The 57,671-nt window shown below is 42.4% G+C and carries 50 protein-coding genes, 1 tRNA gene and 4 pseudogenes (1 of these 55 running past the window's edge); 27 read left to right on the top strand and 28 right to left on the bottom strand.

Features of this window, described 5'->3' with window-relative positions:
• Positions 1 to 122: pseudogene (locus tag V7K49_RS28215) on the bottom strand (photosystem II D2 protein (photosystem q(a) protein)); the annotation flags it as partial.
• Between the two features lie 606 nt (positions 123 to 728).
• Between V7K49_RS28215 and V7K49_RS28220 the strand changes: the two are divergent.
• The 5 genes from V7K49_RS28220 to V7K49_RS28240 all read left to right on the top strand — a co-directional run bounded on the left by V7K49_RS28220 (position 729) and on the right by V7K49_RS28240 (position 3,953).
• Positions 729 to 1,001, top strand: coding sequence for a hypothetical protein (locus V7K49_RS28220; RefSeq protein WP_012410874.1), 273 nt, complete (start codon positions 729 to 731; stop codon positions 999 to 1,001).
• A 13-nt stretch (positions 1,002 to 1,014) separates the two neighbouring features.
• Entirely contained in the window at positions 1,015 to 1,692 is a 678-nt protein-coding gene (locus V7K49_RS28225; RefSeq protein ID WP_334872181.1) for an ABC transporter ATP-binding protein, read from the top strand.
• Positions 1,693 to 1,986: 294 nt separating this feature from the next.
• On the top strand, positions 1,987 to 2,538 hold the full coding sequence (locus tag V7K49_RS28230) for an NYN domain-containing protein (protein WP_334872183.1): 552 nt from the start codon (positions 1,987 to 1,989) through the stop codon (positions 2,536 to 2,538).
• A gap of 140 nt (positions 2,539 to 2,678) precedes the next feature.
• Positions 2,679 to 2,750: transfer RNA gene (locus V7K49_RS28235), tRNA-Asn, on the top strand.
• A 72-nt stretch (positions 2,751 to 2,822) separates the two neighbouring features.
• The gene (locus V7K49_RS28240; protein ID WP_335208774.1) at positions 2,823 to 3,953 is read left to right on the top strand and encodes an aminotransferase class V-fold PLP-dependent enzyme; all 1,131 of its coding nucleotides are present in this window, start codon (positions 2,823 to 2,825) and stop codon (positions 3,951 to 3,953) included.
• 19 nt (positions 3,954 to 3,972) lie between these two features.
• Here V7K49_RS28240 and V7K49_RS28245 read toward each other — a convergent pair whose 3' ends face one another.
• Entirely contained in the window at positions 3,973 to 4,143 is a 171-nt protein-coding gene (locus V7K49_RS28245; protein WP_334872187.1) for a hypothetical protein, read from the bottom strand.
• A gap of 124 nt (positions 4,144 to 4,267) precedes the next feature.
• Between V7K49_RS28245 and V7K49_RS28250 the strand changes: the two genes are divergently transcribed.
• The 5 genes from V7K49_RS28250 to V7K49_RS28270 all read left to right on the top strand — a co-directional run bounded on the left by V7K49_RS28250 (position 4,268) and on the right by V7K49_RS28270 (position 7,418).
• A complete protein-coding gene (locus V7K49_RS28250) occupies positions 4,268 to 4,828 on the top strand; it encodes an ATP-binding protein (protein ID WP_335208578.1) in 561 nt (186 codons plus the stop codon).
• Between the two features lie 339 nt (positions 4,829 to 5,167).
• Positions 5,168 to 6,202: a methyltransferase gene (locus V7K49_RS28255; protein ID WP_335208580.1), complete on the top strand. Its 1,035-nt coding sequence runs from the start codon at positions 5,168 to 5,170 to the stop codon at positions 6,200 to 6,202.
• Between the two features lie 4 nt (positions 6,203 to 6,206).
• Positions 6,207 to 6,344, top strand: coding sequence for a hypothetical protein (locus V7K49_RS28260; protein WP_335208581.1), 138 nt, complete (start codon positions 6,207 to 6,209; stop codon positions 6,342 to 6,344).
• Positions 6,345 to 6,407: 63 nt separating this feature from the next.
• Positions 6,408 to 7,025, top strand: a complete 618-nt coding sequence (locus tag V7K49_RS28265) for a hypothetical protein (protein WP_335208582.1) — start codon at positions 6,408 to 6,410, stop codon at positions 7,023 to 7,025.
• A 123-nt stretch (positions 7,026 to 7,148) separates the two neighbouring features.
• Positions 7,149 to 7,418 carry a hypothetical protein gene (locus V7K49_RS28270; protein WP_335208583.1) on the top strand — a complete coding sequence of 90 codons (270 nt, stop codon included), beginning with the start codon at positions 7,149 to 7,151 and terminating at the stop codon, positions 7,416 to 7,418.
• Here the strand turns inward: V7K49_RS28270 and V7K49_RS28275 are convergent.
• Positions 7,415 to 8,257 (bottom strand): M56 family metallopeptidase, encoded by an 843-nt coding sequence (locus V7K49_RS28275; RefSeq protein WP_335208775.1) that lies wholly within the window; start codon positions 8,255 to 8,257, stop codon positions 7,415 to 7,417. The two genes, V7K49_RS28270 and V7K49_RS28275, sit on opposite strands and share 4 nt — an antisense overlap.
• Positions 8,257 to 8,676: a BlaI/MecI/CopY family transcriptional regulator gene (locus tag V7K49_RS28280; RefSeq protein ID WP_334872196.1), complete on the bottom strand. Its 420-nt coding sequence runs from the start codon at positions 8,674 to 8,676 to the stop codon at positions 8,257 to 8,259. Before V7K49_RS28280 ends, V7K49_RS28275 begins: the two co-directional genes overlap by 1 nt.
• A gap of 631 nt (positions 8,677 to 9,307) precedes the next feature.
• On the opposite strand from V7K49_RS28280, the gene V7K49_RS28285 reads away from it, so the two are divergent.
• Positions 9,308 to 10,048, top strand: a complete 741-nt coding sequence (locus V7K49_RS28285; RefSeq protein ID WP_334872197.1) for a 2-phosphosulfolactate phosphatase family protein — start codon at positions 9,308 to 9,310, stop codon at positions 10,046 to 10,048.
• 55 nt (positions 10,049 to 10,103) lie between these two features.
• Here the strand turns inward: V7K49_RS28285 and rfbD are convergent, their stop codons facing one another.
• From rfbD to V7K49_RS28355, 13 genes and pseudogenes are all read right to left on the bottom strand, one after another.
• The gene (gene rfbD / locus V7K49_RS28290; protein ID WP_335208585.1) at positions 10,104 to 10,994 is read right to left on the bottom strand and encodes a dTDP-4-dehydrorhamnose reductase; all 891 of its coding nucleotides are present in this window, start codon (positions 10,992 to 10,994) and stop codon (positions 10,104 to 10,106) included.
• A 36-nt stretch (positions 10,995 to 11,030) separates the two neighbouring features.
• Entirely contained in the window at positions 11,031 to 11,576 is a 546-nt protein-coding gene (gene rfbC / locus V7K49_RS28295) for a dTDP-4-dehydrorhamnose 3,5-epimerase (protein ID WP_335066050.1), read from the bottom strand.
• A 72-nt stretch (positions 11,577 to 11,648) separates the two neighbouring features.
• Positions 11,649 to 12,725, bottom strand: coding sequence for a glucose-1-phosphate thymidylyltransferase (locus V7K49_RS28300; RefSeq protein WP_334872202.1), 1,077 nt, complete (start codon positions 12,723 to 12,725; stop codon positions 11,649 to 11,651).
• 97 nt (positions 12,726 to 12,822) lie between these two features.
• On the bottom strand, positions 12,823 to 13,917 hold the full coding sequence (locus tag V7K49_RS28305; protein WP_335208587.1) for a glycosyltransferase family 4 protein: 1,095 nt from the start codon (positions 13,915 to 13,917) through the stop codon (positions 12,823 to 12,825).
• Positions 13,917 to 15,077 (bottom strand): glycosyltransferase family 4 protein, encoded by a 1,161-nt coding sequence (locus tag V7K49_RS28310; protein WP_335208589.1) that lies wholly within the window; start codon positions 15,075 to 15,077, stop codon positions 13,917 to 13,919. The genes V7K49_RS28305 and V7K49_RS28310 overlap by 1 nt, the downstream gene beginning before the upstream one ends.
• A gap of 8 nt (positions 15,078 to 15,085) precedes the next feature.
• Positions 15,086 to 16,057 carry a GDP-mannose 4,6-dehydratase gene (locus V7K49_RS28315; protein ID WP_335208590.1) on the bottom strand — a complete coding sequence of 324 codons (972 nt, stop codon included), beginning with the start codon at positions 16,055 to 16,057 and terminating at the stop codon, positions 15,086 to 15,088.
• Positions 16,058 to 16,308: 251 nt separating this feature from the next.
• Positions 16,309 to 17,487: a glycosyltransferase gene (locus tag V7K49_RS28320; RefSeq protein WP_335208591.1), complete on the bottom strand. Its 1,179-nt coding sequence runs from the start codon at positions 17,485 to 17,487 to the stop codon at positions 16,309 to 16,311.
• A 138-nt stretch (positions 17,488 to 17,625) separates the two neighbouring features.
• Positions 17,626 to 18,351 carry an ABC transporter ATP-binding protein gene (locus V7K49_RS28325; RefSeq protein WP_334872211.1) on the bottom strand — a complete coding sequence of 242 codons (726 nt, stop codon included), beginning with the start codon at positions 18,349 to 18,351 and terminating at the stop codon, positions 17,626 to 17,628.
• Positions 18,352 to 19,158 carry an ABC transporter permease gene (locus V7K49_RS28330; protein ID WP_334872213.1) on the bottom strand — a complete coding sequence of 269 codons (807 nt, stop codon included), beginning with the start codon at positions 19,156 to 19,158 and terminating at the stop codon, positions 18,352 to 18,354. It abuts the gene before it with no gap.
• Positions 19,159 to 19,560: 402 nt separating this feature from the next.
• On the bottom strand, positions 19,561 to 20,637 hold the full coding sequence (locus tag V7K49_RS28340; protein ID WP_335208592.1) for an acyltransferase family protein: 1,077 nt from the start codon (positions 20,635 to 20,637) through the stop codon (positions 19,561 to 19,563).
• Between the two features lie 414 nt (positions 20,638 to 21,051).
• Positions 21,052 to 21,774: pseudogene (locus tag V7K49_RS28345) on the bottom strand (hypothetical protein).
• Positions 21,775 to 21,831: 57 nt separating this feature from the next.
• The gene (locus V7K49_RS28350; RefSeq protein ID WP_334872217.1) at positions 21,832 to 21,957 is read right to left on the bottom strand and encodes a hypothetical protein; all 126 of its coding nucleotides are present in this window, start codon (positions 21,955 to 21,957) and stop codon (positions 21,832 to 21,834) included.
• Between the two features lie 38 nt (positions 21,958 to 21,995).
• Entirely contained in the window at positions 21,996 to 22,205 is a 210-nt protein-coding gene (locus tag V7K49_RS28355; RefSeq protein ID WP_335208594.1) for a Uma2 family endonuclease, read from the bottom strand.
• Positions 22,206 to 22,334: 129 nt separating this feature from the next.
• Here V7K49_RS28355 and petP point away from each other — a divergent pair, with 129 nt between their 5' ends.
• The 4 genes from petP (at position 22,335) to V7K49_RS28375 (ending at position 25,350) form a co-directional block, all read left to right on the top strand.
• Positions 22,335 to 22,523, top strand: coding sequence for a cytochrome b6f subunit PetP (gene petP, locus V7K49_RS28360; protein WP_298919462.1), 189 nt, complete (start codon positions 22,335 to 22,337; stop codon positions 22,521 to 22,523).
• A gap of 119 nt (positions 22,524 to 22,642) precedes the next feature.
• Positions 22,643 to 23,743 carry a Get3/ArsA fold putative tail anchor-mediating ATPase NosAFP gene (locus V7K49_RS28365; RefSeq protein WP_335208596.1) on the top strand — a complete coding sequence of 367 codons (1,101 nt, stop codon included), beginning with the start codon at positions 22,643 to 22,645 and terminating at the stop codon, positions 23,741 to 23,743.
• A gap of 163 nt (positions 23,744 to 23,906) precedes the next feature.
• Positions 23,907 to 24,953, top strand: a complete 1,047-nt coding sequence (gene chlG, locus V7K49_RS28370; protein WP_334872223.1) for a chlorophyll synthase ChlG — start codon at positions 23,907 to 23,909, stop codon at positions 24,951 to 24,953.
• 109 nt (positions 24,954 to 25,062) lie between these two features.
• Entirely contained in the window at positions 25,063 to 25,350 is a 288-nt protein-coding gene (locus V7K49_RS28375; RefSeq protein ID WP_334872225.1) for a hypothetical protein, read from the top strand.
• Positions 25,351 to 25,416: 66 nt separating this feature from the next.
• On the opposite strand, the gene V7K49_RS28380 is transcribed toward V7K49_RS28375, so the two are convergent.
• The 5 genes from V7K49_RS28380 to V7K49_RS28400 all read right to left on the bottom strand — a co-directional run bounded on the left by V7K49_RS28380 (position 25,417) and on the right by V7K49_RS28400 (position 30,277).
• Entirely contained in the window at positions 25,417 to 26,373 is a 957-nt protein-coding gene (locus V7K49_RS28380; protein WP_335208598.1) for an MDR/zinc-dependent alcohol dehydrogenase-like family protein, read from the bottom strand.
• A gap of 63 nt (positions 26,374 to 26,436) precedes the next feature.
• Positions 26,437 to 26,988 (bottom strand): hypothetical protein, encoded by a 552-nt coding sequence (locus V7K49_RS28385; RefSeq protein WP_335208599.1) that lies wholly within the window; start codon positions 26,986 to 26,988, stop codon positions 26,437 to 26,439.
• Between the two features lie 220 nt (positions 26,989 to 27,208).
• Positions 27,209 to 28,015 carry an inositol monophosphatase family protein gene (locus tag V7K49_RS28390; RefSeq protein WP_335208600.1) on the bottom strand — a complete coding sequence of 269 codons (807 nt, stop codon included), beginning with the start codon at positions 28,013 to 28,015 and terminating at the stop codon, positions 27,209 to 27,211.
• A gap of 70 nt (positions 28,016 to 28,085) precedes the next feature.
• The gene (locus tag V7K49_RS28395; RefSeq protein ID WP_335208601.1) at positions 28,086 to 29,519 is read right to left on the bottom strand and encodes a BCD family MFS transporter; all 1,434 of its coding nucleotides are present in this window, start codon (positions 29,517 to 29,519) and stop codon (positions 28,086 to 28,088) included.
• Positions 29,520 to 29,659: 140 nt separating this feature from the next.
• Positions 29,660 to 30,277, bottom strand: a complete 618-nt coding sequence (locus tag V7K49_RS28400; protein WP_335208603.1) for a Uma2 family endonuclease — start codon at positions 30,275 to 30,277, stop codon at positions 29,660 to 29,662.
• A gap of 584 nt (positions 30,278 to 30,861) precedes the next feature.
• Between V7K49_RS28400 and V7K49_RS28405 the strand changes: the two genes are divergently transcribed.
• From V7K49_RS28405 to V7K49_RS28420, 4 genes are all read left to right on the top strand, one after another.
• Positions 30,862 to 31,872, top strand: a complete 1,011-nt coding sequence (locus V7K49_RS28405; RefSeq protein WP_335208605.1) for a hypothetical protein — start codon at positions 30,862 to 30,864, stop codon at positions 31,870 to 31,872.
• A 31-nt stretch (positions 31,873 to 31,903) separates the two neighbouring features.
• Positions 31,904 to 34,597 (top strand): dynamin family protein, encoded by a 2,694-nt coding sequence (locus tag V7K49_RS28410; RefSeq protein ID WP_335208607.1) that lies wholly within the window; start codon positions 31,904 to 31,906, stop codon positions 34,595 to 34,597.
• A 331-nt stretch (positions 34,598 to 34,928) separates the two neighbouring features.
• Positions 34,929 to 35,153 (top strand): hypothetical protein, encoded by a 225-nt coding sequence (locus V7K49_RS28415; protein WP_273769333.1) that lies wholly within the window; start codon positions 34,929 to 34,931, stop codon positions 35,151 to 35,153.
• 261 nt (positions 35,154 to 35,414) lie between these two features.
• Positions 35,415 to 36,362, top strand: coding sequence for an aldo/keto reductase (locus V7K49_RS28420; protein ID WP_335208609.1), 948 nt, complete (start codon positions 35,415 to 35,417; stop codon positions 36,360 to 36,362).
• A 10-nt stretch (positions 36,363 to 36,372) separates the two neighbouring features.
• On the opposite strand, the pseudogene V7K49_RS28425 reads toward V7K49_RS28420, so the two are convergent.
• The 3 genes and pseudogenes from V7K49_RS28425 to rimO form a co-directional block, all read right to left on the bottom strand.
• Positions 36,373 to 36,959, bottom strand: a pseudogene (locus V7K49_RS28425) (Uma2 family endonuclease).
• 189 nt (positions 36,960 to 37,148) lie between these two features.
• On the bottom strand, positions 37,149 to 38,678 hold the full coding sequence (locus tag V7K49_RS28430; protein WP_334872283.1) for a DEAD/DEAH box helicase: 1,530 nt from the start codon (positions 38,676 to 38,678) through the stop codon (positions 37,149 to 37,151).
• Between the two features lie 163 nt (positions 38,679 to 38,841).
• Positions 38,842 to 40,161, bottom strand: a complete 1,320-nt coding sequence (gene rimO / locus V7K49_RS28435; RefSeq protein WP_298919489.1) for a 30S ribosomal protein S12 methylthiotransferase RimO — start codon at positions 40,159 to 40,161, stop codon at positions 38,842 to 38,844.
• A gap of 672 nt (positions 40,162 to 40,833) precedes the next feature.
• Between rimO and btpA the strand changes: the two genes are divergently transcribed.
• From btpA to V7K49_RS28455, 4 genes and pseudogenes are all read left to right on the top strand, one after another.
• Positions 40,834 to 41,682, top strand: coding sequence for a photosystem I biogenesis protein BtpA (btpA, locus tag V7K49_RS28440; RefSeq protein WP_334797729.1), 849 nt, complete (start codon positions 40,834 to 40,836; stop codon positions 41,680 to 41,682).
• A 148-nt stretch (positions 41,683 to 41,830) separates the two neighbouring features.
• Positions 41,831 to 42,817 carry a vitamin K epoxide reductase family protein gene (locus V7K49_RS28445; RefSeq protein WP_335208610.1) on the top strand — a complete coding sequence of 329 codons (987 nt, stop codon included), beginning with the start codon at positions 41,831 to 41,833 and terminating at the stop codon, positions 42,815 to 42,817.
• Between the two features lie 996 nt (positions 42,818 to 43,813).
• Positions 43,814 to 44,026 (top strand): annotated as a pseudogene (locus tag V7K49_RS28450) (IS630 family transposase); the annotation flags it as partial.
• Between the two features lie 20 nt (positions 44,027 to 44,046).
• A complete protein-coding gene (locus V7K49_RS28455) occupies positions 44,047 to 46,242 on the top strand; it encodes a CHASE2 domain-containing protein (RefSeq protein ID WP_335208611.1) in 2,196 nt (731 codons plus the stop codon).
• Between the two features lie 1,104 nt (positions 46,243 to 47,346).
• Here V7K49_RS28455 and nadB read toward each other — a convergent pair.
• The 3 genes from nadB to V7K49_RS28470 form a co-directional block, all read right to left on the bottom strand.
• Positions 47,347 to 49,023: an L-aspartate oxidase gene (gene nadB, locus V7K49_RS28460; RefSeq protein ID WP_334872253.1), complete on the bottom strand. Its 1,677-nt coding sequence runs from the start codon at positions 49,021 to 49,023 to the stop codon at positions 47,347 to 47,349.
• 160 nt (positions 49,024 to 49,183) lie between these two features.
• Positions 49,184 to 49,612: a photosystem II complex extrinsic protein PsbU gene (gene psbU, locus V7K49_RS28465; RefSeq protein WP_273769320.1), complete on the bottom strand. Its 429-nt coding sequence runs from the start codon at positions 49,610 to 49,612 to the stop codon at positions 49,184 to 49,186.
• Positions 49,613 to 50,110: 498 nt separating this feature from the next.
• Positions 50,111 to 50,890: a DUF3120 domain-containing protein gene (locus tag V7K49_RS28470; RefSeq protein WP_335208612.1), complete on the bottom strand. Its 780-nt coding sequence runs from the start codon at positions 50,888 to 50,890 to the stop codon at positions 50,111 to 50,113.
• A gap of 183 nt (positions 50,891 to 51,073) precedes the next feature.
• Here V7K49_RS28470 and V7K49_RS28475 point away from each other — a divergent pair, with 183 nt between their 5' ends.
• The 4 genes from V7K49_RS28475 to V7K49_RS28490 form a co-directional block, all read left to right on the top strand.
• The gene (locus V7K49_RS28475; RefSeq protein ID WP_335208613.1) at positions 51,074 to 51,991 is read left to right on the top strand and encodes an undecaprenyl-diphosphate phosphatase; all 918 of its coding nucleotides are present in this window, start codon (positions 51,074 to 51,076) and stop codon (positions 51,989 to 51,991) included.
• A gap of 79 nt (positions 51,992 to 52,070) precedes the next feature.
• Complete coding sequence (locus V7K49_RS28480; protein WP_334872260.1) at positions 52,071 to 53,411, top strand: TIGR03279 family radical SAM protein; 1,341 nt, start codon at positions 52,071 to 52,073, stop codon at positions 53,409 to 53,411.
• A 97-nt stretch (positions 53,412 to 53,508) separates the two neighbouring features.
• Entirely contained in the window at positions 53,509 to 56,346 is a 2,838-nt protein-coding gene (locus V7K49_RS28485) for a family 10 glycosylhydrolase (RefSeq protein WP_335208614.1), read from the top strand.
• Between the two features lie 289 nt (positions 56,347 to 56,635).
• On the top strand, positions 56,636 to 57,671 hold the 5' portion of the coding sequence (locus V7K49_RS28490; RefSeq protein ID WP_335208615.1) for a PQQ-dependent sugar dehydrogenase. The gene runs 308 nt beyond the window's last position; 1,036 of the gene's 1,344 nt are visible here — the first part of the coding sequence; the start codon lies at positions 56,636 to 56,638; its stop codon lies off the right edge, out of view.

A 57,671-nucleotide genomic window follows, 5' to 3' on the forward strand; every position in this document is an offset into this window, starting at 1 on the left:
AAGGCGCAGGGGAACAATAATATCCCTGACCAACCTACGAATACGAAGCGATCGCGCTTGAGCCAGTCGTCTAGAACGTCAAACCACCCTCTACTGGGGGCGCGTCCAACTGCGATGGTCATGAGAGCAAATCTCCAAATGTTTATAAGTACAGGTTGTATCTGTATTATAGACGGCTATATAAAAGCCATCCATAAGCAGAAAGTTAACCGGTTGTTAACCAAGTTTACAATTTTTTACGAACCTTTAATCATATTAGGTGTAAATCGCTAATTTTTCTAGGGGATTTGTCATAAAAATTAATTTTTGATCCAGATGAGGTCAAATTAAAGAGGTAAAGGGCAGGGAGGCATACAACTCTTGGAGAGGCTGCGCCAACGACTGCGCCCTTCGGCTACGCTCAGGACAAGCTCAGTAACCAGGGGAGCAGAGGAGAATAACCAATACAACTTTTGGAGAGGCTGCGCCCTAAGCGTAGCTATGCCGCAGGCTTTACGACGCCGCTCCTACCTTGGCTTCGCTACAACTCTTGGAGAGGCTGCGCCAACGACGCCGCTCAGTACAAGTCGGCACAAGTCGGCTACGCCCAACTCTTGGAGAGGCTGCGCCAACGATGCCGCTCAGGGCAAGCTCAGGACAAGCTCAGTACAAGTGCCCAATGCCCATTTCCCTAGAATCACTCAGCTGACGCTAAAATGAGTCCTACAGTTAAATTTGATTATTGCTAAATGTTTACCATCGATTTAAGCATCAGAAACACTGCTTTCCCGATCTCAGTACAACGTAAGTCAGCAGAGGATGCTGAGGCTGTCTATCAGCTAATTTTGGCAGCAATCCGTTCTGGGAACCCTGACATTGTAGAACTCAAGTGCGAGGGCAAGACAGAGAAAAAAATTGCTGTCCGCGCTAGTGAAATTTCTGGGGTGCAGATTGTTCAGAAAGATGGTACAACCCCTGGTGGTGGAAGACCACCTGGCTTTTTCGCTGTAGCTGCTGAGTAACCAAGGTTGACAAATGGCTCAAGTGGGCATTGAGGTCAATGATTTAAATTTCAGTTGGCCTAATGGAGAGAAAGTGATCAAATCTTGCTCTTTAGAAGTACCCAAGGGTGAGTTTTGGATGCTCTTGGGTACAAATGGCAGCGGGAAATCAACGTTACTTAGACTGCTGGCGGGGTTATTAGCTCCTGAGTCTGGGAAAATTCGGGTTTTGCACCCCGTTGGCTTTGTCTTCCAAAATCCAGATCATCAACTGGTGATGCCAACGGTTGGTGCTGATGTGGCTTTTGGATTGGTGGAAGAAAAGTTGCCACCTGCTGCCACCAGAGCAAGGGTTGAGGAGGCGCTAGGGGCGGTGAATTTGCTTGCCTTCCAACGACGCCCTATCTATGCGCTCTCTGGGGGACAAAAACAGCGAGTCGCGATCGCAGGTGCGATCGCCCGTCGCTGCGAAGTCTTACTATTAGATGAACCCACTGCTTTACTAGATCCAGATAGTCAGTTGGATTTAGTTGCTGGTGTCCGCCGTCTGGTCAAAAGTCGAGGTATTACAGCCCTGTGGGTGACACATCGATTAGACGAGTTAAATTACTGTGACGGCGCTTTCTTGCTAGAAGAAGGCTCTCTGGTAGATAAGGGTGAAGCCCAACGCCTCAAACAACGTCTGATGCAGGTACACAGCGAAGCCTCTTAATTAAGTGCCCAGTGAAGTAAAAAGTACTCAGGACTTTTACACCCAGTACATGCTCTGCCTTTTATAGGTGGTCTTTTAACTCAGCACTCTTCATTTTCACCATTACTGAAAAAGAACTGTAACGCGCCTTTTAAACAAAGGCGCGTTTTAAGTTGGTGCGTCTGTCTTAGATTTTAGTTTTGTGAGGCTGCCGTATTTTTTATTTTGTGTAACATAGTGTTACAGACAATGCATCAATTATTATAAAACTTATGAATGAATTTTGTTAACTCTAGAAAATTGTGATTAAAAACCATGCCCCGTTCCTTACTCCAAGCCGTTTTGTTAGTAGACGGCTACAATATAATTGGCGCTTGGCCTTGCCTTAAAAAAACGCGTGATAGTGTTGGACTAGAGGCAGCACGGGGTGAACTTGTGGAAGCGATGACTGGTTATAGTGCGTTTCAAGGTTATGCAACTCAAATAGTTTTTGATGCCCAATATCAGAACTCTTCTAGTAATAAAGAAATTATTACTGAGCTTTTATCTGTTTATTACACTGATTTTGGGCAAACAGCAGATACTTATATTGAAAAATCTTGTGCGTCTATGCGACAGCAAATAGCCCTATCTTTGATTTCTCGTGTGATTGTTGCTACATCAGATCGGGCACAGCAGTTGATGATACAAGGGTATGGGGCTGAATGGTTGTCAGCACAACAACTCTGTGGGGAAGTGGAAGCTACCGTCTGTCGGATGCGACAGAAGTATCATCCGCGCAAACAATCTAAGAGTAGGTTTTTAGCTAATGCCATTGATGCTAAGGCGCGGCAGCGTCTGGTTGAACTACGAATGGGATTACAGTAGATATTAGTATTTAAAAGTCTCTGCTTGAGTTGCTGAATGGATTTTGGCTGCAAAATTCTATAATTAAGCATCGAAAAGAATATTGGCGAAAGTACTTGCCAAATCCTATTTTTAGCCTTACTATTATAAATCGTGGGTGATCCTCAGTAGCTCAGTGGTAGAGCGATCGACTGTTAATCGATTGGTCGCTGGTTCGAATCCAGCCTGGGGAGTTTAGTAATTTTGGATTTTAAATTTTGGATTCTAGATTATCCTTCAATAATCTATGGTCGCTTGATCCAGCTATGACGTTTCTGAATCATGGGTCTTTTGGTGCTTGTCCTAAACAAGTGCTGGCAGTTCAACAAAGACTGCGATCGCAGCTAGAACAAGAACCCTTACGCTTTTTTGGTAGAGAATGGGAACCGTTGCTAGACGATGCCAGAAGTAAGCTGGCGGCGTTTGTGGGTGCTGATGTTCAAGATTTGGTATTTGTCCCCAATGCGACGACTGGTGTTAACTCTGTGTTAAGGTCGCTGAGGTTTTCACCAGAGGACGAAATACTCACAACCAACCACGAATATAATGCTTGCCGCAATGCACTTGATTTTGTTGCCAGTCGCACTGGGGCGCGGGTGGTGGTGGCAAAAATTCCTTTCCCCATTGACTCGCCACAGCAAGTAGTGGCAGCAGTAATTGAGCGAGTTTCACCAAAAACACGATTAGCACTTTTGGATCATGTTACCAGCCAGACAGGGCTAATTTTCCCGATTCAAGAGTTGGTGAAAGAGTTGCAACAACGGGGTGTAGATACATTGGTAGATGGTGCCCATGCGCCTGGAATGATTTCCCTCAATTTGGAAGAAATTGGCGCAACTTATTACACGGGGAATTGTCATAAATGGCTGTGTGCGCCCAAAGGAGCAGCATTTTTGTATGTGCAACGAGATAAACAGTTAGAAATTCGCCCTCTGACAATTAGCCACGGGACAAATTCGCCACGGACTGATAAAACACGCTTTCAGTTGGAATTTGACTGGACAGGTACAAACGATCCTACAGCTTATATGTGTGTACCAGAAGCGATCGCTTTTATGGGTTCGTTGCTACCTGGTGGGTGGAGAGAATTGATGCAGCAAAATCATCACCTAGTGTTGCAGGGAAGACGGCTACTTTGTGAAGCGCTAGAAGTACAGCCGCCTTGTCCAGAGGAGATGATTGGTTCAATGGCGGTTGTGCCATTGCCTACGATGTTGGAAAACCGCGATTTCATGTCTATACATGATGAGTTGTTTGATAAGTTTGGTATTCAAGTGCAATTGCTCCCGTGGCAGGAAAAACCTCGGCTGTTGGTAAGGATTTCGGCGCAGATTTACAATACACCGGAACAGTATGAGTATTTGGCAAAGGTGCTAAAGGGGTTGCTCTCCGGTTAATCTAGCTTAGGAATAAGAATTAAATAACATACAATTTATGTCCCTGGCTTACCTCACCCTCAATCCCTCTCCTTATAAAGGAGAGGGAAGCTAGATACAGGATGAAGTTTTGCATTTTATTTAATTCACCTTCCTTAAGGGAAGTGGCGATCGCATCAACGGTCTGTTCTGCACTTGTAGCAGTGAACATTGGGCCATCTGCCAAATAAATATTTTATCAGATACCAAGTTTAAGACGATAAAGACATTATCGGGCTAGTGCTATTCTTTTAAGTGATTGCACTTAAATGCTGAAACTAGGATAAACGCTTTACATGACTTCTGGAGCGCTGCCTAACAATCCTTTTGTGGCTGCGGGGATGATTGAAGATCCCAGGCTGTTTATCGGTCGTAAAGATGAGTTACACGCGATCGCATCTCGGATGAAGGGCGATCAGCCTACAAGTATAAATATAGTTGGTGACAAGCACATTGGTAAATCTTCGTTGCTGCATTATTTTTTTCGGACTTGGCAGCAGCGAGGATTAGACAACACTAGTCGTTATGTGGTTATTTACCTACCGTTACGGAATGTAGATTGCCAAACTGAAACGGGTTTCTATGAGGCTGTAGCGGAAGGTTTACGGAATCACGTTCAGGGATGGCAACAACGCAGTCTGCAAAATCCTTGGAAGAGTAAACCGCTTAATCGTCAAGCATTTTCAGATGCGGTTAAAGAATGGAAGCAGCAAGGAAAGCTACCCGTCCTCTGTCTGGATGATTTTGAAAGCCTTTTGAAATATCCTGATAAATTCGATAATGGATTTTATGACAATTTGCGATCGCTGATGGATAGCAACGCCTTGATGCTAGTGGTGGCTTCCCGTGCCATATAATATGTTTTGAATTTAACTAATACCAATTCAATTAATGATTGCAACACATCCTTGGGTGAAGACGCGATGAATCGCGTCTCTACAAATGGTCTATTTGTCGCATTCTTTTTTTAAATTGGTATAACTTCTAATTTTTGGTACGTATATACATATCTAGTTTTTAGTACGTATATACACATCTAATATTCAGTGGTTCCTTCATCCATTGAGATGTATTGTGTTTTCGTCTACGATCCCCACAGCGTCAAGCCAGAGGCTTATCACCCCCGTGGTCGGATATGATTGAGTTGTGGTTGTGTATACGCACAAATCCAGAACTTTGAAAAGAATTTACAGAATATGAATTCACTCGAACCAAGCATAAGTACTGATGTCCCTGCATCCGATGTTATGCTCCAGATGATTTCTGGCTTTTGGGTGTCACGGGCAATCCACGCTGCTGCTAAACTTGGTATTGCTGACTACCTCAAGGAACAGCCAAAGACAGTAGAGGAACTAGCTGCAATCACTGATACTCACGTGCCATCTTTGTACAGATTACTGCGTGCGCTTGCTAGTGTGGGTATATTTGCTGAAGATGAGTATCATCGATTTGGCTTAACACCCTTGGCTGCTACGTTACAAACGGATGTTCCTGGTTCAATGCGTTTTTTTGCCATTTCTGAACTGGGACAAGCGCACTACTTAGGCTGGGATAACCTGCTACATAGCATCAAAAGTGGTGAGATTGCGTTTGACCACATCGCTGGAATGAGTGTTTGGGATCATTACCTTAAAAACTCTGAAGCTGGCAAGTTGTTTAACTGCGCCATGACAAGTCTAACAGCTTTTGTTTTGGAAGCAATTATTTGCAGTTATGACTTCTCAGCATTCAACACTGTTGTTGATGTGGGAGGAGGTCAGGGTAGTTTGGTGACTAGTATCCTTAAAGCTTATCCAACTGTTAAAGGCATTGTCTTTGATATACCAACGGTAATAGAAGAAGCAAAATCTCGCCTGCAAGCACAAGGTTTTGTAGACCGCTGTACGGTAGTGTCGGGGAACTTCTTTGAGTCAGTAATAGCAGGTGGTGATGCTTACCTTCTCAAGCACATTATTCATGACTGGGATGAGGAAAAAGCGATCGTTATTCTCAAAAACTGTCATCAGGCAATGTCACAGCATGGTACACTCCTGCTGTTTGAGACAATAATTCCTCCTGGGAATGCATCTTCTTTTAGTAAGTTGTTTGACCTCAATATGCTAGTTATGACTGGTGGACGCGAACGCACAGAGGATGAATATCAAGTGCTACTGCAAAAGGCAGGCTTCCAACTTACCCAAGTTATTCCAACCCTGTCACCAATTAACGTTATTGAGGCGCTAAAAATTTAAAGGATTGGCTGAAAATTTAGCTCAACAAATTATCGAAGCTGCACGGCGATTACCCCGCACAGTAAACTTGCCTTATCCAGATACCAAGAAACTAGCTGAAGATCCATTTCCGGCGCTGCAAACTTGGTTAACAGAAATATAACGCAGCAACTCCGGTAAGCGATTTCTCCTCTGTCTGGATGAATATGAGCGCCTGGATGAAGTAGTGAAAGCAACAAGCAGCTGTGCGCCACTCAACTTTATTCGTAACCTGCTACAACACCAACGCAAGTGGATTCTACTTTTTAGTGGTTCGCGTGAGTTATCTGAACTTGACGATTACTGGAGTGACTATTTAATTAACGCCCGTGCTTTACGAATGACCTACCTGCATGAGTCAGAAGCCCGCGATTTAATTTTACATCCAGTGGAGAACTTCGCCGATATATATGAACCAACTGCTGTAGAAGCAATTATCCAACTGACTCGCTGTCAGCCTTTTCTTGTTCAGTTGGTATGTTACGAGTTGGTGGAGTCGCTAAACGGCGATATTAGAAAAAACCAGGGAAATGCAGATACAGTCAAAGCCACTGCCCAAAATGTCCAAGAGATTATTCCTCAAGTGCTTGCCAGAGGCGTTCAGTATTTTCGAGAATTATGGACGAGTTTAGCAGAGAGCGATCGCTCTCTCCTGCGCCGGATAATCCACGGGGAAACTCCTACACCGCAAGATAAAGGTGTTGTCCGCAAACTAGCGCGAAAAGAAATCTTGACTATGGAAGGCAATACTTTTCAAGTGCCTTTGGTGCAAAAATATGTAGAACAGTTACTAGAAGAAGAATAATATCACATTTAGAAATCCCTAAGCGAAGAATCTACCCACTTTCAAAAACATGGGTGTAAGGGAGAACAAAGTTTTCATTGTTATCGTCGCAACCGACATCGTTACACCGACATCGCTACAAGGATGACAGATGTTGCTACAGGGATGACGGATGTTGCTACAGGGATGACGGATGTTGCTACAGAGATGACGGATGTTGCTACAGGGATGACGGATGTTGCTACAGGGACGACGGATGTTGCTACAGGGATGACTGATGTTGCTACAGGGACGACGGATGTTGCTACAGGGATGACTGATGTTGCTACAGGGATGACAGATGTTGCTACAGGGACGACGGATGTTGCTACCGTCGCGACTTCGTGCTGTAGTAGTTTTTTAAATTCAACTTAACTATGAAATATCACAGCTACTAGAGGCAATAACGCCAAAAGAAAACCATGCCAGGACTGCAATTGAGGTTCTGGGGTTGGTTCTGGTGGCGCTAATAGGGCTTCTATTCTCTGTTCTAAGCGATCGCCTGCACCAGAGGAACCCAATGCAGCACAGCAAATTTCTGATAAAACAGAGCTGCTACTAACTACTAACAAAAGTGATTCCGCTAGCACCAAAGGGTCTACCTGCAAAGCTGCATAACTGTCGGCACGGAGTTCGCGCAAAGCTAACAGTTCTTCCCACAAAGGCTCTGTATTCGGCAACCATGCTGTGCAGGAACGCACCCAACCCAGCCAAAAAAACCAGAATGTATCCCTATAATAGTGATGCCCTTGCTCATGGGCTAAGACGCTTTCTAAATGAGCGGGTGAGAGAGTTTGCAGTAATCCCTGGCTAATCACTAATTCTGGTTGCCAAAAACCAATTTGACCCGCAAACAACGCGCCTGTTTGCAGTAACCTGGCTCGTTTATCCCCCAAATTCACCAGAGGACAGTTACGAGCAGATTCCACAGACTGCCAACCCTGGAAGGCAAGTTTAATACATAAAATGGCAAAAAATGCCATATAAATTAATGCCACTACATAGCTGACGGAGCCTGTGTACATCCCGCCCATTTCTCCTTGGGGCCCCATAAACAGCACAGCGATCGCTGTCATGAAAATTAGCAAGGGGGGGAAGAGGAACAAAAATAGCGATCGCTGCCACCGCAGACTCCAACTACCTTGGTGTTGATTCCAAGAGGATCTTAACCACCAGGCAACTGCCAAAGCATTCAAAATCATTATGAGATGCATCATTTTTCCTCCCTGGCTTGGCGTGCAGATTGAATCCGTTTGGCGATCGCTGCTATTTGCTCACTAGCTGCTTCATCCAGACTATCAGCAAAGGCAGCAACAACATCAGGGTTCCCCACCGCTAGAAATCGCTGTAACTGCTCGTGAGCTTTGATCACATCTGCTTGTTGCTTGCTCAACAATGGTCGCCAATAGAATGCTCGCTCTTTCTTGTCGCACGCCAGCCAACCTTTATCAGTGAGGCGACGTAAGACGGTGGTTACAGAAGTATACGCTAATTCGCGGTTGGGATCAGCCAGAATGCGATCGTGTACATCTTTTACAGTGACTGAACCAAGTTCCCAGATGATATTTAAAATTTCCGCTTCCAACGGGCCTAAAGATAGTTGTTTAGGGCGGTAATCGGGTAAAGGTGCCATAGCGATTTCGATGGGGAGTGGGGAATGGGGAGTTGAAAATGGGGAAGGTGGGCCCCCTCTGGGGATAAGGGGTAATGGGGAATGAGTGAATATCCGTCCCTTTGTGCTGTAATCTTGAAGCTGTAACTTTTTCCCCTTTTAGAAGGTGTGTTCTTGTTTTAGATTACAAGATAGTGCAGCAAGTCTGAAAGTCTAAAAGCATAAAAATGGGCTTTTTGAGTTAGGGATTAGGGACTCTTAAGATTTATTTAAAACCTTGCTCCTAGTGAGCGGATTTCTTGCCTTAATTTTTACGTAATGTAAGAAAAACCCACGAAAAACCTAACCCCCTTCCCGACGCAGGAAGGGGGAAAATTCAAAGTCTCTGACGCCACTTGCTTTATGCCGGGGAACCCGTCCACCGCAGTGGCTTCTCCTTTTACGGAGAGAGAAATAGAAGTAAGGTTTTCCAGATACCGTGAAAAGTCAGATTTCTTCCCTACTCCCCACTCCCATTTATGTATAAAATGTCATACATTGTGCATTTTGATGGTAAAAAATGCTCCAGGAGCAATTGTGACTATAGTTAAGTGACACCAACTAGGTAGAATGTTATTTGCGGCAGTAGTATTAAACCAGGTGTATCCAGCGCGTGAAGTTATTCGTATACCACACTCCTGAATTGACTCCAACGGATGAAGCGCCAGAATGTGCGATCGCAGTCGATGTCTTGCGAGCCACTAGCACAATTGCGACAGTTTTGGCAGCTGGAGGCGAAGCTGTACAAGTATTCAGCGATTTAGATCAGTTAATTGAAGTTAGCGAAAAATGGCCCCCGGAAAAACGGCTGCGGGCTGGAGAACGCGGCGGTGCGAAAGTACCTGGCTTTGAGTTGGGTAACTCTCCCCTCGACTGCACACCAGAATTAGTGCAGGGGCGTCGCTTATTTATCAGTACCACCAATGGCACCCGTGCTTTACAACGGGTGCAAGACTCCCCAAATCTATTAGCAGCAGCCTTGATTAACCGGGCGGCGGTGGTGCAATTTCTCAAAAGAAAACAACCAGAGACAGTCTGGATTGTCGGTTCCGGTTGGGAAGGTAGTTTTTCCTTAGAGGATACTGTTTGTGCAGGTGCGATCGCTCATAGTCTTTTAGAGCAAACCACGTTGTCACTGGAGGAATTAGCTGGTAACGATGAAGTAATTAGTGCGATCGCTCTTTACTCTCAGTGGCAAGATAACTTATTGGGATTACTTCACCAAGCTAGTCACGGTCAACGATTGTTGCGTCTTGACTGTCAAGAAGATTTAAAATATTGTTCCCAAACTGATATTTTAGATGTCTTGCCCATACAACAAGAGACGGGAGTTTTAAAAAGTCAAAAAAGATAGGGAATGGGGACTGCGGGCATGAGGGAGACAAGGGGAATAACCAATGCCCAGTGCCCTATGCCCTATGCCCAATTTTCAAATCTGTGAGCATTTGCCGGAGTCTTTGTCGCCAATGGGAGGGATAAGTCCCTAAAAATATCGAAATTTTCCCACAAGCAAGGACGGAATAGTTTGGGCGACGGGCTGGTGTCGGATATTCGGCGGTTGTAATGGGGACAATACGTTCAACTTTTAAAGGGAAGCCTAGCTGTTGGGCTTCTTCAAAAATGGCAACGGCAAAATCATACCAACTAGCAACGCCGCTATTAGTGTAGTGATAAGTGTCGCTAATTTCTGGGGTTAACTGGGGAATCATCTGGGCTATGACTGTGGCTATATCTTGCGCCCAAGTCGGGCTACCAATTTGATCGGCAACAACACGGAGTTCTTGGCGTTCTGCACCTAGTCGCAGCATAGTTTTGACAAAATTATTTTTGCCAAAGGTTCCATAAACCCAAGCAGTGCGGAGGATGAGGTGATGGGCGCAAGTTTCCCGAATTGCTTCTTCTCCAGCGAGTTTGGTTTTACCATAGATACTCAAGGGATTAGTTGCATCGGTTTCCAGGTAAGGGCGATACCCATTACCATCAAAAACATAATCGGTCGAAATATGAATTAGGAAAGCTCCTAACTTTTGGCTTTCTTGGGCAATAATTAGGGGTGCGATCGCATTAATAGCGGTAGCAAGTTCGGGTTCGCTTTCTGCTTTGTCCACAGCAGTATAAGCAGCAGCGTTTATGATGATTTGCGGTTGGTTGGATCTGATAACGCTGCATAGAGTATCAGGCTGGGCAAGGTCTACTGTTGGGCGTGCCACTGAGATAATATTGCCGGAGGATGAGAGTATTTGTTGCACTTCCTTACCCACTTGACCGTTGCTACCAATCAGCAAAATCGATTTACTCATCCTAATTAGTTCTCGAACCTAACGCAATCATCAAGCTTAATCAAATATTTCAGCAGTTTTAAAAGGTTTCCCGGCTTGGTCTTTAGCTGATAAAATCGGTGGCGCATTCACAGGCCAATCTATAGCTAAATCTGGATCGTTCCATAGGATGGTGCGATCGCCTTGGGGTGCGTAGTAATCTGTAGTTTTGTAGAGAACTTCGGCTATTTCTGAAAGCACGAGAAAGCCGTGAGCAAAGCCTGGTGGTATCCACATTAGGCGTTTGTTTTCAGCACTGAGTTCATAACCTACCCACTTCCCAAAGGTAGCTGAACTTTTTCTAATATCTACGGCTACGTCAAAGATAGTACCGACAACACAACGAATGAGTTTACCTTGGGGTTGTTGGATTTGGTAGTGCAGCCCACGCAGGACGTTTTGCTTAGAGTAAGAGTGGTTATCTTGGACGAAGTTGGCAACAATACCTGTCTGTTGAGCAAATTTTTGGTGGTTGTAGGCTTCAAAAAAGAAACCGCGATCGTCTGCAAATACTTGAGGTTCGAGTTGTATAACTTCGGGAATTTTGGTATGTAAAATGCTCATTAAAATAATTCGTAATTCGTAATGATGCTCGATAGCGCAGTGATAACACTTCTCCTGTTTTTTACAAGTAAATTACGTTAGTTCAATTTTACAGTCATCGCCAATTAGAAATCGCAAGGCTTTGGGGCGACGAGGTGCAAGAGTCAATTGTGCCCGTTGCCCAATCACACTATCAATAATGCGCTGATGAATTCCAGCAATTTTAGCACCTTCTAAAATTACACTGTGTTCTAAATCAGTGTCAATGAGTGTCGCATTATTAGCAATGCTACTATAAGGGCCAATAAAGCAGTTTTCTAAATAACAATTGTTACCAATGATTACTGGTCCCCGAATTGTGCAGTTAATTACTTTAGATTTTGCACCGATTTGGACTCGTCCAATAATCTGACTTTGGGCATCAATTTCGCCAACAACTGATGCTGTCAGATAGGTGTCGAGAATCAATCGGTTAGCTTCTAATAAGTCATCTTTTTTACCAGTATCTAACCACCAGCCTTGGAGATTGTGGGCTACAACTTGCTTTTTCTGATTAATCAGGTATTGAATTGCATCAGTGATTTCTAGTTCGCCTCTGGTGGAAGGTTGGATATTTGCGATCGCATCATAGATGAGGTGAGAAAAGAAATAAACCCCTACCAATGCCAGATTTGAGGGAGGAACTTTGGGTTTTTCAATTAACTGTAATACCCGTCCTGTATCATCTACCTGAGCCACACCAAAGGCGCTAGGATTGGCAACTGAACGCAAGAGAATCAAAGCATCTGGCTGTTGTTGGCTAAATTGTTGCAGAAAGTAACTTAACTCACCCAGTTGAATCAGGTTATCGCCTAAGTACATAACAAAGGGAGAATCACCTAAAAACGGACGGGCGATTTGGACGGCGTGAGCAAGTCCAAGTGGCTGGTCTTGTACAATGTAGGTGATGTTCGCTCCAAAGTATTCTCCATTCCCGGTTTTCGCTTGGACTTCTGCTCCAGTTTCCGGGCTGATAATGATACCAATATCAGTAATACCAGCAGCGACCATCTCTTCAATGCCATACCATAAAACAGGTTTATTAGCAACTGGTACGAGTTGTTTTGCTCCGCTGTAGGTGAGGGGACGTAGGCGTGTACCTTTACCACCAGAGAGAATTAGTGCTTTCATCAGGATTGAGGATTAGTTGTAAGTCATTAGTCAAGATAATCTGAAATCTGGACAAAATCCCAAATCCTTGCATCCAATTTTGGCGTTAGTTTATCTTTTATAAGTAACGGGATAAAACTTCGACGGTTGCTTTTCCTGTTTTTTCCCAACTAAATTGTTGAGAGTGAGTGATCCCTTGGCTAGAAAGGCGCGATCGCAACTCCAAATCAGTTGCAATAGCCTGCATCGCCTCTGTAATTTCTTCGGTGTTGTAGGGATTGATCAGAATCGCCGCATCGCCAGCTACTTCTGGTAAGGAGGAGAGATTAGAGGTAATGACGGGAGTACCACAAGCCATTGCTTCGAGAACAGGTAAACCAAAACCTTCCCAGAGACTGGGGAAAACCAGAGCGATCGCTTCATTGATAATTTTTGGTAATTCGCTGTAAGGAACATAGTCTAGAAATTTCACTTGATTAGTTATACCTAGTTCTGCAACTTGCGCTGTTAAGGTTGAGGTATAACGGCGATCGCTTGGCCCTACTAACCACAATTCATAATCCTTGCTATTAGGTAACGCAGCAAAAGCAGTGATCAGTCGCTGTATATTTTTGTATGGGTCTTGGCGACCAATGTAGAGAAAGTAGTTGCGCTTAGGGAGGTTCAGGGGGCAAAAGTGAGTGCGATCGTAGGCAAGGGGGATGGAGGTAATTTTGTTTGCAGGAATTCCGTAAAAGTTGGTGATATCCTGAGCCGTAGTCTGGGAGATGCAAATAATGTGTTGTGCTTGCTTAAGAACTTGGGGAGTGTAGTAGCGGTGGTAGGGTGTGAGTGGTGAAAAGCGTTTAGGAAAGCGCAACGGTATCATGTCAAAAGACGTGACGACAAAACGACAGTTGCTATAAAGGGGTGCTTCCGGCAGCGGAGAGAATAAAAGACTCGATTTGAGGTTTTTATATATTTGCGGGAGTTGAAATTGTGTCCAAAGCAGGCGGTTAAAATGACCTTTTGTGCCGTGGTCTGGGGTTAAGTTTGACGGGATTGGATAGCAGTCAAAATCGGGATATTTTCGCGCTACTAATAGAGTGGGTTGGAAAGGTTTTAAATAAGGAAAAAGGTTTTGAGCATAGTTACCTATACCTGTTGGTTGAGACAATAGAATAGATAAGTTAATAATTAATTGTTTGGCAGAGGTATTATCCACTATTGTCATTAAAGAATGGTTCTATAAGCGTTTAATGTTTCTTGTGCCGTTCTTTCCCAGGAAAATAATTTTGCTCTGGCTTTCCCTTTATTAATTAATTCTTGGCGTAACTGGGAATCACTGACTACTTTCAGTATGGCTTCCGCTAGTTGGATAGGGTTATTAGGGTCAATTAGAATAGCTGCATCTCCTGTAACTTCTGGAATAGAGGAAGTATTGGAACTGATCACAGCAGCACCGAGAGTCATTGCTTCCAATACGGGTAAACCGAACCCTTCATAGTGAGATGGATATACGAAGACATCGGCTTTTGAGTAAAATAATGCAACTAATTCATTAGATAGGTAATTAAGATGATGAATTTGGTTTGCCCAAGGTGAATTCTCAATAGCTGCAAATACTGGCTCATAATTCCATCCTTTCTTACCAATCAATATTAATTGGTGTGGAATTTTATATTGCTCTTTTAAAAAATTAAATGCCGAAATTATTGTATTAATATTTTTTCTTGGTTCTATTGTACTAATAAAAAGTAAATATGGTTGAGAAAAATCATAGTTAACTTGTTTTTCTAGCTCCTCAGTAGTTTGTGCAGATAAGTAATCAGGATAGTAGCGACTAGCTAGAGGGGTGACATAGACTTTTTTTGGGTCTACCTGCAAATGCTCAACAATGTCTTTTTTAGAACTTTCTGAAATTGTTAAAACTAAGTCTGTCCACTGCAAGCAGCGTCTAACTTTTTTTGTATACTTTTTGACAACTGAATCTATATAGTTAGGATATTTAATAAAAGTTAGATCATATATATTCATTACCTTTAGACTTTTTGTACATGGATACACTGAATAGTTAGTGCCATGAACTATGTCTGGGAAACCTAAATATTTTTCAAAGTAAGATAAACTAGGTCTAAAGGCTAAAGCTAATAATAAATCTGAAATTCTTACAGGTAAAGGCAGAAGATGCCGTTGAGAATAATGTTTCAGAGATTCAGGAAAACTGAAGTCACCCCGAAGCCACTTTTTTAAACCTGGTTGATAGACTACTCCTAACTGAAAATTTTCCTCTTTTTGTAGTGCATCAAGAGCGCATATTAAATTAGCAACATAAAAGCCAACCCCACTTGGTTTTGGCTCCACTGGGGTGGCATCAACTACAATTTTTAGCATCAGAATATTTAAGCTTTGCCGTTACTCAATTTTTTTAGATCATAATCAACCATTAACTCGACCAATTGTTCAAAGGAATGCTCCGGCTGCCAACCTAACTCAGTCTTAATTTTATCAATGGAACCAATTAACTGTACTGGTTCATCAGGGCGATAAAATGCGGGGTCAATTGAGACATAATCTTGCCAGTTTAGACCAACGCTTTTGAAAGCACACTCAACAAGTTCTTTGACAGAGTGAGTTTCACCGCTGGCGATAATATAGTCATAGGGTTTTTCTTGCTGCAACATCAGCCACATAGCGTAAACAGCATCCTTGGCGTAACACCAGTCACGACGAGCATCTAGGTTGCCTAATTTTAGTTCATTTGCCAGACCCAGTTTAATTTGAGCAGCTGTGTGTGTAATTTTGCGAAATACAAATTCTGTACCGCGTCGAGGAGATTCGTGAGTGTAGGTAATACCGCAGCAGGTATAGAGATTGTATTTTTGCCGATAGTTAATGCTCATCCAGTGGGCGTAAGCTTTGGCAACACCGTAGGGGTTACGAGGACGGAAGGCGGTGCGTTCAGTTTGGGGCGATTCGTCAGGTTGACCAAAAACTTCACTACTGGATGCTTGGTAAAATCTGGCATCAGGTTTGCAGCGACGGATGGATTCTAAGAGACGGGAGACACCAAGGGCGGTGTATTCAGCAGTAAGGGCTGGTTGAGTCCAAGAAAGAGGGACGTAGCTTTGAGAAGCAAGGTTATAGATTTCATCAGGTTGTGATTCTGCAATTACATCCATCAAGGAAGATTGATCCAGAAGGTCACCAGATACAATTTGAATATTGCCTGAAAGGTGAGTAATCCGCTCTAGGTTACTGGTGCTGGAACGGCGGACTAAGCCGTATACTTGGTATCTTTTTTCTAGGAGTAGTTCAGCGAGGTAGGAGCCATCTTGTCCAGTTAGTCCCGTGATTAGAGCTTTTTTCATCATAGATTTTGAATAAATCACAGTAATTAAAAAATTTAGTTAAGTGACATAAAATTTTTAAATTATCTAAAAATCGGGTATATATCTGTAGAAAAAATTATGGTCATACATAAATTCACCCTTCTAAAAGCTGAGTATAATTCCTGTAAATTTCCTAAATCAAAGTTTATATTAATTTAAACAACAAGCTAAAAAATCAAATAGTACTAAAAATAGGGTGAATAAATAATTGGGAGACTATCTACATATAAAGGTTAACTAAAGTTTTCTTTCTCGTATATTTCTAAATGTTTTTTAGCAATATTAAGCCATTGGTTGGCTTCACAGTAAATTAAGCCGTTAGCAACTAACTGCTGATTTAGCTCACTAGATAAAGTTAAATTTTGAATTGTATAAGCTAATTCTCCAGCACCACCTGGTGTAAACAAATGTAGACAGTTAGCTTCCTCATTCAATTCTTCAAAAGAGGCAATTTTACTAGCGATAACAGGTTTGCCTGATGATAAAGCCCAAGTTAGAGCAGCTGAGGACGACAATACTGTATTAGGTTCATATGGAGCCAGGCAAAAATCAGTTATATTATAATAACTACGCAAATCTTCAAATTCTAAATATCCTGTTAGCTTTATACGGCTACTCATTCTTTGGTATCTATTAATAAATTTAACTATTCCATCCAGAGCAAGATCAGTAGAATTGGGGTGAGAAGTTCCTGTAATTACCAAGTAATAATTTTTTGGCAAAGTTTTTAGTGCATCTAATGCTGTTTTATAACCTTTATAAGTAGATATAAATCCAAACATTGAAAGAATAATAGCGTCATCAGGAAACCCTAATTTCTTTTTTAAAGCAATTTTATCCAGATCGTTTATCTTATATAGATTATGTGAAAATGGAACTCCCTGCTTAATAATGTGAACGGAGTTTTTTGCAAAGCCACTATCTATGAAAATTCGACGCGTTTTTTTAGTGTGAACAATGGCATTTAGTTTATTTTTAAAATTAAATAAAGAAGATATGTAATATTTCCACTGTAATCTCTTAAGAATTTTCTTGCCAAAACCAGCTAAACTAGGATAAGATTCTAGTAAAAAATTTGGTTCTGAATGAAACGTAACAAATACTTTTTTATTTAGATTTAGTATTTCTTTCAAAAAACTATGAAAATTAGTAATTGAGCCATTCAAACCATAAGAACCAGCGAAGAAACTAAATTCATGTTGAATATGAATGATATCATAGTCAATTAATTGCCTACTATAGGATTGGAAATATTCTTTAATTTCATCTTTAGTCATGTACTTCAGTTTTTGTTCTTCAATTGGTATTATTGTACAGGTAATACCATTCTCTAAAATTCCATTAACTAACCCTTTAGTATACCCAGCAATACCACAAGGAACATTCCAAGTGCTAATTTGAGCAATTTTCATTTGTTTATCTCCTTTAATTTCAAGACGCAGATAATAAATTTTATTTCATAAATAAAACATTCAATTTTTAACATAACTTAGATAGTTGTCAACATCGGGATTATTAATATTTAAATTTTAGCTTAGATTTGATTCAAATTAATTCAAATAAAGTTTGATAGCATCATATCCATTTCCAATAAATTTAATTACCCCTTTATCTAACCAAATAACTTTTTTACAACCCTGCTCTATAAAATTTAAATCGTGGGATACTACCAATACAGTTGCATTTGCATTCCAAAGATTTTCTATTCTTCGCTTACATTTATTTTTAAAACTTTCATCTCCAACTGATAGTACTTCATCCAAAATCAAAATGTCTGGCTGTACATCAGTAGCAATAGCAAAGCCTAATCGTGCTACCATCCCTGAAGATAAACCCTTCACGGGAACTAATGCATAATCATGCAGTTCTGCAAACTCTAAAATAGAATATACTCTTTCTCTCATTTCTGCCCTAGAAAACCCCAGCAGCACTCCATAAAGCATAATATTGTCCATTACAGAAATTTCTGGATCAAATCCTGCTCCTAGCTCAATCAACGGTGCAATTTTGCCGCGAACTCTTGCTAATCCACTAGTTGGCTGAAGAATCCCTGAAATTATTTTCAATAACGTTGATTTCCCAGAACCATTTGCTCCAATAATACCTATTTTTTCTCCTCTTTCAACTACCAAATCAATCTTATCTAGGACTATTTTTTTTACAGGTTTGTGATATTTTCCCTCTAAAACAGATAGTAATGTTTTTTTGAGGTCATAAGAAAACTCTTCTTGAGTTCGTCGCCACAGCGAAACTTTGTCCAGACGAATTATTTCCATTTACAGTAAATCCATGAATTGATGTCGCCACAATTGAAAACAAGTCCATCCGATTGACAAAATAATAATGCCACTGAGCAAGGCACCCAAAATTAAACTCAAGTCCGGTGGCGCTCCTGATAATGTAATCTGACGCAGACTTTCAATAATGGGTGCTAATGGGTTTAACCTTAAAAACGGCTTTACCTGGGGTGGAACAATAGCAGATGGATAAAATACAGGACTACCAATCCAAATCATAAATGCAACTAACTCATAGAAATAAGGTAAATCTCTAAAAAACACATATAAAGCGCTCATTAGAAATCCGACTCCCATAGAAACTAAAACTAACGCCAGAAAGGGAAAAAATAGCGCTAGCAAATTCACTAAACTCTTAGTATTAACCAAAGTCATTACTGCCAGTAACGGTAATGTCCCAACCGCAAACTGAAATACATTTGCTGCAATCATTGACACTGGAAAAATACTTACTGGCAAACGAATCTTGTTTAATAGTGAGCCATTTGCCACCACACTACTTAAAGCTTGGGACGTAGAAGCTGAGAAAAAATTGATTACTACCAGTCCCGTTAACGCTGCCAACATGTAATTCAGTATGGAATTGTTGTAATATGATGCAAAGGTAGCCCCAAAAATCGCGGTATACAGACCTGTCATGATCACTGGGTTTAACAGTGACCAATATACACCTAAAAACGACCCCCGATAACGTACTTTGAGATTCCGCGATACCAAAACGTGCAGTAATTCCCAATAACGCTGCACTTGTAACCAAGTTGAATTACTTTTAAGCGAAAGTCTCATCTTCAAAAACCACCACACACAACAGGCAAGTTATTCGCGCATTCTATACTATTGGAGCGCACTTCGACATATTAGCTTACCACTAAAAGCTGATTTTAAATCGACAAGGAGTGGTATAATTGCTTCATGTTTATATCCACAGAGCAACATCTTGGCTGCCATTGCTCGTTGGAGTTCACGCTTGTCTTAGCTATTTTCGATAAACTTTTCCAGCAATACCTTCTCTGCAAGACGCTACGCGTAGCTTGCTTCCCCATAAGGGTACGGTGAGCTTTCCTGGGGAAGGCTGCGCGATCGCTAACGCATCCACATAACTGCATCTTATATTTAGTCGCTAATAATACTTTATTTTCGATATTTATCAGGAATAATTTCGGATTGCTATATAAATATTTACAGTCATCATCCAGTCAGCTTTTTTGCATAGCGGATAAACCTTGTTTCAATCAGAAGATGCATAAAATGGGAAACAACCAAGCAGAAGCACAACGTTATGCAAACCGCGCTTATCGGATAGTTGGGGATGTAATTAATTATAAAATTTAACACATACTTCCCCAAAGTCAGATGGATAATATAAAGAGCATAACTAATATCTCCAAGCCACTTTAAAAAAGATATATAAGGTATCTTTGCTCGAAGAGCATAAGCAAAATTGAAGATACAAAATGCCCAAATAAAGCTATTTAAATGAATCAAACTAGCATCAGAAGGTTCGTACTTAAGATACAACCTGAAAAATGCAAAGAAGATTGCACTAATAGTGATTAAAGAAATAATAGTTGTTGTTTTACTAGACCAGAGTTCCAGATAGCCTTTCGCCAATACAGTTCCAAGTAAAACAATCAACAAATGCGGAGACTGATCAGTTAGAATATTGCACAAAACTGCTAATAAATGAAATTTTGTATGTTCTATATAATGAATAAAATCGATAGGAATCAGACACCACGAAAAAACAAAAGTAGAACAGGCAAAATAAGTGAAAATACTGCTGCTTTTTGATAAACTCAAAATAGGCACTAAGAAATAAAATTTCCATTCAATTAAAAGAGTCCAAGCAACAGCAAGAATAGTCTTAGAGTCTAGTAAATCTTGTAAGAAGAAGAGATTTACAATAAATTGTCTAGTCCCAATAAAAGGTTCTATTGTAAAAAAATTAGTAACTAGCGTTGTTGCAATCAACGCAACAACGTATGAAGGGTAAATTCTAAAAATCCGTTTGATAAAAAACTTTTGAACAGAACCATCATTTTCGTATGATTTAGGAACGACAAAGCCTGAAATTAAAAAAAACACATGGACTGCAATAAATGGATAGTCCCAGTACAGCTTGAAAGTTAGAACTTCGCTGGAATTATACAAAATACTATAAGAAATAGTATTAAGTACTTTGGTCGCTAAAAGAAAATGCCCAAAAACAACAGTTACAGCAGCTATACCGCGCAAATAATCTAAAACAAGAACTCTTTTTTGCATAAAAATTTAAATATTGGAACAATCCTTGATAAGCTTACTAAAACCGCAGCAGTTATTATTATGAAAATGATATAGAGCAGCCAAAAAAATGTTTATTAGGCTCTAAAGATACCATATAATAAAACTAAAAGCTTGAAATTTTCCCTAAAATCAAAGGAAAAATATAAAGAATTATTTAGTAAAAAAATATTTATATAGCAGATAATTTTTTTGGTCAAAATATTTTAGATAGCAGAAGAAAAATTACGATTCAATTCGCAAAAATATTAACAGGCAATCCTAACTATTTGTGAACTAGTCAGGTTCCGAAGTTGGAATGGTTTCTTGGCGCAGACGGGGCGGATTACTCCTATACATGACTACTACCTTTGATGCTTAACTCAAACTATCTCGATCAACTCCCAGCGATCGCAATTATTCTGCCAATCGCTCTCTTTTTGCCCGTTGGCACTGTTGTTCTGCTTGTTCTTCTCGCCTCGGCACCCAACCTGCTGCATTATACCAACGCAACCACAAACCTGTGGTCTGTTGAGAAGTGTCTTGCCAAAGACCCAATCCTAGTTCTAACTCTTCCAACCATAAGCGGTTCTCTGGTAAAGATATTGCCTCGTAGCGAGTGCCCATGAGTTTGAAAGGCACGCAAATGATTTTCATAGCGATCGTAGACAACGTAGTAGGGAACCCGCAAAATGCGTTCATCCACTTCCCACTTTGTTGGGGGTCGGTTTACTTCTTGCAGTGTTTTTCCTAAGTCTTCTTATTTTGTACCTGGTGCAAGTAATTCAACTACAAAAATTCATCTCACATCCGACCTACGGGTCGGATGTGAGATGAATTTTTGTTTTAGCTAAAAATGGATCAATCCCCTCTTGCCAAATGACGTAACTTAAGCATAGGTCTTGCTGTTGGCTAGCACTAGGTAGTCCTAAAACCATGTACGAATCAGAACGTTTCTACTACAAAGGATAGTCGCGATCATAGTAAAGATTTAAGTCACTAGCAAGTAAAATTTCCTCAGATGCATAAGTTAAGAGGCTGACAAGTCTCACTGAGCAAATCCGCCTGAATGCGGTGAAATTCATCTGGCAAACCTGATTCCCCGACTAATTCACTAGGTAAATCATACATCGTAGGCATCGTTTATTGTGGCGGACGGGGTGGATCTGTTTGATATATGACTGCTACTTTTGTTGCTTAACTCAAACTATCTGGATTCACTCCTAACGATCGCAAATGTTCCGCCAACCGTTGCGATCGCAGCTGTTCTTGTTCCAACCGCAATTCCGCCTCAGATGCCTGTTGCTGTGCCTCAACAGCCACCTGTTGTGCCGCAATAGCAGCTTCCTCTGGTGTTGGAACTAAATCACCATCGGGTAGTAGCGCAATTTACCTCCTTCTACGCCTAAATACAGCCCAAGCACATCGCTCCAACACCATCCTTGCGTATTTGGTGTAATCTTTTGATACTTGTTACTTACCAATTCAAAACCCACAAATTCCAAATTTTCTGGTGAAAACCAAAAATATTCTGGTGTGTGAAATCGATTTTCATAGAGATTTTTCTTCAAATTCCGGTCAATATCAGCCGTACTGGAGTTATGATTCTCCCCCTCATTCCCTCATTTCCCCTGAATTTGTGAGAGCAGGTCACGGATTCCGCTACACTGAGACGAAGGTTTATTGCATTCTAATCAGGCATGGAAATCGGACAAAAGGTTAAAGTCTTTCGTTTGCGCGATCGCGTTTCTCCCCCCATTGTAAAAAAACTAGGACAAGTGGGTATCATCCAAGGCTACAAAGTCACCGATGGTGGCATCGGTGTAGTGGTGCTGTTTGACGACAATTCTTCCACTTGGTTTTTTGAAGATGAAATCAAACCTGTCTAGTAAAAAGAATTCAAAGCGGGGTTTATTTTGGACTCGGAAGTTAAAAGCACAGGTTGAGAGTCTTTGTTGAGTGCTAAGTTGGAGTTGAAAAGATCGGCGGTGAAAATAGGAATCAAGTAATGGCTCTAATATTGACATTTTTGGGCAAAGGCGGCACCGCTCGTACCAAAATTGCGATCGCCGCCGCCAAATTATTGGCAAGTCAAGGCAAGCGCGTACTTCTAGCAGGACATCCGGAACCAGCATTACCAATCCTGCTGGGTACTCCCATTGCTGCCGATCCACAGGAAATCGCTCCCAATTTGCAAGCAGTCCAGTTTCAAGCATCTGTACTGCTAGAACGCAACTGGGACGAAGTGAAGAAACTTGAGGCGCAATACCTCCGCACGCCCATCTTCAAAGACGTTTTTGGTCAAGAACTGGTAGTATTGCCAGGTATGGACAGCGCCCTGGCCCTGAATGCTATCCGCGAATATGATGCCAGTGGCAAATATGATGCGATCGTCTACTATGGCACGGGTGACTCATTAACGTTGCGAATGTTGGGTTTGCCAGAATCTCTCAGTTGGTATGTCCGCCGATTTCGGCAATTGTTTCTCAACTCTGATTTGGGGAAAACGATTACTGAATCGCCCTTGATTCAACCCCTGATTGGCAGCTTCTTCAATGTCAATTGGACAGCAGATAACTTTGCCGGTCCCACTAATCAAGTCAATAATTTCTTAGAAAAGGGGAGAGCCGCTCTTACTGACCCCAAGCGTCTCGCTGCTTTCTTAGTGACCACAGATGACCCGATTGAGGTAGCAAATGCTCGTTATTTGTGGGGTAGTGCTCAACAAATCGGTTTAACTGTCGGTGGTGTTCTACTTGTGTCTACTGAGACAAGTGTCAACCTGTCAGAGGAATTTATCCCCTTACCTGTGAGCGTCGTTCCCGACTCGTCAACAGGTGACTGGCAACCACTGATAGACGCGCTACCCAACTTTGAAGTACAAGCGTTACAGGCTCCCAAACCAATTGAGATAGACATCCCCAATCGTCAAGTACGCTTATTCTTACCAGGTTTTGACAAAAAACAGGTCAAGCTCACCCAATATGGACCAGAAGTCACTGTAGAAGCAGGAGATCAACGGCGCAATATTCCCCTACCCCCGGCTCTGAGTGGCAGATCTGTTGCTGGAGCAAAGTTTCAGAATAATTATTTGATAATTTCGTTTTAAGTTAGTTAGGAGAGACGCGATTAATCGCGTCTGCACAGGAGTGAGGAGTTAGGAATAAAAATAATAATTTATAACTTCTAACTCCTAACTAATAATTCATAACTCCTAACAGACGCGATTAATCGCGTCTCTACTCCTAACTTCTAACTCATTAATAAACCTTATGTCAGAATCAACTCCCATTACCCCAGACCCCAACCCATCTGAGGCACTAGACTCAGGGGCAAATAATCTCAATGAGCAAGCGCTCACATCTGCCTCGCGCAGTGCGAAAACTAGGCAGCTACTGGGGATGAAAGGTGCAGCGCCAGGAGAAACTTCAATTTGGAAAATTCGTTTACAGCTAATGAAGCCGATTACCTGGATTCCCCTAATTTGGGGCGTAGTCTGTGGTGCGGCTTCTTCGGGTAACTATACTTGGACACTGGAAAATGTGCTGAAGGTAGCAACCTGTATGCTGCTGGCTGGGCCATTGATGACAGGTTACACCCAAATCCTCAATGATTACTACGATCGCGAAATCGATGCCATCAATGAACCCTATCGCCCCATTCCCTCTGGGGCAATTCCCCTACCCCAGGTAATTATTCAGATTTGGGTATTACTGATTGCTGGCATTGCTCTGGCATTTGTGCTAGATGTGTGGTCTGGTCATGAATTCCTGACAATTACAGCGATCGCGGTCATCGGTTCTTTGATCGCCTACATTTATTCTGCACCTCCCCTGAAACTCAAGCAAAACGGCTGGCTAGGCAGCTACGCCTTGGGTGCAAGCTATATCACCTTACCTTGGTCTACAGGACACGCTTTGTTTGGTGATCTCAATTCCACAATTGTGATTTTGACAATGTTCTACAGCTTGGCTGGATTGGGTATTGCCATTGTCAATGACTTCAAGAGTGTGGAAGGCGATCGCCAGCTAGGATTAAATTCACTACCCGTAATGTTTGGCATCACCACTGCGGCTTGGATTTGTGTAGTGACGATTGATGTATTTCAAGGATTGATTGCAGCTTATCTCGTCAGCATTCATGAGAATTTGTATGCAGCAATACTAGTACTGTTAATCATCCCACAAATCACTTTACAGGATATGTATTTCCTGCGTGACCCTGTGAAGAATGATGTTAAGTATCAAGCCAGTGCCCAACCATTCCTTGTTCTGGGAATGCTCGTCACTGGTTTAGCGCTGGGTCATGCTGGCGTTTAACTTATACTTCTATAGTGAGAAGTTAGGAATTAGAAGCAAAGCCGGAGACGCTCCGCCTCCGGTTAGGAGTTAATATATTTTTAACTCCTAATTTGTATCAGGACATACTGTGTTTAAAGTGATATCTTTTCTTATTCATGGGATTCAACCTTTTTTAATCCCTATTTGCTTTGTTGGTGCTTGGAGTATAAGTATTCTCGTTATTTTTAGTCTCTGGACGGCGGCCCGAGATAGTGTGACTACAGCCAAGCAAATGCATCAAATCCCTTGTACTGGTTGTCAATTTTTTACCGACAATTACCGTCTTAAATGTACTGTACGCCCATCTATTGCCAACACAGAAGAAGCGATCAATTGTTCTGACTATCAACCGAAGACGAATCCTTATCTGTATTAGAGAGTGGGAAGTGGGGAGTGAGAAAATAAGGCAGATGAGGAAAGGGTGAATTATCCCAACTTTTAACTACTGATCAATCTCTAACAATATTTTTAAAACACCCCGACTCTGAGCGTGTTCAAAAGCCGCAAGCCCTTCAATCAGGGGGTAGGTGGCATGAATCAGGGGTTGAACGTCAACTTGTCCTGTGGCTAGTAGCTGGAGGGCTGGAGCAAAGGGGCCACAACGGGAGCCGATGAGGGTGATTTCATCTACTACTAAAGAAGAAGCATCAAGGCTAAGGTTGCCAGCATAAGTACTTTTAAGCACTAATGTCCCACGGGGACAGAGGGCGCGACGGGCGATCGCAAATCCTTCTGGGTTGCCGGTACATTCTACTGAGAGATCGAAATATCTATCTGTAACGGCGTCGGCTAGACTCGTTTTGATCCCTCGGGCCTCTAAGTTAGCCAGTTTGTCTCGATGACGCCCCACAGCTAACAGTTCACAGCCAGTTAGGGCTAGTGTCTGGGCTACCAACTGCCCTAGTTTGCCATCTCCAACCACTAGCACCCGATCATTTGGCCGCAACGGCACTTGCTGCTGAATTTCCAACGCTGCTGCTAAAGGTTCAGTAAATGTTGCGACTTCTGTTGGTACATTATCAGGTACGGGATGCAGGTTCTCCACCGGCAAACAGAGATATTCACCAAAAGCTCCGTGGCGGTTGACAATACCCAAAACTGTGCGATTTTCGCAGTGAGTTGGTTGTCCGCTGCGACAAAACCGACAATGCCCACACACAGCGTTGATTTCTCCAACTACACGTTGGTTAACTAAGTGTTCTGGTCCTTGTTCGACGACGCCGACAAATTCATGACCTAAAATACCACTGTAAGGATAGTAGCCTCTGAGTAGTTCCAGGTCAGTATTACATATACCCGCACGCAAGACGCGTACCAAGGCTTCTCCCTGTGGTGGTTCAGGAATCGGAATATCCGTGCGTAATTGCAACTGCTTGTTTTCGAGCCAAAGTCCTTTCATTTTTCTTCACGTCCTTTTACTACAAACTTTTAATTATTCACGCCTACTTACTTAGATATTTCTTTAATTTTGGGAACTTACATCAATTTTACTTAACCAAGTAACCAGGTCATCTGAGTCAAGTGCTATCTCGCTTCCTAAAGTTTTGATATAAAGAAGTCCGTCGCTAATGATTAAATCTCTTATTGGATACCATGATTCTCGTGTCCTAATCAGAAGTTCTAACGGAATCCCTGGTCTTAAAGTATACTTGCGATATTTCCACCAAGCTCGCCATAGAAGCACAGATTGAGTACAGTGCATCCGATAGCCTTTGGGAACTTCGCAGTATTGATACTGATAGAAACCTCGACTATCTACTTTTCCTTTGAGGAGATAACTATATTCTGCTAATGCCTGATTTAGCAATTCCCACTGGGATGATTTTGGAGAAATCCAGAATTCAGATAGTGTGTTAGATAGTTGGACGGTGGCAATCACACCTTCGACTTTTGCTGTCAGTTGGTTAGTCTTGTACACTGTTTGCGCTGTCAAAGAAGGATTTGACAACAAAACATCTTTTTTCTGGATAGAGTTTTGCACAAACTCTCGAATTAAATCTAAATTAGACAACATAAAATTATTTATACTAAATCAAGCAGTGTGATGCAAGTCACAACTGTACTTAAATTAGTAACTACACTGGTATTGCACTAAAATCAGAATTATTACCAGTTTTATTTATACTCAATTCTCTGTCTGACTAAGGCTTTGTTAACTTTAATGTCGGGTATGTCGCTGCTCAACAGGCTGGTTGACAAAATCACTGTTTCCAGGTAAAAGGGCGGCGGATTAGTTAAATTTTTACGTCATCTAGAAAAGGTTGAAATACCGGAACTAATTCGGGCCGACTAACAACAAGGGTAGGAAAAGAGCGATTGCTATAATCTTCTCCAGGTGACAACGGAAATGGCTCAGAATTGAGCGATAACCAAACCCCGCCAGCAGCCTGGACAATTACCCAAGCCCCCGCTAAGTCCCAAACTTTTGGTGTCGCTTCAATACCACCCAGAGTAGCCCCAGTGGCAACTGTCAAAAAGTTATAGCTAGCCACACCTAACATCCGAATTTTGCAGGGAAAGCCGTTTTTGATCACTGCGGTGCTACGAGAACAGAGGTTAAAAAAGTGATTGTTGCTGGGACTATCAACACTGGTGTGGATCGGGTGGTAGTTGAGAAATGCTCCTGTTGGCGTTGCTAAACCAGATGAACCTGCCCAGAAACCATGAAAAGCTTGATTCAACGGTGGCGCGTAAACATAACCAAAAATGGGTGTGCCTTGATACAGTAAACCCAGAGAAATTGTCCAGATGGGAATGCCGCGTGTGAAGTTGGTTGTACCGTCTAAAGGGTCAATTACCCAGCACCACTCCGTACCGGGAAATAACTGATCGCTCTCTTCGCTCAAAATGCCGTAACCAGAAAAATTAGAAGCGATCGCATCCCGAATTTCCTGATCTGCCCATTTATCTGCTTGCGTCACCAAGCTACCATCAGCTTTCTGGGAAGCCTGTACTTGCCCAAAATCTTGCATAAGTTGCTTGCCCACTCTAGTAGTAGTAATTTGGGCAAAATCAAGAATTGTTGTCCAAAAATCACTCATTGATTAATTCTCGCGCAAAGACGTTCCTGAGCCAAGATTAGGTAGATTCGGGTTGGTTTAAGTTTCTAGTTTAATCTAAATCGCTTTCTAAAACCGAAGCGATCGCTTGCTTTGTACTTGTTTGAAATTCTGTGACGTTCACCCGATTCAGAAACCAAATCGACAGTACCATTCCCAGAGCTTCTAGAGCAAATACCAGTCCATAAGCTAACTCTAGGCTAGGTAGCAGCTTGCGTCCAATATCTAAAACTGTACCTCCGATTACCACCGCCACACCTCTAGAGAGGGACTGCGCTAACCCCCATGCCCCAATAAACGTACCTGCGGCTTCTGCTGCTGTGAGATCCAACATCAAGCTAATTGCTGCTGTTGTTAAGAAACCTGTGGCTAAACCGAACAATACCAAACCTAGTTTGAGAACTGCTGCATTAGCTGTGAATCCTGATATACCTAGCAATATTGAACAGAATGCTACCAACATACAGCCTAGACGTGCAGTTCTGCGCTTACCCAAACGCGGGACAATGTAAAAGCCAGTAACCCCGTAGGCAATCAGTAGACCCGTTCCATAAAAAATATTTAATTTGGTACTTTCCGCTAGGGGCATTTTAAACACTTGACCGGCATAAGGTTCCAAAATCGGGTCTTGCATAAACAAACTGATAGTCATCACCAATAAAAAGGTGAAAAATATACCTGTTTGTGGGCTAGCTGTCAATATTTTCCAAGCATTGCCTAGAGTAATGCTGTCTTCCCGGTTCACCAATGTGGAACGAGTTGAGTATTGGGAGTACTTTTTTTCTACGCCCAATGTCGCTGCGATCGCTAAAACAAATACAATTGCTGGGACGATAGTAAACAACCTGTTGATTGCTGCTTGTAAGGTTTCTACCGTTGTTTCTGGCGTTAACTGTTTCAGCAAGCTGGCACTGATAATTGCCCCAACAATAATCCCCACCATTAGCATCGACCAGACCACACCAACTACTTTGGAACGGTCATCTTCTTCAGAGATATCCACCAACAAAGCAGCAAAGGCAGTACTACTAGCAGAAATTCCTAGACCGTATACAGCGAAAACTAAAGCCAAAAGCGCTGTCCAGCCGATTGTTTGGGTTGTCCATACCCAACCACCTGTATTAGTAGCGACAAGATTCATCTGCCACATTACTTGTACAGCTAAAAATGCTGCGATCGCAAATATTGCCGCACCCACCCAAACATAAGCTGTGCGGTGGTATCCCCATAACGGCTTGGCATCGGAAATCTGTCCGAACCAAACACGGGAAGGAGCAACAAATAAGGGCAGTGCTAGAACTACTGATACCAGCGTCGCCGGAATTGCTATTTCTTGAATCATGACTCTGTTGAGTACGCCCAGAGTCAAAATGGACATCATGCTCAACCCCATTTGAAATAAACCCAGCCGGAACATGGTCAGCAGGTTTACCCTTGGCACAGATAGGGATTTTGTCTTGGTATCAAATACTTCACCGCTTGCCATAGCTACTTTTTCGTATGGTTTATGGAATATAGTCTCTCTTTAATTAAAGATAAACTGTTCCCTAAAACTTAAATCCACATTCCAAAAAAATTATTTGTGTCATTACAAGCTAAATGACACAAATAATTTTGCCTAACGACTTATCCACCAGCTTGAAAAATCTGTTCGGCAGTTAAATTTAACTCTGCGAAAGTAGGCGAGACGATGCGATCGTTGCCTTGAAACTGCCTGACTTGGTATTCTTCTTCAACTAACGAGTAAATCCAGATAGTTGGTTGTTTGGGATTGCCAATAAAGCGCTTACCACCTAAAGCTGCATAATCTACAATCCAGTATTCGGGAATGCCTACTGCTTCATAGTCAGCCACTTTTTTTAAATAATCATCTCTCCAGTTTGTACTAACTACCTCAACTACTAAAGGAATTGATGCTGCTTGGCTAACAGTCGATTCTTTTTTCCACAGAGGCTCATTTACTAAATTAGGCCGATTTAATATCAGCACATCTGGAGAATAAGCTGATTGACCTGACAATGGTTTAATGAACGCTGTTTTAGGAATAAAGTAGGAAAGTTTTAGTCTTTTGATTTCCACAGATATTTCTAGCGCCAAAAATCCAACAATCTCTTCATGGTCGCCTGTTGGTGGTGCCATCTCAACAATTACTCCATCATGCAGTTCATAACGTTGTTGTGGGTTTTCTGGATACCAAGCGATAAATTCATCGAATGTTACTAGTTTACGTAAGGCTTGAATCATAATTTATCGCTCCCAGTAGTCGTTTTGGTACTTGAAAGCCTTCTCTCTTCAGGTGGTAATATTGCTCCCTTGTCCTGGCTCGATTCACGTTCAGCTACATACTACGCTGTTTAAGCTGCTCGATTCTTCACTTCATTGTAGGGCAGAAGCTACAGAGGTTAGAGAGCAAAGCTTGATTCTGTAGGAGGTAGGAGAGCGATCGCCTCAAAGCAGCAAATGGTAAAAAGCTTGAGCTAGGGTTTGAATAGTTTGGCTAGCTGGATCTGACTTAGCGGTAAACTACCCACTCTTCTACAGGCGATCGCTTGGGTAAGCTCTTGGTTCACAAATAACCGCTTTCTTATTTCTAAAGATTTTAGACTAGCAATCCTATTTGATTTGTGAAAATTTGCGCTGTTGAGGGCATCAATTGTTGGGTTTGACGGTGATGCGATCGCACCAAAATGTGACAGATTAAGAACCTCATGACTTCATCGGAGGCGATCGCATCTGATGCCTAAATGGGAACTATAAGAAAATAAGCCAATACCATGCTTTGGTATGAAGCAAAGAAACGTAATACATCACAATATATTTGTTTATCCATGTCTAACGAACAAGAGGATAATTCCGCTTTTAACGCAGCTGCCAACATTAACGTTCAACATGCTCAATTACAGGATTTATCCTTAAGTGCAGCCCGTAGATTATATAAAGGTGGGATTCGACCTGGTGATCCGCTCAGAACCAGAGTGCAAGCCCAAGAAATGTTAGATAAAATCCCTCCATCTCAAAGAGCAGGGATTGATGGCAAATCTACTGATGTTAATACCCAACAATACCTCTCAGATAAGCACGCTAGTCATATCAAACCGCATAGCAAAGGCGGCTCAAATGATTCCAAAAATATCAAGTGGGAAAACGCCAAAGATAACTTAGCCCGTGGCGATAAACCCATGACTTCGCAGGAGCAAATGAGACTAGATGCCAAATGGCATTTTGACAACCTAACAGGTGCAGTCAAAGTAGGTGTTAAAGCCGCGCCCCTTGGAGCAGCTATTGGTGTAGCGACAGCAGCACCATTCTCGTTACTAACCAACGCGCTGCGGGTAGTTCGGGGTGAAATTTCTGCACAAGAAGCCGCTATAGAAACATTGAAAGATACCGTAAAAGGCGGCACAGTTGGGGGTGTGACAGCATTTGTAACCACAACACTAGCAGCAGCTTGCCCACCAATTGCGATCGCTTTAACCGCAGCCGCACCAGTTTTAGCTGTTGTTGGAACTGCGGGTATGGTTTACGAGTTTTTCAAAATCCTCGATGACCATAAACAAACGGTGAAAATCTATTATGAATCTTTAACTCAACAAGAATTAGAAAGATTACAAGCAATTGAGAACGAACTGATTTATGAACACCTGAAAAATCTAGAATTTTTGGCTGAAGCAGAAGCAATTAATCAAGAAATTACAAATCGTCCAATTGCACCAGGAATAGAAGGGGCTATGCAACGGTTAGGTGAATCAGTCGCTATTGCTAAATCTCTAGGATTAACATCAGCAAATAGTAAATTGCTTGCTGGTTCTCAGCTGCCTCATCTTCCTAGAGAAAAATAGGAATTAAATTTCAGAAGATTACATAGTTTTTATGCTTCCTTTTATTTTCGGCGCTCTTGGATTAGCTGTAGGAGCTGTTGTTGGTGCTTTTACTACTCACGCTGTTGGGGAAAGTGATAGACAAGCAGCCAAGCATCATAGAACTGTTGCAAATGAACTAGCTGATAAATATACAAACTTGGAGCAAAAATACTATGAACTAGCTGATGAAACAGAAAGACAGATTCTCAATTTAACTCACCAGCACGCTTTAAATGAAGTTGAAAAAGACTGTTTGCGTTTAGCAGTTAGATTAGAGCATAGTCTGATTGAGCTGATGTGGGATATTGATAGAGATCCAACAGAAGCTGCTTTAAAGGAATTTGTCAACGCAGTAGAACTTACAAATAATGTTCTCTGCAAAATAAATGAAGAGTTAATTTGTGTACCCAGTGACTATTATGCACGCAATCTTACTGCTGCTGTTCAACGCCGAATCATTTCAATGAAACCAACAAATATAAGCAATGAGAAAATTTCAATGAAACCATCTTCTAAAAATATGCCTGAGCAAGAATTTCAAGAAACCTATAATAGAATTCGGTATCCTGGTGCTCAACTCTTAAATTACTTGAAAGAACTTCGTGCTGGACGGCTCAAAGAAGGAGATAGTACCCAAGGATTGCAGAGCGTTGAAGATAATACTACCAAAGCCTTAAAAGAACAAAAATATCAGGTGGCTGTAATTGCAGCTATGAAAGCAGGTAAGAGTACCTTTTTGAATGCCATAATTGGTGCAGATGTCTTAGCAAGTGAATCAGAATCTTGTACAGTTTGTCGTACAGATATTCGTCCAATTGATGCCGGACAAACACCCAGACTTTTAGAATATCAAGCAGGTAAACGAGAACCTATAGTTTTAATAGAAGGTGAAGCAAGAGAAATTCGGCAAAGATTTTTAGAGCGTACCTATGAGATTCGAGCTAAATCTAATCAAGATAATACTACACGCTTTGAATTAGAACATCCCATTGAAGCAATTAGTACAATGCCATCGCTGAGAGGTTTCACATTAGTTGATACTCCTGGCCCCAATGAGTGGAAGTCTGCCTCGTTTAACACCACTTCTTTAAAGCAGACTGCCTTAGAAGCTCTCCGAACTTGTGATGCCATATTATTCATTCTAGATTACACAGCATTTAGGAACAACACGAACTCAGAATTGCTTCAAGATTTAATTGAGCAGCGTAAGGGATTTTTAGCAGAGAATACAGGTAAGATTTACTTTATTCTTAATAAAGTAGATAGAAAAGGGGAGAGCGATAGACCTATCGCAGATGTTATAGAATCTTTAAGAATAAATTTAGTTGAATTTGGTATCCCAAAACCAATTATTTATTCAGTCAGTGGATGGCAAGGATTGTTATCTAAGCTTATTCAACAGGGTAAGGCAACTGATAGCCATATTAAAGACTTTGAAAAATTTTTTACCCCTACAGATACCGAAAGAGATGAAGAAGGAAGCCGTATCATTCCCTCACCAAAAAAACTTGCACCACAAGCTTTAAATGATAGTGGTATTCCCAAAATTGAAGAGGCAGTAATTCAAACTATTACTCAAAATTCAGGATGGAATTTATTGAGTGATGTTTTAGATGAATTGAACAAAGCAGCTAAAGCTATTGATGAAATATTTATTACAGATATCCGAGGCTGGCAATTAGAATTTGAGGAACTGGTACAACAAATAGAAAAGTACAAAAAACATTCTGATTCAGCGATAAATCAGGTAGCGACCGTAAAAAAGTCCGTAGAAGCACAAAAGCAAATATTAACTAGTACGTTCAGCCAAGTGATTAATAAATTTGCCGAAAGTGCCAAAAAACGCATAGTATCAGAAATCGATAGAGTGGCTGAAAATCAATCTAGAAAGGTTTTCAAGGACAAAAAGACTAAAAACCTTTTCACATCTATATTGGATAATTTGAGTTCTTTACTTGAAGAATTTTCCAGTTCTGATCCCTATAAAATCAAGGTCACAAACAAAAATGATGCTGAGAAAATAGGTAAAACTATTAATGACTACTGCACCCCTATAATACAAAGTTTTTGGTTAGATACTCAAGACAGGCTAGTTAGAGATGGAACAAAAATACGTGAAAGTTTAGTTAAAAAGATTAAACAAGAAATCCAGGCTATTTCTGATGAACTCTCTAAAATTATTGGAAAGGATTTGCAAGTAGAACTAGGTAATAATCCAATTCAATTTCCTGACTTTGAATTTTCTGGTATTGATGCTAAAATTCAACATCAGCAAGAAGTAATTCTTGTAAATAGGAGAGAACCAAGGACTGAGAGCCGTTGCTGTCAATCAGATAAAGTCTATGAAATAGATGTTTCGTCTTCTGAAAAGGTATCTTACTATGAAATTGACTTACAACTGATTTGTGAAGGAATTCAAGAAAAGATTGACTTACAAGTACAGAGAAACCTACAGTTGCTTCAGCGTGTTATTCAAAAACAAGTATCAGAAGATTTTCGGAAAGGCGAAAAGCAAATCAATGACTATATCAATAGGTTTGAAGCTGAATTTGACTCTTTACTCAAACAACGAGCTACAAGCGAAGTAAAAGCTTCTGAGGTTATTGCTAATCTCGAAAGTCAAAGAATCAAAGTGACTGAATATCTTAATGAATTAGTGTCTATTCGAGAAAATCTTGATAGTTGGAAACCAAGGAATCGATAGAATCCATTATAAAGCCTAAAAAATCACTTGAAGTCAATGCTACATAACAGAAGTACATAGCATTTACTTAAAGAACGCTTGTGGTATCAAAGCTGAAAGAGCCATACCACAAGCGTCTATTACTTTTGGCTTTAAAGTAAACTTAATAGGAATACTTACTAAAGTTACGGTATTGTGCTGTAGCTTTATCAGACGCAATCAAGCCACATAAAAATATCAATGTTAAATTGTGGTTTTAACTACGCTATTGCATTGAATTAGTAAGATAAACTTGCCCTATGTATGTCATCAAACTACTTACCTTCATCTAGTTACAAAAAAGGCATAAGCAATGAGTAAAGAACCAGTCAAAGTAATATTATGGGAAGAAAACCAAAAAGATTTTCTAAAAAAGTTCTATGATCTCCAATTTACTCCCAGAGTAGGAGAGGAAGTTTACCTAAAAAAGGAGAGATGGAAAGTAACCAGAGTTGAGCATGATTTAGAAATTAGTGAGATTAATGTCTACATGGAATTAATCAAAAAAGCCAAGCAGGATAAATCATCTAATTCATAAATACAAGTAAATACACTCAACTATTATAAAAGGGAGGTTATTAGCCTCCCTTAATTCTGAGAATAGTAGATTCTTAGGTGTAATTTGTAAATCTTTATGCAAGCCGCGATGTCTACGACGGGCTACGCCTAGGCACAACAAGAGTTGCGGCCAAGTGCTGACGCACCGTAAACATACTACATCAACTTCCCTATACCCAATTTTGTCTATGACGATAGACTATAAAAGTAAAGAAATGTAAATAAATTAAATTTTGCAACCGTGGAAAATATCACATTGGGGCAAAATGGCCCAGTTGTTACACCTTTGTGCATAGGCACTTGGGCTTGGGGTGATAAACTCTTTTGGAATTATGGCAACAGCTACGGCCCAGAACAGTTACAAGAAGCCTTTACAGCAGCTTTAGAGGCTGGTGTTACCTTCTTTGATACTGCCGAAGTCTACGGAATGGGACTATCAGAGAAATTTTTGGGACAATTTTTGCAACAGACACAACAACCTGTACAAATCGCCACAAAATTTGGCCCTTTACCGTGGCGATTTACAGCCCAATCCGTCTCTGATGCTTTAACTCAAAGCCTCAAACGCTTACAATTAGAGCAAATTGCCCTGTACCAAGTGCATTGGCCTTTTGCCTTCTTTTTAAGCCAAGAAACTTTGATGAATGCCCTAGCAGATGAAGTGAAGCGGGGCAGAATTGCCGCAGTCGGTGTGAGTAATTACTCAGCAGAGCAAATGCGAGACGCGCATCAAATATTGGCAGCCCGTGGAGTGCCTTTGGCTGTGAACCAAGTACGCTATTCTTTACTCAGTCGCCAAATTGAAAGCAAAGGTATTATGGCAACTGCGCGTGATTTAGGTGTGACTATCTTAGCTTATAGTCCTCTAGCACAAGGATTACTCACAGGTAAGTACACTATTGATAGTACTGAAACCCCCACTGGTGCGAGGAAAATAGACCCGCGATTTAAGAAAGAAGGTTTGCAAAAAATTGCCCCAGTCACATCTTTGCTACGCAACTTCGGGGAAAAATACGATCGCACCCCTGCCCAAGTTGCTCTCAATTGGTTAATTGCTCAGGGGAACGTTATTCCCATTGCTGGGGTGAAGACAGCCGAACAGGTGCGGCAAAATGCTGGTGCTTTGGGCTGGAGATTGAGCGACGATGAAATTAAAGAGTTAGAACTAGTTAGTCGTCCTTGGCTGTAATATTTTTGAACTACTCAAACACAGGAGGCCAAATTTCTGACACTACTAGCTCCCAACCTGGTAGTAAGTCTGGTAGTGTCAGTTTGTCGTTGTCCTGCAAAACTATTGGTTCTTGGTTGAGTCGATAAACCGTGAGCGTCAATTTGTCAGGATCAATTAGGATACCAACCGTAGATCCAAGTTGTAAGAATAGCTGAATCTTTTCTACCAGTGGTTTGATCCGGTCTGACTTAAATTTTATCTCTACCATCAAGTCAGGCACCAATTCCACAAAGTCGCGCTTGCTTGTTTTCAGTCTATCAGCCCGAACAAAAGATACATCGGGAGCGCGAAGATTTCGTTTTTCGTTATCAGCTTCTTTCCCGTTTTCACTTTCTAAGGTAGGCAAAATGAAACCCGCGCTAGAACCCGTTACCCGTCCTAGTCTCTGTGGGCGTACCCAATTACCCATCTGTCTTGCAAACTCAGCAACTCAGCACCTATTTCCTCTGACTCATAATCTGATGGGCCCATAACAACTATATTTCCGTCTACCAGCTCCATCTGCCATTCTGGATGCTCTGCTTGTAGTTGCTCTAAGTCTGGAATAGTGAACATAAGACCACGAAGAATGCATCTTTAATTGATCTTCTTACAAACGGGTAGAAAAAGTTACCCAAAAAGCCAAAAAGTCAAGAGCCAAAGTCAAAATCTTGACTCTTAACTCTCAACTCTCCAATTTTAGATTTGGATTTTGGATTGAAGAAAAAATCTAAAATCCAAAATTGATTAACTTCTAACTCTTGACTAAGAAGCTGATTCTCTAGCTGTAGGTGAACCTATCTTTTTACTAGGGGATGCAGAAGAATCCTGCCCACTTGTCCGCAGTTTTGGTTTGGGAGAAGCATGTCTTTCTTCACCATTGCTGCTATCTGATTTCCATGCAGAACGGGGGCGATCGCTGGAAGATTCACGACGCTTGCCCAGTCTGGGTTTGGGAGCAGAAGATTCCTCTTGGGGAATTTCCACGTCTGAACTCAACCAAGCGGGACGAGTTTGATCGTAAGCAATTTGCAGTGCCGCTGCGGCGATCGCTTGAGCATCGTATTCTTCAATCAGTTCGCTGACAATTGGCAAGAATGAAGCCAAACGCTCACCTGTCAAAGCTTCTCGCACCTGTTCTTGTAATTTCAGAATGTGTCGTGCTTCAATCTGTGCGCGTGTAGGAATCGTCAGCACTTGCCAAGTTTGGCGGTTATGACGTTCAAATGTTTGCTGCTTGCGCCGCTCAAATGGCTGTACTAAAGAAATTGCTGTTCCTTCTTTACCAGCACGACCAGTCCGACCAATGCGATGGACGTAGGTTTCTACGCTATCGGGTAAGTCGTAGTTGATTACGTGAGAGAGTTGATCGACATCTAATCCTCGGGCGGCAATATCAGTTGCTACCACCCAGCGGACTTGACGGTTACGGAATCGGCTCAATAACCGTTCCCGTGCTTGTTGCGACAAGTCACCGTGGTATTCATCTACACTGTGACCAGCGCCTTGTAACTGACTGGTGAGTTCTGCGGCTGTGCGTCTGGTGCGAACAAAGATTAAAGCTGTTTCTGGATCTTCCATTTCCAGAATCGGCTGTAAAGCTTTGGCTTTTGTCCAGTGACGGGGGATCAGGTAAGCTACCTGATTAATCTTGTTGGGAGCGGCTTTTGGCTGCTCAACGGTGACAGTTGCAGGCGATCGCAAAAACTTGTTCACCAACATCCGAATCGATGGTGGCATTGTTGCCGAGAATAAAGCTGTTTGGCGATCTACAGGTGCTTGAGAGAGGATTTTCACCACATCGTCAATAAAGCCCATGCTCAACATTTCATCGGCTTCATCCAACACAAACCACTTCACTTGATCGAGCTTTAAACAGCCGCGATCGAGCAAATCGATCACCCGTCCTGGAGTGCCCACTACCATGTGAACGCCACGTCTGAGTTGTAACATTTGGCGGTCAATTGATTGACCACCGTAGATTGCTAATACCCGCAATCCTTCATCGCCGATGAACTGAGCGATCGCATCGTGAACTTGCATTGCTAATTCACGAGTTGGCGTTAAAACTATGGCTTGTACGGCTTTTTGATTAATATCCAGCCGCTCTAAAATTGGCAGTGAAAATGCTGCTGTTTTGCCTGTTCCAGTTTGAGATTGACCTACCACATCACGACCAGCTAGCAATTGGGGAATTGCTTGCACTTGAATGTTAGTTGGTTCGGTAAAACCGATTTTTTCTAGTTGTTCGACACGTTCTTGGGAAATGCCTAATTCTTGAAATGAAAGAGTCATTAATTCTCCTAAATTTTTTCTAAGGATTTTTGGATTAGTCATTTAGTCATTAGTTATTAGTCATTAGTCAGCCAGCGGAATCTTAGGGTAAACCCCCCATGAGGAAATACCTCACCAGAAGGGCGAACCCGTAAGGGTCATTTAACAAAAAACAAATGACAATTTAGTTATTGACTACTTGACCATAGAGGTCGTATGTATCAGCGTGGTGAATCGCTATTGGCACGATGGTTCCTAACTTTGCCTGGCCTTTGACATACACCAGACCATCAACCTCTGGGGAAAATCTACCTGAACGACCGATTAATTCACCACTTTCAGGATTTTCTTGCTCAATCAGGACATCAACGATTTTGCCTACTTCCTGTTGATTTTTCTTTTGAGAAATCGGTTGCTGGAGTTCCATAAGTTGGTATCGGCGCTCGTCCATCACCAGTTGGGGCAACTGATTTGGTAGCTTGTAAGCTGGGGTTCCTTCCTCAGAGGAAAAGGTGAAGACACCAACATGGTCGAATTCATGCCGCTGGACGAACTCTAGTAGATGCTCAAAATTCTCGCTTGTTTCTCCTGGGAAACCAACAATAAATGTTGTCCGCAGTACGGCTGTTGGTAGCGCCGTTTTGATGCGATCTATAATCCCATCATTTACCCGTCCTTGCCAAGGACGGTTCATGGCGCGGAGAATATCTGGATGAGAATGCTGCAAGGGCAAATCCAGGTAAGGCAAGACGTTGGGTGTTTCTTGGATCGCTGCTATCACATCTGGGGTCAGTCCCGTGGGATAAGCGTAATGCATTCTGATCCACGGTATATCTACTTTCCCCAAAGCGCGAAGTAATTCGGCTAACTTTGGCTTACCGTAAATATCCAAACCGTAATTAGTGGTGATTTGGGAAATTAGAATAATTTCCTTTACCCCTTGACTAACTAACTGCTCCGCTTCGGCGACTATAGATTCAATAGTACGCGATCGCTGGTTTCCTCGAAGATGAGGAATTATACAAAATGCACAACGATAATCACATCCTTCTGCAACCCGTAGGTAAGCTACGCCCTCCGTTGTCGTGCGATAGCGTGGTGTAGTTTCGTCGGCAATGTAGGTTGGTTCGATACTAACCTGTTTGACCCGCTCACCTTGTTCTACACGCTCAATTACATTTACAATTTTGTGATAATCGCCTGTACCCACCACCGCTACTGCTTCGGGCAACTCCTCCAAAAGTTGTTCCTGGAAGTGTTGCGCCATACAGCCAGTGATGACAATTTTTTTGTTTGCCTCTGCCAGTTCTACCAAAGTTCTGACAGATTCAAGTCTCGCTGCTTCAATAAAACTACAGGTATTAACAATAACGTAATCTGCTAATTCTTCATTTGTATCTACACCGTAGCCTGCTTCTACGAGCATTCCCAGCATGTGTTCTGTATCAATTCGATTTTTCTCGCAGCCCAAGTGAGAAATGGCAATTGTTGGCTTGTCACCCATATTTTGAAAAAATCTTCATTTTTTTCTTCTTGTAGTCAAACATTCCAGTGCTAACTTTGCTTTTTTGCTATCAGCATCCTCATGAAAACAGTGCAGTGGCAAATTCCCACTGTCAACAACTGTCTGTGGACTCATAACCCTATCAATAAATAAAAATAGAGGTCATGTTATGATATTCCTATCAATCTGTTCCCCAGGGTAAATTGAAGTGTCTTTGGGTACATTTGACACTCGTAATCTTTTTTAACAATTCGCCTATTGGTATTTTACATTACCGCAGCGTGTGCGTTGTTAACCTACCCATCGGGAAGCCGCCCAAAGGGCTTGTTGTGAGAAGTCGCTACCCTCAGGGAAATCGACGAAAGCGACTACGCCTATAAAGCAGTAATGCTACCCTGGCGATTGGCAAGTCCTACGACAGTGCGCGGACCAGACGCCTAAACCACGGAAAGCTGCCTCGCGTCTAGTGAGTGGCAAACTCCTCTTGTAGCCAAGTTTTATCTTAACATATCTTATGGGAGGTTTGATGCCAATTTCAATCTGAGGAAGGAGGCAGGAAACCGACTATCATAAAACACATTTGACTAGTTAATGAGAAGTCAAGAGTCAAGGGTCATATAGTCAATAGTCAAAAAATTGTGGACTCTGGACTTTGCGAGGCGGATTAAAGACGTGGACTTATATCAACTATTTAAAACTCGCTCACCGATTATTGGCGTGGTTCACCTACTACCACTGCCGACCTCACCTCGTTGGGGAGGTAGCCTAAAAACGGTGATTGACCGCGCCGAACAAGAAGCCGCAGCCCTGGCAAGCGGAGGGGTTGATGGACTGATCGTGGAGAATTTTTTCGATGCGCCGTTTACCAAAAACCAAGTTGATCCAGTGGTTGTGAGTGCCATGACCATTGTGGTGCAGCGGATACAAAATTTGGTGCCTTTGCCTATAGGCTTAAATGTTTTGCGAAACGACGCCAAAAGTGCAATGGCGATCGCTAGCTGTGTACAAGCGCAATTCATCCGTGTCAACGTTCTCACAGGGGTGATGGCAACCGACCAGGGATTAATTGAGGGAGAAGCCTATCAACTACTCCGCTATCGACGGGAGTTAGGCTCTGATGTTAAAATCCTGGCCGATGTGTTGGTGAAGCACGCCCGTCCTTTGAGTTCTCCAAATCTCACAGTCGCCGTGAAAGACACCATTGAAAGGGGTTTAGCAGACGGGGTGATTTTGTCAGGCTGGGCTACTGGTAGCCCTCCTAACTTAGAAGATTTGGAACTAGCTTGTGATGCAGCAGCTGGCACGCCAGTGTTCATCGGTAGTGGGGCCAATTGGGAAAATATTGATACATTGATGCAGTCAGCAGATGGTGTAATAGTTTCCAGTTCCCTGAAACGTCACGGACGCATAGAGCAACCAATAGACCCAATTCGCGTCAGCCAATTTGTGGAAGCCGCACGTCGCAATTGGAACTCCAAAGGTGAAAGCAAATCAGCAGAACAAGTGAAGTTACATTCTTAGGGAGTGGCGAAAGAGAGTTAGAAGTTAGGAGTTATGAGTTATGAGTTTTAAATTAATTGTTCCTAACTCCTTATTCTTAACTTTTCACTCCTCACTCTTAACTCTTAACTCCTAACTTTTACCAATCTTCAATCCCCAATAGCAGTTTATGATTCGCCGCCGTTCTACTCCTTGGATTCATAGATGGTCGCGGCCATTGATTGCCGCGATCGCTGGATGTGGTGCCCTGACAACAGGTTATCTCACCATAGAAAAGTTAACAGGAAACAGTGCAGCTTGTGTGGCACAGGCTGGTGTGAAAGGCTGTAATGATGTGCTTTCCAGTGCTTGGGCAACAGTTTTTGGCCAGCCATTAGCCTTGTTTGGGTTTTTAGCATATACCAGTATGGTAGTACTGGCTTTGGCTCCCTTGGCAGTTAACCGAGAGCAAAATAAACAGCCGCGCTCGAACTTAGAAAACTTGACCTGGTTGCTGCTGCTGGCTGGAGCGATCGCTATGTCTGTCTTTAGTGGCTACTTAATGTACCTGCTGGCATTTCAAATCAAAGCCACTTGTCCTTACTGTATCGGTTCAGCTTTGTTTTCTCTTAGTCTTTTGGTACTGACAATTATCGGTCGGACTTGGGAGGATATTGGGCAAATCTTCTTTACCGCCATTATTGTGGGGATGGTGACGCTGATTAGCACTTTAGGCGTCTATGCTGGCGTGAATCAATCAGATGTTACACCTGGAACTTCTGGACAACCCACAAAAATTACCTTTACTTCCAAAGGAGACCCTAACCCAGCGTTCGGTTGGGAAGTTACCACTACTTCTGGTGAGGCAGAAATAGCCCTAGCTCGCCATCTGGCAAAGGTAGGCGCGAAGGAATACAGTGCTTACTGGTGTCCTCACTGCCATGAACAAAAGCTGCTTTTTGGTAAAGAAGCCGAGGAAATAATTAATAATGATGTTAAGGTAGAGTGCGCTGCCGATGGACTCAAAGCTCAAATAGAACTGTGTAAAGCCGCAAAAATTGAAGGCTTCCCCACTTGGATGATCAATGGTAAAAACTATAGCGGAGTCCAAAACTTAGAGGAACTAGCGAAAGTTTCTGGTTACACAGGCCCCCGTAACTTCAAGTATTTCAAGTAATTGCCTTGAAGAAGCCTGCACCGACCTAGCGGTACCGTGTAGTTCGCACCCCATAGTCAATCAATTTTGGATTTTGGATTAACGATTTTGGATTGACCCCGACCACAAGGGTATGGGGCAAGCCGAATTTTAAATTGAGAATTTTGGATTTGTTCCGCCCACGTTAGCGTAGCGGGACGAAGTCCGGGGCGGGGCATGAACCAAAAAATCTTTTATCTAAAATTCGTAGTCAACTGGATGAATACAGCAAAGTTTGTTTCCGGTTGGCTTTTTTATTTTTGGTAATAGATAAGAGGTCTTGTCCAATACGCTTTTTCCCAATTTTCCAGCGGCTTTTATCTGTAAACACCTTAGAGGATGTTTGAAAAGTCCTCAAGCGTGTGTTTTACTACCCTGGCTACCGAGAAACTGCTACGAGAGAATCGGAGTTCTGGGATTTGAGATCGCACCTCTGAGTCGCACTTGAGGCTCAAGCCGACCCTTTTCAAACATCCTCTAAGACGATGTTTGAAAAGTATTGTTATTAACATTAAAACCTCCCAAAACTAACCCCCTGAGCAAGCCTATGAGCTAATAGGGATTTCAAAGCCTCTCTTTGCTTGCCTAACGGCAGGCTGACGCCAACGGGGAGAGGAATGGAACTGGGGTTTTTAGTATACTTTACGACTTTTCAAACATCCTCTTAAGCTAAAAAACATTAATCAAGTATATTTACTCGAAAATAACGTATACTTTGATTTATTTTTACAGGACTTGGGAGCCATTTTTGTATGTAATCATGTCAGCGCCGAATCCAAAGGTTTGTCTGTTGAAAGTTACTGTAATTCTAAGTAAAATACATAATTGCTCACAAATGTGGGAATCTAATTGAGTAAGCTTTACCAGACAAGGCTTTGGGCGTTAAATTCACTGAACTCACTTTCAACAATATTATTAATCTGTGCTGATAGCCACAAAAGTCCCAGTTGCCGTTTGGTCAGATAATTGGCCTCAATATATGGAAGTTGGTTGAATATGGCTGAAATTGAGTTGAGCGTTTTAAACAGACAATGCCTTGATTGACGTATTGCTCACAAAGAGGTTTTGAAACAGGAAATCACTGCCTGGGAAAAACACAGAAATGAACTCTTTTGTGAAGTAGATTGGCAATTTCCTACCGAAGATCCCCGGATTAAATTGAAGCGCCTTTATCCGTCAATTAGTTCTTGACAGACTACTAGGTAATGGGAATGAATCAGCAGCTAGGCAAGCATTGTGTGAAGTTAATCTTTGAACTGAAACAATCGCTTCGTCGAGGACACAGGGAGTTAATTACTGCCGCCAGCGTTGCAGTCTGCGTCCTGCTTTTGCACTCCATCGGATTATTGCAATCTTTGGAGTTGGCAGCTTTGGATCAATTTTTTCGCTTACGTCCAAATGAACCGCCAGAAGATCGTATTACTATCGTAGTGATTGATGAGGCTTATTTAAACGAAGTAGGTTGGCCGATTCCAGATATAAAGATTGCCCAGCTGTTGCAAAAATTAAACGTCCACAAACCCCGTGCTATTGGCTTAGATATCTACCGAAATTTGCCAGTAAAGCCTGTTAATCAAGAACTGCCTAATGCTTATAAGTCAATGCCCAACTTGATTGGTATTGAACAACTAGCAAATGACAAAAACGTTAGTGTTTTACCTCCACTGGGACTAAATCAGAATCAAGTAGGCTTTAACAACGTGCTGTTTGACTCTGATGGTAAAGTCCGTCGCAGCTTGTTGTATTGGCACGTTGATAATCAGTTACACGAAAGTTTTGCCCTGAAGTTGGCTTTATTGTATTTAAACTCAGAAAATATTACTCCCAGCAAAGCAAAAAGCAACCCTGAGTATTTGCAATTGGGTAAGGCAGTATTTACTCGTTTTCAGGCTAATGATGGTGCTTATGTCGGAGCTGATGATAAAGGCTACCAAATTTTGACCAATTTTCCCAAACCCAAATGTCAAAGTTCATCTGGAGAATTTTATAGTTTTCGCCAGGTATCGATGAAAGATGTACTGGCAGGTAAAGTCAAAGAAAACTTAATTAAAGATCGAATTATACTCATTGGCTCCACTGCACCCAGTCTCCAGGATTTTGTATTTATTCCCTACTCCAGCAGTCTGATGGGTACGGCAAAGCCTGTACCTGGTATTCAACTGCAAGCTTATTTTATTAGTGAGTTAATCTCCGCTGCTCTGCAAGGACGACCCTTACTCAAAGTCTGGCCTGACTTAGCGGAATACTTATGGATTTTTATCTGGTCTTATCTGGGAGCCATGACGACATGGCGGATACGACACGCAACTAGGAACCTGCTCAGTATCCCAGTTTCTTGTTTTGTATTAACTCTGAGTGCGTACCTTGCTTTCTTGTATGGTTGGTGGATACCGATTATTCCCTCACTGTTTAGCTTTGGCAGTTCAGCTATTTGGATAACCAGTCATATTGCCCACATGCAGGAAGAGTGGAAACGTTCCAAAGAATTTTTGCATCACGTAATCAACACCATTCCTGATCCAATTTTTGTGAAAAATGAACAACATCAGTGGATTGTTTTAAATGAGGCGTATTGTCGATTTATCGGTTATCCGAATAAGTTGTTAATTGAAAAGTCAGACTATGACTTTTTCCCTAAACATGAAGCCGATGTGTTTCGACAACAGGATGATCTTGTTTTCCAGACTCAGCAACCCCAGGAACATGAAGAAGAATTTACAAATGCAGATGGTCAGACTCATCAAATTGCCACTAAGCGATCGCTTCACAAAGACGCAGCTGGCAATTTATTTTTAGTTGGGGTCATCCGAGATATTACTCAGCGCAAACTCATGGAAGAACATCTCAAGCGTACCGCTGATGAACTATTCCGCTCTAACAATGAATTAAAACTCAAACAAGACAACTTGCGTTATTTAGCATATCACGATCCCCTGACTGGTCTATCCAATCGCAAATTTTTTGCCGAACAACTTTACGAGTCATTACATGGGGCGCAACACGGCAACTTGTTGCTAGGAGTGTTGTTTATTGATTTAGATGGCTTTAAGCAAGTCAATGATACTCTGGGGCACGAGACAGGCGATCGCTTGCTAATGACTATCGCTGAACGACTCAGCAAATCTTTACGCGCTAGTGATACAGTTTCTCGTTTGGGTGGCGATGAATTTACTGTAATTTTACGGGCAATTCCTAATGTCCAAATAGCTGCTAAAGTCGCTGAAAAAATTTTAAGCAGTATTATCAAGCCAATTGTTGTAGACGGCGATGCAATCCGAGTCTCTGCCAGTATTGGCATTAGTGTCTACCCATACAACAGTCAAGACAGTGAAACTTTGATAAAACAAGCAGATGCAGCAATGTATCGTGCCAAGCGTCTGGGTAAAAATCGCTACGAGTTTGCTTAATTAGTCAAGAGTCAAGCCCCCAGACTTTTCTCACTTTAGTCAATATTTTTACCCTAAAATTAGGAATGTGGACTTGAAACACGTTCAAGCCACTGTCTTGAAAAAGCATTGCGTATATGCCTAGAAATGGCTTTTTAGGCAATCAACATGGAGACCTAGCAAGACTTTTTTACCTAAAGACTAAACCTAAGAACATAGGTAGGAAAGGAATTAGGGTAATTAGGAAACTAGCTTAATTTTAAAATTATTTTTAATTTCAAAAAATATACTTATATTTACTCGGTTTATTACGGTGTTTTATAGTTCAAACGTTTTTAAAATTCTTGTAATCTGGAAATTTCGTTGTTTTATCTTTACTGTAATTAAATTCAAACTCTACGAAGAAATAAGTATTTTTTGATATTTTTATGAGCTACGTTTTTTGAAAAACATAGTGTTTATACTGATGAACATGAAGATACTATTAATAAAATAGTGATTTAGGCGAAATTCTCATAGGGATTAATCAACATATCTAACTTTAGACTGATGTAAAAACAGTATATTTAAGAATACCAATTAAGTATCAAAACTATTTAATACCAGCAGATTAATTTTTAACTACAAGTAGATACCACCATGATTTGTACAGTAAGTATAAGAATTTAATAAAGTTGAAATCTTTTTACAAAAAAGTAAGTAAATATACGATAGACCAGAAAAAATACGTTTTGAAATTAAAAATTAGTAATTTTACTGAAATTTATGAAAACTAACTTCCGAATTACAAAGTTTATCATATTGTGCATAAGTGCTTATATCCTACTACCTAAAATTGCCACTTACACATGTATTTTCAGCAGTGCAAGTGCTAATACTTTGCCCGCTACTAGCAGCAAAGTTTTAATCGCTCCCAAGGTCAATTCTCAAAATTTAAAAGACATATATATCCCACCAAATTATGGTGGTCCCGACAGTCAGCATGGTAGCGGCACCCGCTGATAGCAATAGTGCTAGCGAGTTATAGAGCATGGGGGGACTAGTAGTAACGATGTAGGAGCATCACCCGTCCCTGGCGCAGCGACCACAGGATAAGGAATTAAAAGCCTGTTATCAAAACTTCAATCAAGACAATAGTGAAGATTTCCACCAATGATGTGTTTGTACAAGTGTGTGAACTTGCCAATTTGGGTCTGGTTGAGAATAATCTAAACGGTAGTGTCCGCCTCGGCTTTCGGTTCTAAAAACAGCACTTTTGAGAATTAAATCAGCCACATCTAATAAATTGCGGGTTTCTGCCCAAAGTCCTAATTGCCGTTCAACATCTGGTAAGTCAAAACTAGCTGGTTCTGCGGGACGTAAAGCAAGCAAGAATTGACTTAAATGTAAAGCCGCGAAATCTTGCTGCCAAGATTCAATAGTGGCGATCGCAGTTTCCAACCCTGATTGCTCCCGACAAATACCAGCACTTTCCCACACTAGACGTGGTAACTTTTCCCTGAGTGCTTCTAGCTGTGCTTGCTGGATGTGCCACTCACTAACATCAGCACTAAATTTCCGTAATGGCAGCACTGGTGTTTCTGACGGCAACCCAATATTTTCCAACTCAATCTGGCCCATCTGCGCCCCAAACACAATACATTCCAGTAGGGAATTACTGGCAAGGCGATTTGCCCCATGCACCCCGGTACTAGCGGTTTCACCCACCGCGTACAAACTCTTAATATTCGTGCGATTCATCAGATCCGCGACAATCCCGCCCATCCAGTAATGGGCAGCAGGGGCCACAGGAATTGGTTCATGGAAGACATCAATGCCCCAATGCTGACAAACTTTGATGATGTTGGGAAAGCGGTGACGAATCTTGTCGGCGGGGATGGGGCGCATATCCAACCACACATGGGCAGTCGCCAGATCAACGGCGGTACGTTGTAAATGGCTGAAAATTGCTCTACTGACCACATCTCTGGGTGCGAGTTCACCCGCCGGGTGATAGTCAAAGGCAAAACGCCGCCCTTCGTTATCCACAAGGTGTGCCCCCTCGCCGCGTACAGCTTCGCTAATCAGAAAGCGATCGGCACCAGGTTTAGTCAGGGCAGTGGGGTGAAATTGCACAAATTCCAAATCGCGGAGGATCGCCCCAGCCCGAGCTGCGATCGCTACCCCATCACCCGTACTCACAGCCGGGTTAGTGGTTTGGGCAAATACCTGACCGCCGCCGCCAGTTGCCAATACCACAGCACCAGCTCTTACCCATGTGATTTCACCTTGATAAAACAGGCTTATTCCCTGACAGCGACCACTTTCGGGTTCGATCCACAAACTTAAAGCCAAAGCTTGCTGAATGACTTGAATATTCTGGCGACGTAATACTTGGGCGGTGAGGGTAGTGGTAACTTCCCTCCCTGTGGTGTCAGCGGCGTGCAAAACGCGGTTGCGAGAATGGGCAGCTTCTAAAGTTAAAGCCAAGGCTTGACCATGACGATCAAAAGCAACCCCCAAGTTAACTAAGGATTGAATACAGTTAGGGGCAAGTTGGGCGAGAAATTCTACAGCGGTGCGATCGCATAAACCCGCACCTGCCCGGATCGTATCTTCAATGTGCAGCGTCGGAGAATCTTCCGGGGAAACGGCTGCGGCAATGCCACCTTGCGCCCAATCACTGGCGGACAAAGCAACAGTTTCTTTGGTAATCAAGCCGACTCGCAAGGACTCTGGTAGACACAGCGCTGTGTATAGTCCAGCCGCACCAGCACCGACTACTAAGACATCAAATTGGCTAGGAATATCTATCTGAGGCAAGGTAATGGGGGAGTTAGAAGTGAGGAGTTAGGAGTGAGGAGTGAGGAGTGAGGAGTGAGGAGTTTAGAATTTTTAACTCCTAACTCCTAACTCGTAATCGGATCCCACTCCCTAGAATCAGGAGTGGGCTGCTATTTGCTACATTAACTGCAAGGTGCAGTTATCTGTAGATGCCGTTGTTAAAGCGATCGTCTCCCTCGTTGAAGGCAGGCTCTAGTTCTGTCACGGTGAATTTATCGAAGTTGGCTTGCAAGGTTTCTTTTTGGCGATCGCTCAATCCTGGAAGATCCAATACATCCTCTACTTTTTGGTAGGGAGCATTCGTGATGATTTTCTTAGCCAGGGTGGGATAAAGCCCTGGATACTGTTGAAAAGCTCGGACGTTGGTATTATTTAAATCAATTTTTTTACCAAATTCCGTTCCTAGCTTCGCGTCTGCCCGATTCTGCCGCTGAATTGCCAGAATTGGGACTTGAGGAAAAGCAAAACTGTTGAAACTAGCAGCTTGGGCTATTTGAGTTGTTCCCAACCATCCCCAGCAACTAAGTAACAAACTAAACACTGTTAATAAACGCACCAATCCTTTCACGATTTTCTACCTCTTTCCATCAAACAGAAATAAAAGTTTTAAGCTAACAGGCGTCAGCGGTCATTAGTCATTAGTCAGAGTGCCAAAGACAATTGGACTTTGGACAAAACCTGATAGCTTAATCAACACAGCAGTCATCAGAAACTAATATACAGCGGATTAATATCCACAATATTTGCCGTTACTGGGTTTGACTCTACTTTTGCCAAAAATTTTCATAGTGGTAAGAGTGCCTGCATAGCTGCAATAGTATTCCATCCATGATCCTGGTAGCATTCCCAGCTAGACGAAATCTTTTCGGGATGGCTGATTCTACCTCCCAAGCAGACATGAAACCGGGCGATGTCTAATACCGAAAACCCTAGCAAGAAGACTTGATGCTGATGGATTGTTATGTAATATTTCTTAACTAATAAATCATCTACAGCATCATTTTTGATGTGCCGTAGATTGGGCTGGAAAAAGTTTCGGTTTTGATATTACCCAATTTTTGAATATTTAGGCTGCGATCGCAGCTAACAAAAATAGGCTGTCTACCAAAATTGTGCTTAAAACTGCGCCACTAAAGGCATACCAGTGTCTTTGATTTCGACCTAAAGGTAAAATTCCGACTGTTAACAGTACTAAGGCGAGAATTATTGCCCAAGCTTGTCCCCAAGGCGTTTGTACTTGCATTAGGGCATTTTGTAAGATTTGTGGTGCGCCATCTGCATCTACTCTCATGATTTGCCGCCAATAGGGCATCAAGTCTGCTAGATAAAAATATACATCTGTTAAAACTGTACCGAGTAAAGAACCTAAATAAAACCAGCTACCCACCTTACCCCAATTCTTCGCCAGACACCAGCAAGCAAGCGGTAAGCCTATAGATTCTACTGGCAGATGCCATAAAGGTTCCCAACGTAACCAGCCCCAGTAAATCGCTCCTGCTAACCAACTCCAGCTAAATCCTAAGAGCAAATCTCCCCATACGTAAGTTGCAGTCCGTGACATTAAGGTAAAACTTAGCCACACCCAAAATGCTGTCAGCGCTAAACTTAGACTTGGTAGCGATCGCACTATAGGCGCTTCTACAAATACTGGTACTGTTACCAAAAACACCGCCGCCGCAAACATTAACCAAGTTTGTCGGGCAGAAATAGATAAGGGGAGAGAGGGAGAAAAGGAGAGTGTAGATTCTAATTGCCTGATCCCCTTCTGCCCAAGATCAGCTAAATCCAAGTCGGTATCAATAGAAGGGGTAGAAGCACTGTAGGAGGACAGTGTATTATTTATCAAAGTTTTTAATATTTGTTACTAAACTTTATCTTACTTAAGATATCACATCTAAAAATCCCCATAGGGGGGATTTTGATTGGATCTAAATTTTATCAAGGTTCGATGTCACCCGGAAAAACTGAGTACAACAACGTAAAGTTGGATAATTCGTAAAAGTACGCATCCATTTTAGGAGTCTAGTTAATGGTGACAATCTTAGAAGTGGGCGGGATGAATTTACTCTTCTCGCAACTGTTACAGGTGGGAGGGTCGGCAACTGAAGTGAACTTGATACAGCAACTGCTTGAGGCATTTATTCTGGGGATTGTCCAAGGGATCACAGAATTTCTGCCCATTAGCAGTACTGCTCATCTACAAGTGTTCACCAAGGCGTTCCACTGGGAAGAATTGGGGTCGAAAGCTTTTCTAGCGACGATTCAATTTGGCAGTGTGATTGCCGTCTTGATCTATTTTCGACTAATTATTGCTCAAGTTTTAAGTGGAGGCTGGGCGGCTTTTCAAGAAAAAGACTGGCAGCGAGAAGAATGGAGATTATTAGTAGGAATAGCAATAGGAACCTTGCCTGCTCTAGTGGGGGGATTTCTGCTGAAGAAGGCACTAAATAATCAAAATTCGGAGATTAACAGCATGACTACCATAGCTGTGGCTTCTATTGTGATGGCACTGTTACTAGGTGCATCTGAAAAATTGGGCAGTCGCAAGCGAGATTTTAAAGACATAACCATTCTAGATGGACTGCTGATCGGATTAGGTCAGATGCTGGCTTTAGTACCAGGTGCGTCTCGTTCTGGCTCAACTTTAACAACCGCCTTATTTCTGGGGCTGGAGAGGCAGACAGCAGCAAGATTTTCCTTTCTCTTAGGAATTCCCACCCTGACTATTGCCACCTTATATGAATTTTTTAAAGAAGCACTGGGCAAAATTGACTTGCTAGTGGTGGGAGTAGGGACATTATCAGCGTTTGCATTTTCTTATTTATCGATCGCCTGGTTGTTGCGATATCTTCAAACTAAGAACACATGGATATTTGTCTGGTATCGTTTGGCATTTGGATCGGTAATCCTCAGTGCGATCGCGGCTGGATTGTTGAAAAATAGTTAATACTCATTGGTCATTTATCATTTGTGATTTCTCCAAACCAGACGATGAATGCCCAATGACGCCACTTGCTCCATGCCCTATGACTACAATTCATCCTGCCCGAATTACTAAGGTTCTACCAGACTCAATAGCCGCAGAGATTGGCTTTGAGGCTGGGGATGCGATCGTTGCTATCAATGGTACACGTCCCCGCGATTTAATTGATTATCAGTTTTTGTGTGCTGATGAAGTTTTAGAATTAGAAGTTTTAGATGCTACCGGTAAAACGCATAGCCTAGAAATTGAAAAAGATTATGACCAAGACTTGGGGCTAGAATTTGAAACTGCCCTATTTGATGGCTTAATTCAGTGCAATAATCGCTGTCCATTTTGCTTTATCGACCAACAGCCACCAGGTAAGCGCACCAGCTTGTACTTGAAAGACGATGATTACCGTCTGAGCTTTTTGTACGGCTCTTATCTTACCCTAACCAATTTGCCAGAAAGAGAATGGCAGCGGATTGAGCAAATGCGCTTGTCTCCGTTGTATGTTTCTGTTCATGCGACGGAGGCCCAAGTCAGAATTCGACTGCTAAAAAATCCGCGTGCGGGACAAATCTTGCAACAACTCAAGTGGTTTCAAAAAAGGCGACTACAAATACATGCTCAAGTGGTTGTTTGTCCTGGTATAAATGATGGCAAACATCTGGAACAAACTCTCAAGGATTTAACGTCCTTTCATACTGGTGAAGTGCCTGCGGTGGCATCGGTGGCAGTTGTGCCAGTCGGGTTGACACGGTTTCGGCCTTCAGAAGACGAACTGACATCCGTAACTAAGGAAAAAGCAAAAGAAGTGATTTCCCAAGTGCAAAGACTCTCGCGGCAATTTCGTCAACAATTAGCTTCCAGCGTTGTTTGGTTAGCCGATGAGTGGTTTTTGATTGCAGGTGAGGAATTACCCAGCGAATCTGAATATGAAGAATATCCCCAAATTGATAACGGAGTTGGTTCGATTCAATTATTTCTCAAGCAATTTGCCACCGTTGCAGCAGAATTACTCCCGCCAAAAGTATATCCTCAAAGAAAATTCACTTGGGTAGTGGGCAACGCCGTAGAAAAAGCATTTCAACCAATTTTGAAACGCTTAAATTTTGTTGAAGGTTTAGAAGTCAATATGCGTGCTTTATGTAGTGATTATTGGGGACAGACTATCAGTGTAACCGGATTACTAACTGGTCATGATTTGCTTTTAAATTTAGAAGGGCAAGATTTAGGTGATGGTATTTTACTACCGAATGTCATGTTAAAAAATGGTGAATTAGTGTTTTTAGATGATCTGAGTATTGAGGAATTAGCTGGACAACTAAATACAAAAATTTTTCCAGTAGCAGGAGTTGAAGATTTAATCAAAACATGTATTTTCAATTCTGTTCAGCTTTAGTTATCAAAGATCAGTTGTTTTTCGGAGGTAATTTATTGTTATGCTGGATGATAAATAAGAAGTAATGCCTAATAACTAATCCACTCAGGAGTCAGTAGTGAAGAATCGGGAAAAGGATCATGAAAAGGCTAATTTACAAATAAAGAAAGCCGGATTCTTCATTTTAATTTTTAATATTTTAATCTTAAATAGTTTTAGTATTTTGCCAGTAACAGCGGCGACTGAAGAACCTGTATTGAGCGTAGTCCATAGCCAAGAAAATGCAAATCAATGGACAGGGATAACTGACCGCTTACAGGCAATAGGGGTGAAATATTGTGTAATTCCCCTAACTGATGTCAGGAGTGTGGCAGATTGGGGCGATCGCCGGGTATTATTTTTGCCAAATGTTGAGACATTAACACCAACCCAAGCGATCGCTCTCGAAGAATGGATGAGTAAAGGAGGGCGCTTGATTGCCAGTGGCCCCGTAGGTAATCTATCAGCGCCAGGAGTGCGGCAGTTATTGCGATCGCTTTTGGGAGGTTATTGGGGATTCAGCCTCAGTGACACAGAACAGATCAAACCCACAAAAACCAATATCCCTGAATGGGCAAATCAAACTCAACTCTTTGGCAAAGTCCGCGGCGGCGTTGTAATTCCTAATGATATGGGCACTGAATCTGCTGCTGTTTGGAATTCCAAAGATAATCCTGCTGCTGTAGTGACAACTGAGCGTTCCACCCTTTTGGGCTGGCGCTGGGGAACAGATGCAGCCTCAGCAGCCGGGTTAGATAATGCCTGGTTAAAAGCTGCTCTCAATCACTATTTGACAGCGCTACCACCATCGAATCGCATGAAAAAAATAGCAGGAGGTTCCCAAAACTGTTCTACAACGGTGGCGGCTGCGCCAAGGGAGCAAGGGGGCAGCACTTCTCTACGAGACGCTGCGCGAACGGCTACGCTCAGTGACCGGGGGGCAGGGGCGCAGGGGGGCAGTTCATCTCCGTCATCTCCCACTCCTCCTAAAACTGCCACTGCTCCCATCCCTAGAGGGCTGACTACAGTCAAACCCTCAAATTCTGAGGCTATTGATCAGTTGGAACAAGCGGTACGTCTAGATGTTGCACCTAACTCCAATGAGCCGATTGACAACAATGAAGCGATCGCTCTCCAGCAAGAGCTAGAAAATCTAATTGGTCGGGTGGAAAGCGCTAATTTAGCCGTGTCAGCTGATGCAGCTAATGAAGGTGTTGCGATATCTGACGACAAGCAGTCCTCTAGGCATCTACACACCTACACCCCCCAATCTATCAAGCAGCAGCCGACACAATTGGCGTCAACTAAATTGGGGGGACTAGGCATAAGTAAAGACCAAGCCTTGGTACAGGTAAGGGTAATTGCTAAAAACTTACCCCAATTGATTGCCCAAAAAAACTACGCTCTAGCTCGTCAGCAGTGGCTGGTAGCGAAGACGATTTTGTGGCAGCAGTTTCCCGTTGATCAAAGGCTGGCTCAACCGGAAATCAGAGCAGTTTGGTTAGATCGGGGGACGATTGTCCGTGCTGGTAGCAAGGCGGGACTAGCCCAGATTTTTGATCGCCTAGCCCAAGCTGGGATTAATACCGTTTTCTTTGAAACTGTTAATGCTGGCTATACCATTTATCCCAGCCAAGTGGCAAAAGAGCAAAACCCATTAATTCGTGGATGGGACCCATTAGCAGATGCGGTGAAATTAGCCCATGAGCGAGACATGGAATTACACGCTTGGGTTTGGACTTTTGCTGCTGGTAATCAACGCCACAATCAGATTATCAACGTTAATCTTAATTATCCAGGGCCAGTATTGGCGGCTCATCCCGATTGGGCAAACTACGATAATCTTGGCAACATGATTCCGATTGGTCAGACTAAGCCATTCTTTGACCCAGCCAACCCCGAAGTGCGGCAGTACTTACTCAAGCTGTACGAGGAAATCGTTACTCGCTATGACGTGGATGGTCTACAGTTAGACTACATTCGCTACCCCTTTCAAGACCCATCAGCAGGTCGAACCTACGGCTATGGCAAAGCTGCAAGAGCACAGTTTCAGCAACTTACTGGTGTAGATCCGATAAATATTTCCCCCAGCCAACCAGACTTGTGGCAAAAGTGGACGACATTTCGCACCGAGCAAGTAGATAGCTTTGTTGCCCAAGTTTCACAGCAATTGCGACAAAAACGACCGAATTTGATTTTGTCGGTTGCAGTCTTTCCTCTGCCACAACTAGAGCGGATACAGAAAATTCAACAAAACTGGGAAATTTGGGCAAGGCGGGGAGATGTAGATTTAATCGTTCCGATGACTTATGCTCTGGATACTTCGCGCTTCCAACGATTAGCCCAACCCTGGATCGCCTCTAAACAATTGGGAGCTACATTGTTAGTACCGGGAATTCGCTTACTTTCTTTGCCAACAATTGGAGCGTTCGATCAACTCCAGTTGGTAAGGGACTTGCCAGTTAGTGGTTATGCACTTTTTGCCGCAGAGAATTTTAACAACGAGCTAGAAAAACTCTTTATTAGCACCCAAGGTAGGGTTCAATCTACAACAAGTGAACCGATTCCTCACCGCCAACCTTTTCAAACTGCCGCCATCCGTTACACCGCGCTGCAACGGGAATGGAAATTTGTTTTCCAAAATCACCAACTACAAAAGACTGCTCAGACAATATCAGATTTTAACAACCAAGCAGAAGTTTTACGCAGTGCTTTAAATCAGCTTGCCGTTTCCCCTTCTGCTAGTAAGTTAGTAGTGGCTAGAGCCTCTCTAACTCGGTTCCAGTCTCAATTTCGGGTATTGATGAGTCAAGAGCTTAAGTCAAATTCCTATCAAGTCAAAGTTTGGGAAAATCGGCTTGTAACTATAGAAAGGCTATTGCGCTATGGGGAACGGCGGGTGCAGTTGCGTCCTTAGTGAAGGAGGCAAGTTTAGGACTTACGCACCCTCTACGATTGATTCTTCGCGCTCTTCTTTAACGAGACGCTCCGCGAATCTTCTCTACAAGATGCTGCGCGTTGGCGGAAGCCTCTCGCAGAGATGGCGGTAGCCTGCGGCAAGCCACTACGTGTCTACGCTAAATTAAGCTTTTTGGCGATTTTTGCGTAAGTTGACTAATTAAGAAAAATCGGACTTTAGAATGGCGACAAGACAATTATTAAGTATAAAGTCTAGAATATGAAAATTGTGTATAGTGTCTGCAATCATGAAAGTCTCTGGGCGTTTCTTGCTGCCAGTTTTTTTACTGACCTTTGCAGTAGCCTGTAACCAGACTCGCGCCTCCTTAGATAATCCCACGTCGCAAGCATCTGTACCTTCTGCCCAACTGACACAGAATCCGACACAGCCAAAAAATCTTGTCCGAACTGAAGCACTTTCACCCACACCCATCCGGATCAATCTGAAGAATTTACCAGCACCCTTCGCAACAGAAAGTGCCTCCAAGCGACCTGAGGTTGTGCCCATTCCGCAAAATCCGGTGCTGCGCGTGCCACCAGGCTTTACAGTTAACGTCTTTGCCGAAGGTCTAGATGCCCCACGCTGGCTAGCTTTAACCCCCAGTGGTGATGTTCTAGTGACTGAAACCGAGCAAAATCGGATTCGTCTGTTGCGTGACAGCAACGGTGACGGCGTAGCCGATGTTCGAGAAACCTTTGCTAGTAGGGACAACGGACTCAATAGACCCTTTGGGATGGCTTTTGCAGGTAATTCCTTTTTTCTAGGGAACACAGACGCTGTGGTGCGTTTTCCCTATACTCAAGGTCAAAACAAGATTACAGGTAAGGGAAAAAAAATCGCCGACTTGCCTGCTAAAGGTTATAACAACCATTGGACGCGCAATGTCGTTGTCTCGCCCAATGGCAAGAAATTATATGTTTCAGTTGGTTCAGGAACCAATGTGGATGAAGAACCCCTACCACGGGCTTCGATACAGGTGATGAATTTAGATGGTTCCCAGCAGCAGACTTTCGCTTCCGGCTTGCGTAATCCTGTGGGGTTAGACTTTCACCCGATCACTAAGCAACTTTACGCCACTGTTAACGAACGGGATGGAATCGGTGATGACTTGGTTCCAGACTATCTGACACGCGTTCAACAGGGGAAATTTTACGGCTGGCCCTATGCCTATCTGACGCCAAACAACCTTGATCCTCGTCAAAAAACGGATGGTAAAAGTAAACGCCCCGATTTAGCAGCCCGTACCCAAACGCCAGATGTGCTGTTCCAGGCGCACTCAGCAG

The organism is Nostoc sp., assembly GCF_036919675.1.
Lineage (GTDB): Bacteria > Cyanobacteriota > Cyanobacteriia > Cyanobacteriales > Nostocaceae > Nostoc.

Coding starts and splice junctions, on each gene's coding strand:
- V7K49_RS28230 (WP_334872183.1), top strand. CDS start 1,987: ATGCCCCGTTCCTTACTCCAAGCCGTTTTGTTAGTAGACGGCTACAAT.
- V7K49_RS28400 (WP_335208603.1), bottom strand. CDS start 30,277: ATGATTCAAGCCTTACGTAAACTAGTAACATTCGATGAATTTATCGCT.
- V7K49_RS28300 (WP_334872202.1), bottom strand. CDS start 12,725: ATGAAAGCACTAATTCTCTCTGGTGGTAAAGGTACACGCCTACGTCCC.
- V7K49_RS28445 (WP_335208610.1), top strand. CDS start 41,831: ATGATTCGCCGCCGTTCTACTCCTTGGATTCATAGATGGTCGCGGCCA.
- V7K49_RS28320 (WP_335208591.1), bottom strand. CDS start 17,487: ATGAAAATTGCTCAAATTAGCACTTGGAATGTTCCTTGTGGTATTGCT.
- V7K49_RS28325 (WP_334872211.1), bottom strand. CDS start 18,351: ATGGAAATAATTCGTCTGGACAAAGTTTCGCTGTGGCGACGAACTCAA.
- V7K49_RS28240 (WP_335208774.1), top strand. CDS start 2,823: ATGACGTTTCTGAATCATGGGTCTTTTGGTGCTTGTCCTAAACAAGTG.
- V7K49_RS28220 (WP_012410874.1), top strand. CDS start 729: ATGTTTACCATCGATTTAAGCATCAGAAACACTGCTTTCCCGATCTCA.
- V7K49_RS28255 (WP_335208580.1), top strand. CDS start 5,168: ATGAATTCACTCGAACCAAGCATAAGTACTGATGTCCCTGCATCCGAT.
- V7K49_RS28225 (WP_334872181.1), top strand. CDS start 1,015: ATGGCTCAAGTGGGCATTGAGGTCAATGATTTAAATTTCAGTTGGCCT.
- V7K49_RS28405 (WP_335208605.1), top strand. CDS start 30,862: ATGTCTAACGAACAAGAGGATAATTCCGCTTTTAACGCAGCTGCCAAC.
- V7K49_RS28280 (WP_334872196.1), bottom strand. CDS start 8,676: ATGGCACCTTTACCCGATTACCGCCCTAAACAACTATCTTTAGGCCCG.
- V7K49_RS28455 (WP_335208611.1), top strand. CDS start 44,047: ATGAATCAGCAGCTAGGCAAGCATTGTGTGAAGTTAATCTTTGAACTG.
- V7K49_RS28340 (WP_335208592.1), bottom strand. CDS start 20,637: ATGCAAAAAAGAGTTCTTGTTTTAGATTATTTGCGCGGTATAGCTGCT.
- V7K49_RS28385 (WP_335208599.1), bottom strand. CDS start 26,988: ATGTTGTCTAATTTAGATTTAATTCGAGAGTTTGTGCAAAACTCTATC.
- V7K49_RS28390 (WP_335208600.1), bottom strand. CDS start 28,015: ATGAGTGATTTTTGGACAACAATTCTTGATTTTGCCCAAATTACTACT.
- V7K49_RS28410 (WP_335208607.1), top strand. CDS start 31,904: ATGCTTCCTTTTATTTTCGGCGCTCTTGGATTAGCTGTAGGAGCTGTT.
- V7K49_RS28380 (WP_335208598.1), bottom strand. CDS start 26,373: ATGAAAGGACTTTGGCTCGAAAACAAGCAGTTGCAATTACGCACGGAT.
- V7K49_RS28365 (WP_335208596.1), top strand. CDS start 22,643: ATGGCTCTAATATTGACATTTTTGGGCAAAGGCGGCACCGCTCGTACC.
- V7K49_RS28480 (WP_334872260.1), top strand. CDS start 52,071: ATGACTACAATTCATCCTGCCCGAATTACTAAGGTTCTACCAGACTCA.
- rfbD (WP_335208585.1), bottom strand. CDS start 10,994: ATGAGTAAATCGATTTTGCTGATTGGTAGCAACGGTCAAGTGGGTAAG.
- rfbC (WP_335066050.1), bottom strand. CDS start 11,576: ATGAGCATTTTACATACCAAAATTCCCGAAGTTATACAACTCGAACCT.
- V7K49_RS28275 (WP_335208775.1), bottom strand. CDS start 8,257: ATGCATCTCATAATGATTTTGAATGCTTTGGCAGTTGCCTGGTGGTTA.
- V7K49_RS28310 (WP_335208589.1), bottom strand. CDS start 15,077: ATGCTAAAAATTGTAGTTGATGCCACCCCAGTGGAGCCAAAACCAAGT.
- V7K49_RS28415 (WP_273769333.1), top strand. CDS start 34,929: ATGAGTAAAGAACCAGTCAAAGTAATATTATGGGAAGAAAACCAAAAA.
- V7K49_RS28315 (WP_335208590.1), bottom strand. CDS start 16,057: ATGATGAAAAAAGCTCTAATCACGGGACTAACTGGACAAGATGGCTCC.
- chlG (WP_334872223.1), top strand. CDS start 23,907: ATGTCAGAATCAACTCCCATTACCCCAGACCCCAACCCATCTGAGGCA.
- V7K49_RS28475 (WP_335208613.1), top strand. CDS start 51,074: ATGGTGACAATCTTAGAAGTGGGCGGGATGAATTTACTCTTCTCGCAA.
- V7K49_RS28395 (WP_335208601.1), bottom strand. CDS start 29,519: ATGGCAAGCGGTGAAGTATTTGATACCAAGACAAAATCCCTATCTGTG.
- V7K49_RS28305 (WP_335208587.1), bottom strand. CDS start 13,917: ATGACAATAGTGGATAATACCTCTGCCAAACAATTAATTATTAACTTA.
- V7K49_RS28430 (WP_334872283.1), bottom strand. CDS start 38,678: ATGACTCTTTCATTTCAAGAATTAGGCATTTCCCAAGAACGTGTCGAA.
- V7K49_RS28245 (WP_334872187.1), bottom strand. CDS start 4,143: ATGTTCACTGCTACAAGTGCAGAACAGACCGTTGATGCGATCGCCACT.
- V7K49_RS28330 (WP_334872213.1), bottom strand. CDS start 19,158: ATGAGACTTTCGCTTAAAAGTAATTCAACTTGGTTACAAGTGCAGCGT.
- V7K49_RS28270 (WP_335208583.1), top strand. CDS start 7,149: ATGACAGATGTTGCTACAGGGATGACGGATGTTGCTACAGGGATGACG.
- petP (WP_298919462.1), top strand. CDS start 22,335: ATGGAAATCGGACAAAAGGTTAAAGTCTTTCGTTTGCGCGATCGCGTT.
- V7K49_RS28250 (WP_335208578.1), top strand. CDS start 4,268: ATGACTTCTGGAGCGCTGCCTAACAATCCTTTTGTGGCTGCGGGGATG.
- rimO (WP_298919489.1), bottom strand. CDS start 40,161: ATGGGTGACAAGCCAACAATTGCCATTTCTCACTTGGGCTGCGAGAAA.